The sequence below is a fragment of the Jingyaoa shaoxingensis genome (assembly GCF_014385005.1).
Classification (GTDB): domain Bacteria; phylum Bacillota; class Clostridia; order Lachnospirales; family Lachnospiraceae; genus Marvinbryantia; species Marvinbryantia shaoxingensis.
In genome coordinates this window covers 57672-115342 of sequence record NZ_JACRSZ010000010.1, presented here as the reverse complement: position 1 = coordinate 115342, position 57671 = coordinate 57672, and the positions used below count along the sequence as shown (strand labels likewise).

Genomic DNA, 57671 nt, shown 5'->3' with positions numbered 1-57671 from the left:
GTGCTGTTGCAGCGATGAACGGAGCTGCTTTTCTGTGTTATGTAACACCGGCAGAACATCTGGCGCTGCCAAATGTAGATGATGTAAAGCAGGGAATCATCGCATCGAAGATTGCAGCTCATGCAGCAGATATTGCAAAAGGTGTACCGGGGGCGAGAGATATAGATGACAGAATGGCAGAGGCAAGACAGAAACTGGACTGGGAAGCACAGTATGCCTGTGCCCTTGATTCGGAGACGGCAAGAGCAATCCGTAACAGCAGAAGTCCGGAAGAAGATCACAGTGATACCTGCAGTATGTGCGGAAAATTCTGTGCAGTGCGAAGTATGAACAAGGCACTGGCGGGAGAATATATCGATATTCTGTAACAGATCAGAACAAATTTACATTCATTTTACATAAAAAAGCATACGAATTTTACATAGAGTAACTATAATGTAAAAGATTGCAAATCAAGTATGTGAAAAAGTCAGTTGGTAAATCCAATGGAGTGAAAGGAATGTAAATGAAGAAAACAGAAGAGAAATATTTGATGAACCGGGAATTGTCGTGGTTGAAGTTTAATGACCGGGTATTGGATGAGGCAGGCAACTCAAGAGTGCCGCTGGCAGAAAGACTGACCTTTGCGTCGATTTATCGGTTCGGAACAAAAGAAAGAGAAAAAATCTATATCGGTTCAGCAGATTTTATGACCAGAAATACCATTCGCCGAGTGGAAGTGGCAGTTCCGATTCTGGATAAACAGATTCGGGAACGTCTGGATCACATGTTTGAAATGATGATGAATGACGATGAAAAGGGAAAGAAGCTGACAAATAAGGGAATCTATAAAAGCAGACAGTTAAGTGAAGTAAAGCTGAATTCTCAGGAATTGTTTTATGCCATGGCGTACAGTCAGGCGGAAAAGGGTGTGAGTGATAAATGAGCTGTCAGCCAAAAGAAAGTAAAACAGAAGAACCGAAAAGTATGGATTACAAAAAGATACTGGAAAACGAAGAAGTAAAAGCATTTTTAAAAAAGGGAAATGAAAATCTTGGTGTGTTGGGATATACGGATCACTCAGAAAAGCATTGCGCGATTGTAGCGAAACGGGCTGGTGAGATTTTGAAAGAATTTGGTTATTCAAAGCATGAGATTGAACTGGCACAGATTGCCGGTGCCATGCATGATATCGGCAATGCCATAAACCGGAAAAATCACGGCGAATATGGAGCTTTGTTGGCCAATGAACTGCTTCAGAAAATGGGAATGTCGATGGAAGACCGGGTGATCATTGTGTCTGCCATCGGACATCATGATGAGTCCACCGGTGGAGCAGTAGACCCGGTATCAGCAGCACTGATTCTGGCAGATAAGACCGATGTCCGAAGGAACCGTGTCCGTACAAAAGAGAAAGCCAGTTTTGATAAACATGACCGGGTAAATTATGCAGTCACCAATGCAACCGTAAAATTAAACCCAGAAAAGCATGTGATCACCCTGGACCTTGAAATTGATGAAAGTATCTGCACCATGTATGAATATTTCGAAATCTTTCTGGGACGGATGATGATGTGCCGACAGGCAGCAGAAATGTTGGGAGCCAAATTCAAACTGCTGGCTAATGGCAGTAAAGTATTGTAACAAAAGAGGCAAGAAAAGGCTTGTGGGCGTATTTCGTCCATGAGCTTTTTAAATTGCGAAATGGAAAGGATTCGATTATAATAGGTATAAAGAGAACGTTATAAAGCAGTTTGTTCAAAGCAAAACGGAGGCTGCAGATGGGTAATTATTTCAATCCTGGAAATGAAAAGTTTGATCGAATGATTCATTCAGAAATCTATGTCGATAAAACAGAATTGATTGCATATACCAATGGGGTAATCAATACATTACAAGAATATGTTTGCGTCAGCAGACCTCGCAGGTTTGGAAAGTCTATGACAGCAAATATGCTTGCTGCTTATTATAGCAGGGGATGTAGTTCGGAAAGTCTTTTTCAAAATTTCAAAATAGCAAAAAACAGCACTTTCAAACAACATTTGAATCAGTATAATACTATTTTTTTAAATATGCAGGAAGTACTGAGCAGAAGCAAAAGTATTGGTGACATGCTGGAGCGTATAAAAAAACTGGTTTTAAGAGAATTGCTGATTGAATATCCGGATGTAGATTATTTTGACCGGACAGATTTAATAGAATCGATGCAGGATATATACGGTAAATACAGATGTCCCTTTATTATTATTATAGATGAATGGGACTGTATTTTCAGAGAATACAGGAACGATCATGAAGCACAGGAACGATATCTGGATTTTCTGAGAGATTTGTTGAAGGATCGCTCCTGCATTTATCTTGCGTATATGACTGGTATTCTTCCAATAAAAAAATATGGAACACACTCTGCCCTGAATATGTTTGATGAATTTTCTATGATAGATCCAGGTCCACTGGCGTCCTATGTTGGATTTACGGAAGAAGAAGTAAAAATGTTATGTCAGCAATATGACATGGATATGGTGGAAATAAAGAACTGGTATGATGGATATTCTTTTCGGAATGCGGATTCTATATACAGTCCAAGATCGATAATAAACTGCATGCGGCTTGGTAAAATAGCAAATTACTGGAATCAGACGGAAACATTTGAGGCACTTCAGATGTATATCGATTTGAATTTTGATGGCTTAAAAGATGATGTGTTGAGTATGATTGCAGGAGAGCAGATACCAGTAAATATCGGAAGTTTTACGAATGATATGACAACATTCCGTACGGAAGATGATGTGTTGACACTGCTGATTCATTTGGGATATCTGGCATATGACGAAATGTATCAGACGGTACGGATACCAAACAGCGAGATAAGAGCAGAATATGTAAATACGGTAGCGGTATCTGATTGGGGAACTGTATCACAGGCGTTGAAAAATTCGGCAGACACATTACAGGCAATCTGGCAGGGGAGAGAACAGCAGGTTGCCGTGGCTATGCAGCAGGCACACTTTGAAACTTCGCATATTCAGTATAATGATGAGAATGCTCTTAGTTATACGATATCACTTGCGCTCTATGCGGCACGTAATTATTATACGGTGCACAGAGAAATGGCGGGAGGAAAAGGATACGCTGATTTAGTATATATTCCAAGGAAGAGTTTCCTAGATAAACCAGCACTGGTAATAGAACTGAAATGGGATAAAGATGTCAGGGGAGCGTTGCAGCAGATCAAAGAAAAAGAGTATTGCCAGAGTCTGGAAGAATATGAAGGAAATATCATATTAGTAGAAATCAATTATAATAAAAAAACAAAGATACATGAATGCATGATAGAAGCACAGAGAAAATAACTGAGATTATAAGACAGTTAATATGTCTGAAGAAAGGAAAAGGTACTATGAAAGGTAGAAGATGTGTAGCAGTTTTTTGTATGACAGCGATGTTGTTATCAGTAAATGAGATGGGAGCAGGATCGTGGAAACAGGGAGAACTAGTTGCAGCTGCGGAGGATTCCGTGTGGAAGGAAGTGCCGGAGAATTTTGTATTTTCCAGCGGCGTGGGTGCCTGGGCAACAGAACTGCAGGTGGAAGATGACGGATCATTTACAGGAGTCTATCATGATTCGGAGATGGGAGATACTGGTGACGGTTATCCCAACGGAACGGTGTATTTCTGCAATTTCTCCGGTAAATTCACAGAACCGCTGAGATTTGATGAATGTATGTATGAAATGGATCTGGAAGAACTGAATATAGAGGGAACGGAAGGTGATTCCTATATTGAAAATGGTGTGCGTTATGTGTGTTCAGAACCATATGGCATTTCCGGTGGAACACAGTTCACGTTGTATACACCGGGCCAGCCATACGAATTAATGTCAGAAGATTTTATCTGGTGGGTCAGAAGTATATATGGGAACGAAGATACTGATTACCTGACCTGTTATGCCATCTGCAATGAAGGGACTCAGGATGGATTTGTCGCTTATGATAATCCACAGGCAGATTCTAATGATGACGAATATATTTTCCCAAATTCAGATAAAGAATATCTGGATCAGCAGGATATTGCTTACATGACCAGTGAGGGAATTCAGCAGGCTGTAAATGAGATCTATGCAAGACATGGGCGTGTATTCCAGAAAGCTGATGTGGCTGCGTATTTTGCATCCAAAAGCTGGTATCATCCGGTTCAGGGAAAGACGGATGATCAGATCGTGGCAGAATTTAACAGTTATGAAAAAGCAAACGTGGATTTCCTTGCAAAATATCTGTAAAAGTTCAAGAATGCCTCGGCATTCTTGCTGCGAGATGCAAATGAAAAGAAGATTTCGAATGTCCGCATACCAAAGACTTTTGTGCATTTTTGAAAGAATTCGAGAATATTGCTCAAAAATATAGGCAGATTGTCCCTTGAATTTCAAAACAATCGGACTATAATAAAAGACAACAAATCAAAGAGAGTTACTTAAATTCGTTGAAGAGAACAAAGTTATTTCCGCAAGGATCTACAGAGAACCTGCATTTGGTGAGAGCAGGGATGCCGGAAGAAGTAAATATCATCTCTAAGAAGCGGTCTGAATCAAAATAATGCAGTAGGGCTCGCCGGTTTTCTACCGTTAACAGGAAAGCGTATGTTAGTACGTTCAGAGTGCTGTGATGACGATCACAGAATCAGGGTGGTAACGCGGAATAGAATTTCGTCCCTGTCAGTGTAAATGATACACTGACAGGGATTTTTTCATTTCACAAAAAGGCCTTATGAAACGAAAAATCCGGGTTCCTCAACGAAAAAGCACCTTCTTGGATTGAAAAATAAGTGCTGTCAGAAGAAAGCAGCGAAATTTTTAGGAGGAAGATTCTATGAAGTCTTTACAGAAAGCAAGTAAGTTTTTATCCGATTACACATCGGCTGTCGTGATATTTATTGCAGTAGTTACATTTTTCGTACCAGGTATGATGGGCTGGGTCAATTACCAGTTATTTACCGATCCGGTAGCCAACAAGTTCACCAGTCAGTCCATTATCATTGGTGTGATCATGTTCAGCATGGGACTGACTTTAACAACAAAAGATTTTCAGATTCTGGCGCAGAGACCTTTTGATATCTGTATCGGAGCGGTAGCGCAGTACTTTATCATGCCGTTCCTGGCATTTACCTTATCAAAAGTATTGCATCTGCCAGATGGTATTGCACTGGGACTGATCCTGGTTGGTTGTTGTCCGGGAGGTGTATCATCCAATATTATGTCCTACCTGTGTGGCGGCGACGTGGCATTTTCCGTAGGAATGACAACGGTATCCACGATCCTTTCACCGGTGATGACGCCACTGATGGTATCCCTCCTTGCAAGAGGAACGAAGATCACTATTCATGGATTGCCGATGCTGGTATCCATTCTGGAAACGGTTATTGTACCGGTTGCATTTGGATTTGTTCTGAATTTCCTGCTTGGAAAGAAAAAAGCATTTCAGGAAGCGCAGAAAGTCATGCCAGGTATTGCCGTACTTGGTCTTGCCTGTGTAGTTGGTGGTGTGATCTCATCCCAGGGATCCAGATTCTTCCAGTCCGGACTTGTGATCTTTGTAGCAGTACTGCTTCACAATGGTCTTGGTTATCTGCTGGGATATGGAGCCGGAAAACTGACTGGAATGAACAAGGCGAAGAAGAGAACCATTTCCATAGAAGTCGGTATGCAGAATGCGGGACTTGCCACCAATCTGGCAACTACCACAGCACAGTTCGCAAACACACCGGAATCCGCAGTCATCTGCGCAGTATCCTGTGTATGGCATTCCATCTCAGGAACGCTTCTGGCTGGCATGTTTGCCATGAGAGATAAAATGCAGGAGAACAAAGCAGCCAGAAAGAACCTGGTTGAGGAGTAAGCAACCAGAAAAATTTAATTTTGAAAGTAAAGGAAAAATAACCCTTTTACTATATAAAATGTTTTTTTAAACAGACATTAAAAACTATATCAACGGAGGAATGAAAAAATGTCAGAAACAGCAAGAATTTTTTATCAGGAAGATTGTAACTTATCCTTACTGGAAGGAAAGACCATTGCCATCATCGGCTACGGCAGCCAGGGACATGCACATGCTCTGAACCTGAGAGATTCCGGATGCAATGTTATCATCGGTCTGTATGAAGGAAGCAAATCCTGGGCAAAAGCAGAAGCACAGGGATTTAAGGTATATACCGCAGCAGAGGCTGCTAAAAAAGCAGATATCATCATGATCCTGATCAATGATGAAAAACAGGCAAAGCTTTACAAAGAATCCATCGAACCAAACCTGGAAGAAGGAAATATGCTGATGTTCGCCCATGGTTTCAATATCCACTTTGGATGCATCAAACCACCAAAATATGTGGATGTAACCATGATTGCACCAAAGGCTCCGGGTCATACCGTAAGAAGTGAATATCAGGCTGGTAAGGGAACTCCTTGTCTGGTAGCAGTAGAACAGGATGCTACAGGAAAAGCAAAAGAACTGGCACTGGCTTATGGACTTGCAATCGGCGGAGCAAGAGCAGGTCTTTTGGAAACAACCTTCCGTGTAGAAACAGAAACAGACCTTTTTGGAGAGCAGGCAGTTCTTTGTGGCGGCGTTTGTGCCCTGATGCAGGCAGGCTTCGAGACACTGGTAGAAGCCGGATATGACCCGAGAAATGCTTACTTCGAATGTATCCATGAGATGAAGCTGATTGTAGACCTGATCTATCAGTCAGGATTTGCAGGAATGAGATACTCCATTTCTAACACTGCAGAATACGGCGATTATGTAACCGGACCAAAGATTATTACGGAAGATACCAAGAAAGCTATGAAGAAGATTCTGTCTGATATCCAGGATGGTACCTTTGCAAAAGACTTCTTGTTAGATATGTCTGATGCGGGAGCACAGGTTCACTTCAAAGCAATGAGAAAACTGGCTTCTGAACATCCGTCAGAAAAAGTCGGTGCAGAAATCCGTAAACTGTACAGCTGGAACGGAGAGGACAAACTGATCAATAACTAATGTAATTGCAAGAAAAGGTGCGCAAGATTTTGCGCATCTTTTTTTGTGTCAAAATGGTTCTGCTGACTGATTTGCAGTGTGTGGAAAAAAAGAGCAGGACCGTAAAAATCCAGAAACTGCTCCTGAAAATTTTTGTCAGCAAGATGTTCTGGCCAGTGATCTTTCAGTGAATGTTCAAGGAAAAGAGAAGTATACTGGCACATGAGATGTTCAAAGGCGCGATAGTGTGTGGATTCACAGAATCGGTTCAGCAGATGTCGGCAGGAACGAGCCATATCCAGATAAAGCTGCAGCATTTTTGCAGGGTCAGAGCAGCGCTCCGCTTTTTTACCCAGATCGGTCAATACTTCCTGACAGGACCAGTCAATTACATCTCCGATATCTTTAAAATGATAATAGAATGCCTGGCGGGAAATACTGCAGTGAGTGGCAAGCATCTGTACATTAAGTTTATCCAATCCTTTTTCTTCTATTAAAGAGAATAATTCTTTAGCAATCATTCGTTTCATATTAACGGGCATAATACTTTCTCCTGAAAATGCTGCTTGTTTTTCAAAACTATATAGAAAGAACAGACATAAAATATAAGATAGTATAGCAAAGATTACGAAAATAGAAAAGAATGAATTTTGACAGATTTGGAAAAGTGTAAAGAACTTGAACATATCGTGAAACTTGTATATTTTACAAATTTCAAATCTATGGTACAACTGTATATCAGATGTGAAAGACCCAAAAAAGTAAGAATGGAGGAAAAAGAGATGAACGAAGTAAAGACACCAAAGAAACCGTTTTATGTGTACTATGCGATAGTTCTGCTGGTATTGTTTCTGATAAATGCTCTTCTGGTTCCCAAAATTGCCGGACGTATGGTAAAACAGGTGGACTACGACACATTTATGAAGATGACGCTGGATAAGCAAATCGATGAAGTGGAAGTTCAGGACAATCAGATTATTTTTACTTCAAAAGATGATAAGACCATATATAAGACCGGGGTGATGAATGATCCTGATCTGACACAGAGATTGTATGACAGTGGAGCAAAATTTTCCAGTGAGATTGTGGAACAGATGTCTCCGATGCTTAGCTTTTTCATTTCATGGATTCTGCCGATTCTGATTTTTTATGTGCTGGGTCAGTGGATGTCAAAGAAGATGATGAAAAAAATGGGTGGCAGCAATTCCATGATGTTTGGTATGGGTAAGAGCAATGCCAAGATCTATGTAAAGTCTTCGGAAGGCATCAAGTTTGCTGATGTGGCAGGTGAAGACGAGGCAAAAGAGAATCTGACAGAGATCGTGGAATATCTGCATAATCCGGAAAAATATAAGGAAATCGGAGCATCCATGCCAAAGGGAATCTTGCTGGTAGGCCCTCCGGGAACCGGTAAAACCATGCTGGCCAAAGCAGTTGCCGGCGAAGCCAATGTTCCGTTTTTCTCCATGTCCGGTTCAGAATTTGTTGAGATGTTTGTAGGTATGGGAGCATCGAAAGTACGTGATCTGTTCAGTCAGGCAAAGGAAAAGGCACCATGTATCGTTTTTATTGATGAGATTGATGCCATAGGAAAAAAGCGTGACGGACAGATGGGCGGCAATGATGAAAGAGAGCAGACACTGAATCAGCTGCTGACGGAAATGGATGGATTTGAAGGCAATAATGGCGTGATGATTCTGGCGGCAACCAACCGGCCGGAATCGCTGGATCCGGCACTTCTCAGACCTGGACGTTTTGACCGTCGTGTTCCGGTAGAACTGCCTGACTTGAAGGGACGTGAAGAGATCCTGAAGGTGCATGCGAAGAAGATTAAACTGGCAGATAATGTAGATTTCACGAAGATTGCCAGAATGGCATCCGGTGCATCCGGTGCAGAACTTGCCAATATTACAAACGAAGCGGCTCTCCGGGCAGTGAGGGATGGCAGAAAGTATGCCACGCAGGCAGATCTGGAGGAGAGTATTGAGGTAGTTATTGCTGGATATCAGAAGAAGAATGCGATTCTGACAGATCATGAAAAACGTGTGGTATCTTACCATGAGATCGGTCATGCGCTGGTAGCTGCAAAGCAGACGAATTCTGCTCCGGTACAGAAAATCACGATTGTGCCGAGAACATCAGGAGCATTAGGGTATACAATGCAGGTAGATGAGGGAAATCATTATCTCATGACCAAGGAAGAAATGGAGAATAAGATTGCTACTTATACAGCAGGACGTGCAGCAGAAGAAGTGGTATTTGGATCCGTGACAACCGGTGCATCCAATGATATTGAACAGGCAACGAAACTGGCCAGAGCCATGATTACCCGTTATGGTATGAGTCAGGAATTTGATATGGTAGCCATGGAAGCGGTAACCAATCAATATCTGGGCGGAGACACATCGTTAAGCTGTTCAGCGGAAACACAGACACTGATTGATAAAAAAGTTGTGGAACTGGTAAAGAGACAGCATGAAAAGGCCGGACAGATTCTGCTGGAAAACAGAGAAAAGCTGGATGAACTGGCTACGTATCTGTATGAGAAAGAGACAATTACAGGCGAAGAATTTATGAAGATTCTGAATTCATAGAAGTCTGGAAGAAATGTAAAAGAGGTGTAGGAAATTATGAAAAAAATAGGCAAGGCGATTGCAAAAGGACGTTATCTGATCTTTATTCTGGCACTGGCACTTTTGGTGCCGTCCGCGATCGGGTATTTAAATACAAGAGTAAATTATGATATTTTAAGTTATCTGCCGGAATCTCTGGAAACGGTATCCGGACAGGATATTATGGTAGATGAATTTGGCATGGGAGCGTTTTCCATGGTCATTGTAGAAGGCATGGATAATAAAGATGCGGCTGCACTGGAAACGGATCTGGAGACTGTCAATCATGTAAAAGAAGTGTTATGGTATGATGATATGCTGGATTTAAGTGTTCCGGTATCTATGATTCCGGACAGCATCCGAGATGCATTCTTCCAGGGGGATGCAACCATGATGATTGCATTGTTTGATAATACGACTTCCGCAGATGAGACCATGGAAGCCATCACTGACATGCGTAAGATGGTGGGAAAAGACTGCTTCATCAGTGGTATGAGTGGAGTTGTTACAGACATTAAGAACCTGGCACTTCAGGAAATGCCAGTTTATGTTGTGATTGCATCGTTACTGTCATTACTGGTGCTGTTGCTGACCACTGATTCCTTTGTACTTCCATTTATTTTCCTGTCAAGTATAGGATTTGCTGTCGTATACAATATGGGTACGAATATTTTCCTGGGGCAGATTTCCTATATTACACAGGCACTAGTTGCAGTATTGCAGCTGGGTGTTACCATGGACTATTCCATTTTCCTTCTTCACAGTTACGAGGAAGCCAAACCGAATTATGAGAACCGTAATGATGCTATGGCGGAAGCCATTGCCAATACATTTATTTCTGTAGCAGGCAGCTCAGTTACTACGGTAGCTGGTTTTGCAGCATTGATTTTCATGACTTTTGAACTGGGACGTGACCTGGGTATCGTTATGATTAAGGGGGTAGTGATCGGTGTGATTTGCTGTGTTACGGTATTACCTTCTATGATTTTAATTTTTGAAAAAGCGATTGATAAGACCAGACACAAACCATTACTGCCATCCATGGATAAGATCTCTGATTTTATCATCAAACATTCCTGGATCTGGCTGATTCTGTTCGTTGTCGCTTTTGTGCCGGCACTGAATGGAAATAATGGTGTAGAGCTGTACTACAACATTGACAGTGGACTTCCGGATACTCTGGACAGTGCAATTGCCAATAAGAAGCTGTCAGACGAGTTCCATATGAGTAATGTGCATCTGATCATGGTAGACAGTAGCCTGGATGCAAAATCAAAAAAAGAGATCCTGAATAAAGTGGAAGATGTGGATGGCGTGAAATGGGCACTTGGCTTAAACTCTGTAACCGGTGAGATGATTCCGGATAGTATGATGCCGAAGAAGCTGACTTCCAAACTGAAATCAGATAACTATGAGATCATGTTTGTGTGCTCTGATTATTCAGCAGCAACAGATGAAGTCAACGCACAGATTGCCTCTATCAATGACATTGTAAAATCCTATGACCCGACAGGAATGGTAATCGGAGAAGCACCTCTGATGAAAGACCTGGAGGATACGACCAGTGTCGACCTGGTAACGGTAAATACAGTATCCATACTGGCGATCTTTGTAATCGTTATGATTGTATTTAAATCGATTTCACTGCCGGCAATTCTGGTAACAGTAATTGAATTTGCAATCTTTGTAAATATGGCGTTCTCCTATTACAGAGGAATTTCCCAGCCATTCGTGGCACCGATTGTAGTAGGAACCATTCAGCTGGGTGCAACGGTAGACTATGCGATTCTGATGACGAACCGTTATAAGACGGAACGTATGGCAGGCAGAGAAAAACATGAGGCAATTTCCATTGCACATAAGACTTCCTTCAAGTCAATCCTGACCAGTGGATTGAGTCTGTTTGCAGCGACGATTGGTGTGGCACTGTATTCGAATATTGATATGATTCGTTCTATTGTAATTCTGCTGTGCCGTGGAGCAATTATCAGTATGATCATTGTACTGGTACTGTTGCCTGCAATGCTGACACTGTTTGATAAATTAATTTGTTATACCACAATTGGAATGCGCGGCTGTGCGAAGAAACAGAAATAAAAGAGTAATTTAAGAAAAAGGCGAAACATGGGGACTGTGTTTCGTCTTTTTTTCTGAAAAAAATATGAAAAAAGTAAAATTTTCCTCATGAAATATCCTTGACAACTAATCAACGTTAGCATATACTTACAAAGTAGTCATTGAAATGTTAAGAAAAGGAGAGGATGACATATGCCATTAACGATGGCCAGGACAGGCGAAGAATGCACAATTAAAAAAGTGGGAGGCAAGTCCGAAACAAGACGTTTTCTGGAAAGCCTTGGTTTTGTGGTTGGCGCAATAGTGACTGTAGTATCCGAGAACGCCGGCAATCTTATTGTGAATATCAAAGAATCAAGAGTTGCCATTGACAAGACAATGGCTAATAAGATCATGGTTTAACGGGAAGGAGAATTTATGAACACATTAAGAAATGTTTCTGTTGGAAAGACTGTGACAGTAAAAAGACTGCATGGGGAAGGTCCGATTAAGAGACGTATTATGGATATGGGTATCACAAAGGGCGTACAGGTATATGTGAGAAAAGTAGCACCTCTTGGAGATCCGATTGAAGTAACTGTAAGAGATTATGAATTATCTCTTCGTAAAGCAGATGCGGAAATGATCGAAGTGGAATAATTTTTTTTGACCATAGGTTTGCTCGCACTAATAAAAAATAGCACTTAGCAACAGAAGTGAGCAAATGATATAATAATATAGTCTTATAAAACAAGAAGGAGTAAAAATTTATGTCAGTCAAGATTGCACTTGCAGGTAACCCAAACTGCGGTAAAACGACACTGTTTAATGCACTGACAGGTTCCAATCAGTTTGTTGGTAACTGGCCGGGTGTTACAGTAGAAAAGAAAGAGGGTAAATTAAAAGGTCATAAAGATGTTACCATCATGGACCTTCCTGGTATTTATTCATTATCTCCATATACACTGGAGGAAGTAGTTGCCAGAAACTATCTGATCGCTGAAAGACCAGATGCCATTCTGAATATCATTGATGGTACCAATCTGGAAAGAAACCTGTATCTGTCCACACAGCTGATGGAACTGGGTATCCCGGTTATTATGGCTGTCAACATGATGGATATCGTGGAAAAGAATGGCGATAAAATACATATCGACAAGTTGAGCAAGGCTTTGGGATGTGAAGTTGTTAAGATTTCTGCTCTGAAAGGAACAGGAATCAAAGAAGCAGCAGAAAAGGCTGTAAAGGTTGCTCAGAATAAGAAGATCTCTACACCGGTTCACGAATTCCAGTCCGATGTAGAAGCTGTTATCACAGAAGTAGAAAACAGACTGGGCAACAGCGTTCCGGAAGAACAGAAGAGATTCTTCGCAATCAAGCTTCTGGAAAGAGATGATAAGATCAAAGCTCAGATGACATCTGCACCGGATGTATCTGCTGAGATTAACGAACTGGAAAATAAGATGGATGATGATACTGAAAGTATTATCACAAATGAAAGATATGTGTATATTTCTTCCATCATCAAGAGTTGTTATACCAAGAACAAGACTGGTGAAAAGCTTACTATCTCTGATAAGATTGACCGTGTAGTAACCAACCGTTTCCTGGCACTGCCGATCTTCGCAGTAGTGATGTACATTGTATATTATGTTTCTATTACAACCGTAGGTGCATTCCTGACAGATTGGACCAATGATGTGCTGTTTGGCGAGATCATTCCTCCTGCAATTGAGAGTTTCCTGACAGCCGTTCACTGTGCTGACTGGTTACAGGGACTGATTCTCGACGGTATTGTTGCCGGTGTAGGTGCCGTACTTGGTTTCGTACCTCAGATGCTGGTATTGTTTATCTTCCTGGCATTCCTGGAGTCCTGTGGCTACATGGCACGTGTTGCGTTCATCATGGACCGTATCTTCCGCAAGTTCGGTCTTTCCGGAAAATCATTCATTCCAATGCTGATCGGTACCGGATGTGGTGTTCCTGGTGTTATGGCTTCCAGAACCATCGAGAACGAACGCGACAGACGTATGACAATCATGACCACAACCTTTATCCCTTGCGGTGCGAAACTTCCAATCATTGCCCTCATCGCAGGTGCACTGTTTGACGGAGCTTCATGGGTAGCACCAAGTGCTTACTTCGTGGGAGTTGCAGCAATTATTATTTCTGGTATCATCTTAAAGAAAACGAAGATGTTTGCCGGCGATCCTGCACCATTCGTTATGGAACTTCCGGCATATCACTGGCCAACAGTTAGTAATGTACTGAGAAGTATGTGGGAACGTGGATGGTCCTTCATCAAAAAAGCAGGTACAATTATTCTCCTTTCTACCATCATTCTGTGGTTCTTGATGAGCTTTGGATGGGTAGACGGATCCTTCACTATGCTGGAGGCAGAACAGCTGGATGCAAGTATTCTTTCTAAGATTGGTAGTGCAATTGCATGGATCTTTGCTCCTCTTGGATGGGGCGACTGGAAGATGGCAGTTGCAGCAGTCAGCGGTCTGATCGCGAAAGAAAACGTAGTTGGTACATTCGGTATGCTCTTCGGTTTTGCAGAAGTAGCAGAAGATGGTACAGAGATCTGGGGACAGCTGGCAAGCAGCATGACTCAGCTGGCAGCTTACTCTTACCTGGTATTCAACCTTCTGTGTGCTCCTTGCTTTGCAGCTATGGGTGCAATTAAGAGAGAGATGAATAATACCAAATGGTTCTGGTTTGCAATCGGATATCAGTGCTTATTTGCTTATGTTGTTTCCCTGTGTGTATATCAGATTGGTATGCTGGTAACAGGCGGTGGATTCGGAATCTTCACAGTAGTAGCAATCCTTCTGATTGTTGGAATGATCTACTTGCTGTGCCGCCCTTACAAAGAAAGCACTACATTAACAGAAAATGTAAAAGTAACAGCAAAATAAAAAAACTGAAATCGGTGCACATTTTCTGGTGCACCGATTTGTTTTTCGGTGTATACTATAACATCATGAGTACAGTTTGAAAGAAAGGATGTGTGACATATGGGAACACTTTTCGTAGGAGCAATTGTAGTTTTAATCGTTGTAGCAATCATCCGTAATATGATCAAAGATAAAAAAGCAGGAAAATCCATTCAGTGCGGCGTTGGATGCGAGCATTGCGGAGGCCACTGTAATCACAACTGCCATTAAAATGCACTGTAGAAAAGACGTTTACAGTTGCAAAAGAGACTGGGTTCGAGGTATAATATACCACGGGCTCAGCCTCTTTTTTGATTATAGGAGAAAAATAATGAAAGACGAATCTTTAAATAAACTGGCGGTAAAATCTGGTATTTTTTTTGTAGTATGTCAGATGCTGATCAGAGGAATCAGTTTTGCCACGACACCGATTTATACCAGATTGCTGTCTACAGAGCAGTTCGGCCAGATCCGTGTCTATGAATCCTGGCTGCAGATCGCAGTGCCGATCATGTCATTATGTCTGTGGCGAAGTGTAGAACGGGCCAAATACGATATGAGAGAGAAGTTTGATTCGTATACTTCTGCAGTACAGAATCTTTCGTACATTTCTATTGCGCTGATGATCGGAATCTGTCTGTTGTTTAAGCCACAGATTCAGAAGTTCTGCGGCATGGACGATGTGATGCTGTACACGGCATTTGGTTATATTTTTTCTTATACCAGTGTGTTGTATATGAACCGTCGAGAGAAACAGAGCATGCGTTATAAGTTTGCAACGATCGCATCCATTCTTCTTGTGGTGCCGGCAACAGTCATTTCCATAGGCTGGCTGTACATAGGGAATGTCAGAGGAGAATTTGACCAGTTAGTACATTACCGTATCCTGGGCTTTTATATTCCGCAGATCATCGGCGGCCTGATCATTGCCCTGATTATGGCGGTGCAGGGAAAGAAGCTGTTTTCCAGAGAATACTGGAAATACGGACTGATGTACAGTATTCCGCTGATTCCGGAAGTATTGTCTATTCAGATTATGAATCAGGCAGACAAGATCATGATTCAGAACCTGGTGGGAGAATGGGAGACAGGTATTTTTGCTGTTGGAACGACGGTGTCGTTTATTATCTGGATTTTGGAGGACTCCGTATGGAGCGCCTGGCTTCCATGGTTCTTTGAAAAAATATCCAGAGGGGAATCTTCAGATGTGGAAAAACCATGGGAAACAGTAATGCAGACTTTTGGTATGATTTCCTGGCTGGTAGTTATGCTGACACCGGAGATTGTCTGGATCCTGGGTGGAAAGAAAAATATGGCGGCGATCTGGGTGATTGCACCGATGGTGACTGGTACGTTGTTTCGTTTTTACAGTTACAGCTATACGGCAATTCAGAATTATTATAAGAAAACGGCACAGGTGGCACTTGGAACCATGCTGGCCATGGCGGTAAATGTGGTGCTGAATTACATCTGTATTCTGCAGTTTGGTTATCAGGCAGCAGCCTATACCACAGCCATCAGCTATGCATTTTTGCTGGTACTGCAAGGCTGGCAGGAAATGAAGATTACGGGACAGCGGATCATTCCGCTTCGTATCACACTGAAGTATGCGGCAGTGTTTTTCGGACTGAATCTGATTTCCATGTCAGCGTATAAGATGACCTGGTATCTGCGTTATCTGCTGATCCTGGCAGGATGTGGTTTTGCAGCGAAAAATATACTGCCGCAGTTCCTTGGAATTCTGAAAAATATCAGAACGAAAAAAAGTAAATAAGCTGTGTTGAAAGAACACGGAAATTGTGTTATAACCTTATTAATATTGGTTATGTTACGCAGGAGGAAGTAGTAAATGAAGCTTTTGGAAGATCGTATTCGTAAAGATGGCAAAATAAAAGAAGGAAATGTACTGAAGGTAGACAGTTTTCTGAATCATCAGATGGATGTGAAGCTGTTTCATGAGATTGGACTGGAATTCAAACGCAGATTTGAAGGAAAAGAGATTAACAAGATCCTTACAATTGAGGCTTCAGGTATTGGAATTGCCTGTGTAGTAGCAGAAGTATTTGATGTGCCGGTGGTATTTGCAAAGAAGACACAGACTAAGAATATTGCAGGAGAAGTATATCGTACACAGGTTGAATCATTTACCCACGGAAGAGTATATGATATCATCGTTTCTAAGGAATTTCTTGGAAAGGATGACAAGGTTCTGCTAATTGATGATTTCCTTGCCAATGGTAAAGCACTGGAAGGATTGAGCACACTGGTGCAGGATTCCGGAGCAGAACTGGTAGGTGCCGGCGTGGTAATTGAAAAAGGATTCCAGGTTGGTGGACAGATCATCCGTGACAGAGGAATTCATCTGGAATCCCTGGCAATTGTAGAGAGTATGGATGATAAGAACGGAACGATTGTATTCCGTGAGCAGTAGAGAAGTTAAGATAGGAAGAGATATATGTCATTTGTAATAGAAAAGAAACTGAAAAACGTCATGACCTTTTATTATCTGATGAAGCTGGATAAGAAGATCCCGACAGACAGGAAGTTTATCCGGAAGCGTCAGGGAAAGAAGGTACATGAACTGATGAAGTGCGCCTACGAGGTGCCATTTTACCGGGAGCGCTTTGACCGGTGCCATCTGACACCGGACGATTTTCGCAGTGCAGAAGATCTGGCGAAGTTCCCTGTACTGACCCGTGCAGATCTGCGTGAATGGATGCAGAAAGAGTATGATGCACATCCGGAGATGCATGAGAGGTGGAATGTGCTCAGTACCAGCGGATCTTCCGGAACACCATTAAAGTTCCTGCAGACTCAGAGAGAATCTGCCTGTGTGGATGCGAACTGGATTCGTGTACTGATGTATGCGGGATATCATCCACTGCGTGGTAAGTTGTTCTCCTTTGAGACCAGCCATAAGCATGTGGATGCGAAAAAGGGAGATTCCATTATTCAGAAGTTTGGACTGATGAGACGTCGCGTGGTATCTGAGAAGAACTGTGTGGGAGAAGGTATTCGTGATATTCTGAATGAAGTAAATGAATATCAGCCGGATGTGCTGTGTTTCCGGCGTAACTGTCTGGTGCGTATGGCATTGTATGCACAGCGTAACAATATGAAGGTACACAAGCCGAAGATCTATGTTCCGGTCAGTGAGATGGTAGATGACATGACACGCAAAGTGCTCGCTGAGACATTCGGAGATGGACTGATGGATGCATATGGAAGTTCCGAGACAGGAAGCTGTATCATTCAGGTACCGGGAGCAGAGCTGTATTATATCAACAGTGATACCCATGTGGTGAATATCTATGATGAAGAGCAGCATCTTGCTGATGAAGGAAAGGTCATTATTACTACTCTGTTCAAGAAGGACTTCCCGATTATCAATTACGAGATCGGTGACAGAGCATCTTCTGTGACGGTGGATGGTGTGCGTTACATTAAGAACATCAAGGGAAGGGTCAACGACCTGGTAAGACATGAACACAGTGATGAGACATCTGCGCTGGAACTGATGAAGATACCGAATGGAATAGTAGGCATTGCCCAGTTTCGTTATATTCAGGAGTCTTATCACGACATGAGAATCCAACTGGTAAAGGATCCGGCAAATAATGCCCATACGAAGGAAGAGATCGAAGACTTTTTCCAGAAGAAGATGGCAGATCTGTTCGGAGAAGAATTCCAGCTTCATTTTGACTGGCTGGATGTAATTCCACCGGATGAAAACGGAAAGATGCGCTGCTTTGCCTGCAAGATGCAGTAAAAGACAGTGTATACAAAAGAGAATGAAAAAGCTGTTCAGAAGATCATTTTTGTGAAGAAACTGGACAGACAGTAATCAGGAGGTGATCAGGGTGTTATATTCGTTTGTGATTCCCTGTTATAAGTCTTCCAAGACCATCCGTAAGGTTGTGGAGATGACCATGAAGGAGATGGACAGGCTGGGACGCAGAGAATATGAATTCGTACTGGTAGATGACTGCTCACCGGATGATGGAGAGACTATGGCGGCTCTTATGGGACTGGTAAGAGACTACGCCTGTGTGAAGGCGGTAGAACTGGCAAAGAATGCAGGTCAGCATAATGCTGTTATGGCAGGTTTGAATGAAGGAAGCGGAGATGTATTTATTGCTATGGACGATGATATGCAGACACATCCGTCCCAGCTTGGGGCGCTTCTTTCCGAGTTTGATAAAGGCTTTGACATTGTATATGGATATTATGAGCATAAGGAACACAGTAAGTTCCGTAATTTCGGAAGCTATGTCAATTATATGACAGTGCGGATTCTTCTGAAAAAACCGAAGGATCTGAAGACTTCCAGTTTCTGGGTAATCCGCAGGTTTGTGCGGGACTATGCAGTAGAATATAAGAGTGCCTATACACATTTGCAGGGACTGTTTTTACGTACGACACGGAATATCAGTTCTGTGCCAATTCAGCATTTTAAGCGAGAAGTAGGTACCTCTAATTATACATTTAAGAAACTGATTAAGCTCTGGTCCAATATACTGGGATTTTCCATTGTACCACTGCAGATGGCTACCTATACTGGATTTTTCTTTTCTGTGGTTGGAATACTGGCAGCACTTGGAGTAATTATTTTAAAATTTGTACGCCCGGCAACGTACATAGGCTGGCCGTCCATGATGGCTACCATATGTTTCTTTTCGGGACTGAATCTGATGTTCATGGGAATTATCGGAGAGTATGTGGGAAGAATTTTCCTTGGAATGAGCAAGAATCCACAGTATGTGGTGCGTAAGGTACATTGTAAGGAAGAAGAGTGCCCGGAAAATGAAAGGGAGAAAGCATGAAAAAGCTGATGATTATGGGTGCCGGTATCTATCAGGTGCCATTGATAAAAAAAGCAAAAGAGATGGGGATCTATACGATCGTAGTCAGCATTCCGGGAAATTATCCGGGATTTGCCCTTGCAGATAAAGTAATCTATGAGAATACGGTAGATTATGAACGAATTCTGGAGGTTGCAAAAGAAGAGAAGATTGACGGAATCGTGACGGCGGGAACAGACGTGGCAGTCATTACCATTGGTAAGGTCTGTGATGAACTGGGACTTGCAGGAATCAGTTTTGAGGCTGCAAAGATAGCTTCTAATAAGATCCTCATGAAGCGGAAATATGAAGAATATGGTGTGCGCACCGCCCGTTTCCGTGAGATTGGATTTGATGAAGACCTGAAAGAAAAGATACAGGGGCTGAACTTCCCTATGATTGTGAAGGCAGTAGACAGTTCAGGCAGCCGTGGTATTACAAGAGTGAATGCAGAGACAGAGTTTGATGCTGCAGTAGCAGCGGTAAAGTCTGTGACAAGAACAGATCATTTCATTGTGGAAGAATTCATTGAAGGAAAAGAATTCGGAGCGCAGGCATTTGTACAGAATGGAAAGCTGAAGTTTGCGCTGCCTCATGGAGATTATGTATTCCAGGGAGACACTGGTGTACCGATCGGTCATTTCGCACCATATGAATTAAGCGAAGAAGTGATCAATGACGCAGAGGAGCAGCTCGAAAAGGCAATTCAGGCTATGGGTTTAAATAACTGTGCGATTAATGCGGATTTCATCTTAAAAGATGATAAGACTTATGTGCTGGAACTGGGAGGCCGTTCAGGAGCTACCTGTCTGGCAGAACTGGTATCCATCTATTATGGATATGATTATTATGAGAAGCTGATCCGTGCAGCTCTTGGTGAAGATCTGGAGTTCCCACAGAATCATGCAGTACCAAATGCCAGCATGCTTCTTAGAAGTGACAGGGATGGAGTGATCCGCTCTATTGTCAATCACAATGTGGAAGAACCGAATATCTGTGAGATCCAGTTTGACTATAAAGTGGGAGATGCAGTGAAGAAGTTCCATGTAGGACCGCATCGGATCGGTCATGTGATCACAAAGGGCGAGACGCTGGAGAAGGCTGTGGAGAAGCTTCATGAAGCCATGGACAAGATTGAGATTGTTGTGGAATAGAAGGACAGTTTCAAAAACAAGATAAAAAAGAGACCGCGCAGGTCTCTTTTTTAGTTCATACATTATTTATGCAGTACATATTTTTTAATTGCCTGAAAACTTTCAGGACTGATCACATGTTCCATTTTGCAGGCATCTTCTGTGGCAACTGTCGGATCTACGCCAAGACTGATCAGCCAGGATGAAATCAGCTGGTGACGCTCATAGATCATCTCAGCGATAGCGCGGCCGGATTCTGTCAGATAAATAAAACCGGCATCAGTGACTGTAATATGCTCCTTCTCTCTCAGATTCTTCATGGCGATGCTGACACTGGATTTTTTGAAACCAAGCTCATTCGCAATGTCTACGGAACGAACGACCGGAAGCCGTTTGCTTAAGACCAGTATTGTTTCCAAATAGTTTTCTGCAGACTCATTTACTACCATTGCAATTTCCCCTAACTTTACTAAAAAACGATTCATTACATTGTTAAGTATAACACAATTCAGTTAGTTAAGCAAACAGATATTTATTGCAATTCACAAAAGGCTGTACTACAATAATTACTGTTCATTTTGCGCTTAGTAACATATTTTGCGGAAGAGTGATACAAGAATGCTTGCTTTATGATACCGTGCATGAAAGGAAAAGAGGAAAAATGAAAACAAGACAGATGAAAAATGCTGGAATACTGTTGCTGACTGCGATTATATGGGGATTCGCGTTTGTGGCACAGAGTGTGGGAATGGATTATGTAGGACCGTTTACCTTCAACTGTGTGAGACTTTTTATAGGAGCATTGGTTCTGCTCCCATACATTGCGCTGTCAGATAAGTTAAATGGAACAGATACCGGAAAACAGGGAGAAAAAAAGCATAAGACAGGTCGTGAAGAATGGATTGGAGGGATCTGCTGTGGTTTTGCACTGGCGACAGCAAGCTGTCTTCAGCAGATAGGTATTATGCATACGACGGTAGGAAAGGCAGGATTTATTACCGCCTGCTATATTTTACTGGTTCCGATATTTGGACTGTTTTTCCACAAAAAATGTGGAATTCTGGTGTGGATTGGTGTCATTCTGGCAGTGATTGGACTGTATTTTCTGTGTATTAATGAGAATCTTACCATTGGCAGAGGGGATATCATGGTATTTTTATGTGCCATTGTGTTTGCCATACATATTCTGGTGATTGATCATTTCTCTCCGAAGACTGACGGGGTGCGAATGTCCTGCATCCAGTTCTTTGTCAGTGGCGTGCTCTGTCTGGGGCCTGCACTGATTCTGGAGCATCCGCATCTGGGACAGCTCCTGGCAGCATGGCAGCCGATTCTGTATGCAGGCGTCTTATCCTGTGGGGTAGCGTATACGCTTCAGATCATTGGTCAGAAAGGAATGAATCCTACAGTGGCATCCCTGATCCTGAGTCTGGAATCTGTCATATCAGTACTGGCAGGTATCCTGGTTCTGAGAGAGATGCCAACTGCAAGAGAAGTTCTGGGATGTGTCTTAATGTTTACTGCGATTTTGCTGGCGCAGCTTCCGGATCCTGGGAAGAAGGAGCCGTCCAGTCCGCAAGCAGACGAATAAATTCCAGAGCGTTATCCTGATGTTTACTGCCGGCAGTTATCATCAGGATCGCTTCACTGGCTGTCCCGCCATAATAGGTGTAGAGCGCAGTGTTTGAGATATCAATGCCATAAGGAAGTTCTTCGCCCGTGTTGACAACCTGGTCATCATTATCCCGCTCTACGATCTGACCGGTAACCAGATGGTCTGAGAAGGTGGCCAAGAGATCATCGGTAAGCACAGAAGAAAGATCCAGACAGAAGCCGGCTTCGCTTTTAGAATCAAAGGTTTCGCGGTCACAGATGATCACATCCAGGTCACTGGTAACCAGCTTCGTGGTAAAAGCCATCTGCTGATTGGCGTCGTCCAGATTGTAGTTGGTTACTGTCAGAATCTGATCCTTGCCGGTTGCCTGAAAGGAACTTTTAAGAAAAGCAGCCAGATCATCGGCATTTGCCAGGGCTGCTTCATTGACAGCGGTTATATTCAGGATTGTTTCCTGATGGCGGAAAAAGATGGTATAGACCAGATTAGCGCCTATGGCGATCAGAACTACAGCCAGAATACAGAATTTTAAATAATAATCTTTGAAATATTGCAGCTTTTGACGACCGGAGAGAGAGGAAATGTCTTTTTTCCCAATCGTGTCATCCCGTTTCTGATACAGGATGGAATCGTCGTCAAGAGCTGTTTTTTTCTGTTTTACGTCCATGATAAAATCCCCTTTTCTTTCTTTCTATAAAGTCTAACATGGAATGAAAAAAAAGTGTATAAAATCTTTGTGAAGTATGTTATACTGTGAGAAAGTGGGAACTGTATATGCAGTGTCTCAAAAGATAGTGATAAAGGGGTAAGAAATGAAACGAGTATTACTGAAATTAAGCGGAGAAGCTCTGGCAGGCGATAAGAAGATGGGCTTTGATGAACCGACCGTAATTAAGGTGGCTCAGCAGGTAAAGCAGCTGTCTGATGCGGGTATTGAGATCGGTATTGTAATCGGAGGCGGTAACTTCTGGCGAGGACGTTCCAGTGAGAATATTGACCGTACCAAGGCAGACCAGATCGGAATGCTGGCTACTGTTATGAACTGTATTTATGTATCAGAGATTTTCAGATCGGTCGGTATGATGACACAGGTTCTCACGCCATTTGAGTGTGGATCCTTTACCAAGCTGTTTTCCAAGGACAGAGCGAACAAGTATTTTTCCAGAGGAATCGTGACATTCTTTGCAGGCGGAACCGGACATCCATATTTTTCAACAGATACTGCTACGGTACTTCGTGCCATTGAGATCGAGGCAGATGTGATCCTTCTGGCAAAATCCATTGACGGTGTTTACGACAGTGATCCGAAGTCGAATCCGAATGCTAAGAAGTATGAAGAAATCAGCATTCAGGAAGTGATCGACAAGAGACTGGGTGTAGTAGATCTGGCAGCTTCTATTTTATGTATGGAAAATAAGATGCCATTGCTGGTGTTCGGGCTGAATGAAGAAAACAGCATTGTGAATACCGTGAACGGAGTATTTAACGGAACAAAAGTAACTGTTTAGAAGACAGAGTAATCAGGAGGACAGAGATGGACGAGAGAATTAAAATATATGATGAGAAGATGACAAAGACTTACAACAACCTGCTTTCCGAGTTTGGTTCTATCAGAGCAGGCCGTGCGAATCCACATGTACTGGACCGTATTATGGTAGATTATTACGGATCCCCGACACCGATTCAGCAGGTGGGTAATGTGAACGTACCGGAACCACGCATGATTCAGATTCAGCCATGGGAGAGCAGCATGCTTAAGGCAATCGAGAAAGCAATCATGTCTTCCGATCTTGGAATCAATCCTACCAACGACGGTAAGGTAATACGCCTGGTATTCCCGGAACTGACAGAGGAGCGCAGAAAGGATCTGGCAAAAGAAGTTAAGAAAAAAGGGGAAGCTGCCAAAGTAGCAGTGAGAAATATCCGTCGTGATGCCAATGATGCATTTAAGAAACTGAAAGGTTCAGATGTATCAGAAGATACCATTAAGGAACTGGAAGAGCAGGTTCAGAAGCTGACTGACAAGTACATCAAGGAAGTAGATAAAGCAATTGATGAAAAGTCCAAGGAAATCATGACTGTATAAGAAAAACTGGCTCATGTCTGAGAGCAGAGTACAGATACAAGAGAGAAAGAGTCTTGAAACAGAGCACAAAAGATACACGGCTGCGGCAGATGGATGTCTGCGGCAGCCTTTGTTCTTTGTTGTTACAGGAGGTTATATGGAAGAAGGAAGAGAAGCTTTGCGGATTCCACAGCATGTGGCTATCATATTGGATGGCAACGGAAGATGGGCGAAGAGTAAGGGAATGCCGAGAAACTACGGACATTCCAGAGGAGCCAAGAATCTGGAAGTCATCTGTGAAGATGCGTATAATATAGGGATTAAATATCTGACCGTTTATCTGTTTTCCACAGAGAACTGGAAGAGGTCAAAGGAAGAAGTGGATGGACTGATGCGCCTGTTCCGCAGTTATACGAAGACTTGCATCAAGACTGCACAGAAGAATAACATGAAGGTGCGTGTACTTGGCGATCCGACAGCACTGGATCCGGACCTGCAGGAGAGCCTGAAGAAGCTGGTGGATAGTTCTAAGGATAATACCGGACTGAATTTTCAGATTGCTATTAATTACGGAAGCAGAGATGAGATTGTCCGTGCTATCCGTCATCTGGCTACAGACTGTCTGGATGGCAGGGTAAAACCGGAAGAGATTACAGAAGAGATGTTTTCCGGCTATCTGGATACCAGAGAAGTGCCGGATCCGGATCTGCTGATCCGTACAAGTGGAGAACTGCGTCTATCCAATTATCTGATGTGGCAGCTGGCTTATACAGAATTCTATTTTACAGACATTCCATGGCCGGCTTTTACCAAAGAGAATTTATGGCAGGCAATTGAAAAATACAATAAGAGAGAGCGCCGGTATGGCGGCGTCATAGAGGAAAAATAATATGTTTGGTGTAAGACTTCGAAGTGGAATTATTCTGGTGGCACTGGCGCTCCTGACGATCATATCCGGTGGATATGTATTGTTTGGCACACTGCTTGCCATTTCACTGATCGGACTGGGAGAACTGTATCGTGCAGCCAGGATCCAGAAGAAAGACGCAATGGGACTGGCGGTGACCGGCTATCTGGCGACGGTTGTTTACTATGGAATGCTTCTTTTGAAGTTGGAGAATTACAGTACGATTCTGCTGATCTTTATTTTGGTGGCATTTCTATTCGTATATGTATTTACCTTTCCGAAGTATCAAAGTGAGCAGGTGATGGGAGCTTTTTTTGGGGTAGTATATGTCAGTGTGATGCTGTCTTATATTTACCAGACAAGAAATCTTACAGACGGTGCTTATCTGGTATGGCTGATTTTCCTGTGCTCCTGGGGCTGTGACACCTGTGCCTACTGTGTTGGTATGCTGATCGGAAAGCATAAGATGTCTCCGATCCTCAGCCCGAAAAAGTCTGTAGAAGGAGCTGTAGGTGGCGTAGTGGGTGCTGCCATTCTGGGAGCAATCTATGCAGCGGTGGTCGGGAAATATCTTCAGGCAGAGAATCAGGTAGTGATGTATGCAGTGATCTGTGCCGTGGGAGCTTTGATTTCCATGGTAGGAGACCTGGCGGCATCTGCAATTAAGAGAAATCATGAGATCAAGGATTATGGTACATTGATCCCTGGACATGGCGGAATTCTGGACCGTTTTGACAGTGTGATTTTTACCGCACCGATTATTTATTTTCTGGCAAGTACATTCATTCATTAAAAAAAACACAAGTTTATGAGATGATATAGAGGTAAGAATTATGAAGACAATCGCAGTGCTCGGTTCGACCGGGTCCATAGGAACACAGACTCTGGAAGTAGTCAGAGCCAATGGAGATCTGAAGATTGCTGCACTGGCAGCAGGACGCAATGTAGAGCTTCTGGAAAAGCAGATTCGGGAGTTCTCTCCGCGTGTAGTGGCAGTATGGGAAGAAGAAGCAGCAAGGAAATTAAAGACGGCAGTCAGTGATATGGATGTGAAGATCGTGACAGGCATGGATGGTTTGATTGAGATCTCCACACTGCCGGAAGTGGAAGTTCTGGTAACGGCTATTGTGGGAATGATCGGTATCCGTCCTACTGTAGAAGCAATCAAGGCAGGCAAGGATATTGCTCTGGCAAATAAAGAGACACTGGTGACTGCCGGACATATTATTATGCCGCTGGCGAAAGAACATAATGTCAGGATCCTGCCGGTGGACAGTGAACACAGCGCCATCTTCCAGTCGCTGAACGGAGAACATCATGAGCAGATTGATAAACTGTTGATTACTGCGTCCGGTGGTCCGTTCCGTGGAAAGAAGAGAGCAGATCTGGAAAAGGTAAAAGTGGAAGATGCCCTGAAGCATCCCAACTGGGCAATGGGACAGAAGATTACCATTGATTCTGCTACACTGGTAAATAAGGGCCTTGAGGTTATGGAGGCAAAATGGCTGTTTCATGTAGATCTGGATCAGATCGAGGTAGTGGTACAGCCGCAGAGTGTGATCCATTCCATGGTACAGTTTGTGGATGGGGCAGTGATCGCACAGCTGGGTACGCCGGATATGAAGCTGCCAATTCAGTATGCACTGTACTATCCAGACCGTCGTTATCTGACTGGAGAACGTCTGGATTTCGCGAAGCTGGGACAGATTACGTTTGAAAAGCCGGACATGGAGACTTTTCTTGGATTACCGCTGGCATTACAGGCGTCCAGAATAGGTGGATCTATGCCGACGGTTTTCAATGCGGCAAATGAGCGGGCAGTCAGCAAGTTCCTGCACAGAGAGATTGGATTCACAGATATTTATCAGATTATTATCGAAAGTATGGAGCATCATAAGGTACAGCAGCAGCCTACAATAGAGGACATTCTCGATACAGAGAAAGCAACTTATGAATTTATTGAAAGCAGGTGGTAGATTGAGCATTCTGATAGCACTGATTATCTTCAGTCTGATCATTATTTTCCATGAACTTGGACATTTTTTACTGGCAAAAGCGAATGGAGTCACTGTTGTGGAATTTTCTCTCGGTATGGGACCAAGACTTTTAAGCAAGGTGTGGCACGGAACCAGATATTCCTGGAAGCTATTGCCGTTTGGCGGTTCCTGCATGATGCTGGGAGAAGATGAGGCAGCAGGAGAAGAAGGATCCTTTGGAAGCAAGTCTGCGCTGGCAAGGATTTCTGTGATTGCAGCAGGACCGATTTTTAACTTCATTATGGCATTTGTGGCAGCCGTAATTATTACGGCATGTGTTGGTTATGATCCGGCAGTCGTAAGGGATGCTACAGATGGTTTCCCAGCACAGGAAGCCGGTATTCAGACCGGAGATGTGATTACTCAGATGAATGGAAAGCACATTCAGCTGGCAAGAGAGGTAAGCAATTATGTGTCTTTCCATCAGGGAGAGACAGTTACTGTTACTTATGAACGGGATGGAGAGACCTATGTCACCACATTGGAGCCGAAGGCGACAGAGGATGGCAGACAGCTTCTGGGACTGTCCATGAACAGTGGATATATCAAAGGCGGTATAGGTAAGACGCTGTTTTACGGTGTCTATGAAGTAAAATACTGGATCGACATTACCCTGCAGAGTTTGAAGATGTTGGTAAAAGGACAGGTGGGTGTGAAAGACATGTCCGGTCCTGTTGGCGTGGTGGATATGATCGGTGAGACTTACACAGAGAGTGTCCAGATCAGCTGGTATGCAGTCTTTATCAATATGCTGAATATTGCCATTCTTCTGTCGGCCAACCTGGGAGTTATGAACCTTCTTCCACTGCCGGCACTGGATGGTGGACGTCTTGTATTCCTGATTCTGGAACTGATTCGTGGAAAACGTATCAATCCGGAAAAAGAAGGTATGGTACATTTTATCGGACTGATGGCGTTGATGGTGCTTATGGTGGTGGTACTATTCAGCGATGTGATGAAGTTAATATAAGATACTAAGCGCATAAGCATGAATTAATCCGCATGGTGTCTAAAACAAAGCGTCTGTGTGAAAATACACAGGCGTTTTTGAACATTGAGATGAAAGCGAGCAGATATGAGTATTGAAGTAGAGATTAAATTAAAGATCCGTGACAGAGATAAGCTGATGGAAGACTTGCGTGCTATTGATTTTAAACAGGGAGATCTGGTATCAGAATCAGATATTTATTACACATCCAAGCATCATGATTTTGAAAAGATGGATGAAGCACTTCGGATTCGCAGCATTCGCAATTTATCCACAGGAGAAACATCTTCTGTGATTACGTTTAAGGGTGCTAAGACAGACAACTGCTCCATGACCAGAAAAGAACTGGAGACAGAAGTGGGAGATTCGGAGATTGCCAGAGAGATTTTGGAAAGTATCGGATTCACTCCGGTTCCGGCAGTGGAGAAAGAACGTCAGAATTTTTATAAACAAAAGATCACGGCCTGTGTGGACAGGGTAAAGAATCTGGGGGAGTACCTGGAATTGGAAAAGATTGTGGATGCGGAAGAAGAAAAAACAGAAGCATTGAAGGAACTGGAGGAAGTATTGCAAAGATTAGGCTATTCTATGGAAGATACGACAAGGATTTCTTATTTGAGCATGTTGATGAAAAAAGATTTATAATAATGATGCAAATAAAATGTTCAAAGGAGGATATAGCGATGAGTAAAAGACTGGTAGCATATTTCAGTGCAAGCGGAACAAAAAAGAAGACAGCGAAACTGGTTGCAGAGACAAAAAATACAGAGAGTGTGAGCTATGAGAAAAACAGATAGAAATAAAGATGAATTTTACCAGCAGATGATCCGACTGACGATTCCGATTATTATTCAGAATCTTTTAAGTGCAGCAGTGAATTCAGCAGATGTCATTATGTTGAATTATGTAGGACAGTCATCTATATCGGCGGTGTCTCTGGCAGCCAATTATTCCAATGTTTTATTTATGGTATATTATGGTCTGGGAACAGGGGCATCTCTTTTATGTGCCCAGTATTTTGGAAGGAATAACATAGATGCGATTCATGCCATAGAAGGAATTACTTTGCGGTTTTCATTGGCTATTTCGGGAATCGTTGCGTTATTTGCCTTTCTGATGCCGCAATATATGATGCAGCTTTTTACATCAGATCCAGAGCTGATTAGCATAGGTTCCTCTTATCTCAGAATCATGGGAATTACTTATCTGTGCTGGGGCGTGACAGAGGTGTATCTGTCGATTTTGCGCAGTGTGGGAAGAGTAACCGTCAGTATGGTACTGAATGTTCTGGCTTTTGGGATGAACATTATCCTGAATGCGGTATTTATTTTTGGATTGTTTGGTGCACCAAAGCTGGGAGTTGTGGGAGTGGCTATTGCAACGGCATCATCCAGAGCAGTGGAGCTCACTGGATGTTTTATCGTTTCCCTTTTCAGCAAAGATGTGAAGTTAAAGCTGTCCTATATGTTTATCCACAGCAAGGTATTGCTGAAAGACTTTATCCGTCTGTCTCTGCCGGCGCTGGGAAGTGATGTATCTTGGAGTGTGGGATTTGCCATGTATTCTGTGATACTGGGCCATCTTTCCACCGATGTGGTAGCTGCCAATTCTCTGGTTACCGTAGTGAGAAATATCGGTTCGGTATTCTGCTTTGCCATTGCCAGCTCGGGAACGATTCTGCTTGGCAATATCATGGGCAAAGGAGATCTGGAAAAGTCAAAAGAGTATGCATCCAGGATGCTGAAGATGACAGTCATCGCCGGAGCGGTCGGAGGACTGATAGTACTGACAGTGACACCGTTTGTTTTACATTTTGCGTCACTAAATGAAACAGCAATGCAATATCTTAAAATTATGCTGCTGATCAATACCTATTATATTATGGGATCTGCGGTGAATACGGCACTGATTGCCGGAGTATTCCGTGCAGGAGGAGATACCAGATTCGGGCTGATCTGTGATACCATCGATATGTGGTGCTATGCAGTGCCCCTGGGATTTCTTGTAGCATTTGTATGGAAGCTCCCGGTGCTTTGGGTATATTTTCTGCTGTGTACCGATGAATTTGTAAAATGGCCATGGGTATTTCACCATTACAGGCAGGGCAAGTGGGCACAGAATATTACGCGAGACGAGGTATTTGATGAAGCATAGCAGAAAGAGGCATTTTTCTTTTATGAAAGTGGAAAAATTTGGATTTTGTGATAGAATGAAATACAGTCTGGCGTTCAGAAATAAGAATTCCAGAAGAAAAAAGTAATTGAGGGATATGTATATGAACACAAATGAACACAAAAGAAGCACCTGGCATTTGATAAAGAGATTCTGGCCTTATGAAAGAAAGTATTTAAAAACAGTCCTGTTGGATCTTTTCTGTGCAGCACTGACCTGTCTCTGCGATCTGGTATTGCCGCTGATTTTGCGCACCATCACTAATCTGGCAATGACGGATCTGGCAGCGCTTACCGTATCGTTGGTACTGAAACTGACATTTCTGTATTTTGTACTCAGGCTGATTGATGCAGGAGCACAGTATTTCATGGCAGATATGGGACATGTGATGGGGGTCTATATTGAAACAGATATGAGAGAAGACGCCTTTGACCATCTGCTGAAGCTGGGCTATACCTATTATTCCAATACGAAGATTGGACAGATTATGGGGCGGATTACCAACGATTTGTTTGATGTAACGGAATTTGCCCATCATTGTCCGGAAGAGTTTTTTATTGCCGGATTGAAATTTGTGGTAAGCTTTATTATTTTATGTACGTATAATGTGGCGCTTACGGTGATTATTTTCGCATGCGTTCCGCTTATGACGGTAGTTTCCATCAAGCTGAATCATTGGCAGAGAGAGACATTCCGAAGACAGAGAGTGCAGATTGGGGAGTTAAATGCACAGATCGAAGATTCTCTTCTGGGAGAACGGGTGGTAAAGGCTTTTGCTGTAGAAGAACGGGAAAAAGCGAAATTTACCCGGGGCAATCAGGAATTTCAACATATCAAAAAGCTGACCTATAAGGCAATGGCGGCATTTCAGGCGTCCACAAGACTCTTTGATGGACTGATGTATTTGCTGGTTGTGCTGGGAGGAGGACTGTTCGTAATCCGTGGTGCAATCTCACCGGGAGATCTGGTAGCGTATGTGATGTACGTATCCACTCTGATTGCAACGATTCGAAGAATTGTGGAATTCGCAGAGCAGTTCCAGAGAGGTATGACAGGTATTGAGCGTTTTTTCGAGATTATGGATGCACCGATTGAGATTCAGGATGCACCGGATGCAGTGCCGCTCCAGTTGAAAGAAGGAGCCATTGATTTCAAAAATGTTTCCTTTGAGTATCCGGATGACCATAATCAGGTATTAAAGAATCTGTCTCTTTATATTGCACCGGGAGAACGCGTGGCATTGGTTGGATCATCCGGTGGCGGAAAAACAACCTTGTGCAATCTGATTCCAAGATTCTATGAGGTGACCAGTGGTGAGATCGATATTGATGGACAGAATATCAGCTCCGTGACACTGAAGAGCCTTCGGGCGGCTATCGGTGTGGTGCAGCAGGATGTCTATCTGTTCAGCGGAAGTGTGGCAGAGAATATTGCTTATGGGAAAACGGATGCCACTATGGAAGAAATCAGAGAAGCGGCCAGACTGGCAGGGGCAGATGAATTCATAATGGACTTAAAAGACGGCTATGATACCTATGTGGGAGAACGGGGGGTGAAGCTGTCCGGTGGGCAGAAACAGCGGATCTCCATAGCAAGAGTATTTTTAAAGAATCCGCGGATACTGATTCTGGATGAAGCAACCAGTGCACTGGATAATGAAAGTGAGCTGTTGGTGGGGCAGAGTCTGAATAAGCTGGCAAAAGGCAGAACGACGATTACCATAGCCCATAGATTGACAACCATTAAAGACTACGACCGGATTCTGGTACTTTCCGAGGACGGAGTAGAAGAAGAAGGAACACACGAAGAGCTGCTGGAGAAAAAGGGCAGCTATTACCGTTTCTGGAATCAATTGAATGAAGTAGTACTAAAATAGCAGATACAGAAAAAGGGACCGCACAGGTCCCTTTCGTTTAAAGCAGTCGGAATACCTGCTCGACAGTTGCAGTCAAATTTGCTCTTGCATTGGCAGGATCCACAGCTTCCTCTAATGTACAGACGCTTCGCAGGATCGGGAAGAACGCATCAATTCCCTCTTTATTACAGGCGGAAGCTTCTTTTGTAACACTTCCGGCAAATGCGATCACCTTTGCATGGTATTTCTTGGCTAGTCTGGCAACGCCTACAGGAGCCTTCCCCATGGCAGTCTGAAAATCCAGACAACCTTCTCCGGTAACTACAATGTCGGTATTTGGGAGTTCCTGTTCCAGTCTAACCGCATCCAGAATCAGTTTAATGCCGGGGGTCAGCGTTGCACCGATATAGGAGAGGAATGCGAATCCGAGACCTCCGGCGGCACCGGCGCCTGGAGTATCATGATAATCATTCCCAAGAGTCTCTGATGTGACCATGGCGAAATGCGTCATATCTTCATCTAACTGTTTTTTCATATTTTCAGTTACCCCCTTTTGCGGACCATACACATAAGTGGAGCCATTTTCACCACAAAGTGGATTATTTACATCACAGGCAACCTGAATATGGCATTCTTTTAAAAGTGGATTCAAACCGGAAACATCGATCTGTGCCACTCTTGCCAGAGCCTGTCCGCCTTCGCCGGTATCCTCCCCGTTTTCATCAAAAAAACGTACGCCAAGTGCTTTTAACATTCCGATGCCGCCGTCATTAGTGGCGCTTCCACCGATGCCAATGATGAAATTGCGGCAGCCCTTCTGGAGAGCGTCGTTCATCATTTCGCCGACGCCGTAGCTGGTAGCAAGAAGAGGATTTTTCTCTGCAGCCGGGACGAGCGTGATCCCAGCGGCGGATGCCATTTCCATAACGGCTGTATGACAGTCTGCAAGATATCCATAATAAGCATTAACCGGAGTGCCCATCGGACCGGTAACAGTCAGATCTATTCGTTTCCCGTTCATTCCTTCAATCAGGGCATCTGTCGTGCCTTCCCCGCCGTCAGCCAGTGGTTTTACAATCACTTCCGCATCTGGTTTTGCGGCAAGAACTCCATCTCTGATCGCCATACCGGCTTTTATAGAACTTAAACTTCCTTTTAATGAATCAATTGCTACGACAACTTTCATATGAAAAACCTCCTCAGTATTTCCTTTATTATAACGAAATAGTGTTTAGAATAAAATAAGAAATTATATTTGCACAGGTACTTTTTCTGTGTTACATTCAGTGTAATTAGATTATGTTATACGAATTATGCATGGGATGGGGTGAACAAAATAACAGATAAGAAGATATACTATCATCTTCCAGGATTATTTGAATTTTATGAACTTTATCGAGTCTTTCTGCCAGTATTCCGAGAGCACAGGGAATACTTTTATGATTGGTGCGAGATTGGGTCGATATACGGAGCACCATCTGACTGTATCTGGGGTGGAGGACGTACCTCGTTTGGAGATGCAGATCCACAAAAAGTGCTGGCATTAATGCAGGAATATAAGATATCTGCCAGACTGACATTCAGCAATTCACTTTTGAGGAAGGAACATCTGCAGGATCGGAAATGTAATGCATTATGTGAGTTGTTTGAAAAACAAACGGAAGTAAAAAATGGAGTGATTCTTCATTCAGAGTTGCTATTGGACTATTTGCAGAATATGTATCAAGATCTTTATTTTGTTTCTTCGACAACAAAAGTCTTGACTGATTTTCAACGGTTTCTGGAGGAAGTGAATCGGGAAGAATTCCGCTATGTCGTACCGGATTTTCGCCTGAACAAAATGTTTGACAAATTGAATCGGATGAGTGACAGCCAGAAAGAAAAAGTAGAATTCCTGTGCAATGAATGCTGCTGGTTTGGCTGCAAAGACAGAAAAGTCTGTTACGAATCCGTCAGCCGGAAAAATCTGGGAGAAAGCTGCCCGGAACATGATTGCCATGCACCTGGGGCAGAAGGCGGATATCTGTTTTCCAAAGCAATGACGAATCCAGGATTTATCAGTGTGGCAGACATCAAAGATGTGTATCGGCCGATGGGATTTTCTGATTTTAAGATCGAAGGCCGGGGGCTTGGAAGCGCACTGATTCTGGAATTCCTGTTATATTATATGACCAGACCGGAATATCAGATCCATGTCAGGGAAAAAATCTACCTGGATAATATGCTGGATCTTTTTTAACACCAATGAGAGGAAAAACTGGATAAGATTTTGGAAGCAGGACGTGTTGCTCCCACAGCAAAAAATCTTCAGGAACAGCATATTTATGTGGTACAGTCTGAGAACGGATTAGCTGCCATTGATAAAGTGACACCTTGCCGATATGGTGCACCGGTGGTTTTAGTGGTAGCTTATAATAAAAACAATGTATTTACTTATCCGGGTGAAAAAAGAGATTCGGGAATCGAGGATGCCAGCATTGTAGCAACACATATGCTGCTGGCAGCTTATAATGAAGGCGTTGACAGCTGCTGGATCAATTTTTTTAATCCAGATGAACTGGCACAGGCACTTAATCTTCCAGAAGACGAAGAAGTCCTGATGCTGCTGGATCTTGGAATTGCAGTAGAAGGAACAAAAGCACTTCCAAATCATAACAGCAGAAAAGAGCTGACAGAAACAGTAACCTATATGTAATAAAAAGTTCACCTTCAGGCAATGATCTACCAAAAGAACAGCCTGAAGGTGATTTTATATTCGAAAGTGGCTGTAAAGGCTATTTCGAGCCTAGGTGGTTCTTGTCAGCAATAATGCTGATATTTTATCAGTAGTGCACAGACTAAAGATTTATCAAGAATTGCTGAAATTTTTGTATTCAATAACAGAATCAATTATCTGCCAATATTCAAAGATGAATCCTATTCCTTCGGAGAATTGCAGGTAGTATCGTTCATAGAGCAGTATCTGAAAAGGAAAGAAGTATACCAGAACCTTTATGTATATGATGACGGACTAATCAGAGGATTCCTGCAAATGAAGGAAACAGAAATCTATAAGTTGTATATAGAACCATGTTTTCAGAGGGAAGGAATAGGTCATGAACTGATAGAATTGAAGAGAGAAACATCTTAAGATAATGGAAAACTGGGAATTGTGTACTGGGCTGGCCGTATGGAGAAGATTACTTCTCCATACGTTTCAGTTCCGGAAGTACAATGCACAGCATTGTGATAAAGCAGAGGCTTCCACCGATGATATTAGACACCGGTTCGGCCAGGAATACACCTCTGGTTCCCATGTGCAGTGCATATGGCATCAGATAGGTGAGCGGTACCACAATAAAGACTTTACGAAGCAGGGAGAAGAAGATCGCCTGCTTCTTTTTGTTCAGAGATTTGAATACAGTCTGGCCGATATACTGCAGATCCATGAAAATAAAGGCTGCAAAATACTGATTCAATGCCGGAATAGTGTCCTGAACCAGAGAAGTATCTGAAGTAAAGACGCGAATCAGAGTACCCGGAACCAGGATGATCAGACTCCACATCACAGCTGTATAAGCGAGAATCATCATGCCCAAAACCAGGATGGCCTTCCGCACCCGTGCTGGACGGACAGCACCGTAATTGTAGCTTAAGATAGGTGAAGTTCCTTCATTCATAGCATAGATTGGTGTCTCGACCAGCTGGCGTACACTGGATACAATTGTCATGACAGAAATGTAGATATCACCACCGGTAACGGAAAGCACGTTATTACAGCAGATCGTTACCAGGCTGTTGGTAATCTGCATGATAAATCCGGCAGTTCCCAGGCTGGTGATATTTTTTGCATAGCCCAGACATTTCGGAACTTCACTTTTATGAAGCAGTCTTACCTTTAGTTCTGATTTTCGGGTAAGGAAATAGAGGACAAAAACCGCGGACAGAACCTGCGAGATCACAGTTGCAATGGCAGCACCGCGAATGCCAAATCCCAGAACGAAAATAAACAGCGGATCCAGAAGCATATTAGCTACTGCACCGATGGCTACGGAGATCATACCGATGACAGAATAGCCCTGTGCATTAATAAAAGGATTCATACCTACGGATAACATGGATGGAAGTGTGCCGATCAGGTAAACCATCAGATACGGCAGAGCATAAGTCAGGGCTTCTGAAGATGCACCGAACAGGATTAAAAGCGGGCGGGCAAAACACAGACCAATCACCAGCAGGATCAGAGCACTGGCAGACAACATGGTGAAGGAAGTATTCATAATGCAGACTGCTTCCGGTTCTTTCTTTTTTCCTCTGTAAATAGAAAACAACGGAGCACCGCCGCTGCCGAACAGGTTGGCAAAGGCGGTGATAATGACAATCAGTGGAAAACACAGACCGACAGCGCCAAGGGCAGCCGTTCCCTCTCCGGGAATACGTGCAATGTAGATACGATCCACCACGTTATACAAGAGATTTAAAAGCTGGGCCACCAGCATGGGAAGACCAGCCCCCAAAATATTTCCAGTTATGGTTCCATTTTCAAAATCAATTCGTTTCATATAAATCATTCCTTTTTCTTTTCTTGCGCTGTTAGTATAGCAAGTGTTATGCTAGATGTAAATTGCGGATTTAAGAAAAAGATAAGCAGGGAGGGATGAAAAGTTGAATAAAGTATTGATCGTAGAAGATGATCCGGTGATTGCAAAGTCAGTGGCAGACCATCTCATGACCTGGCAGATGCAGGTCAGGTGTGCCAAAGACTTTGAAAAGATTGATGAGGAAGCAACCGATTTTCAGCCGGATATTATCATTATGGATATCAAGCTGCCTTATTATAATGGCTTTTATTGGTGTTCCCAGATCCGAAAAAATTCCAGGGTGCCGATTGTGTTCCTGTCCTCGGTGGATGATAATATGAATATTGTGATGGCAATGAACATGGGCGGGGATGATTTCATTTCAAAGCCCTTTGATCTGCAGGTACTTACGGCAAAGCTGCAGGCGGTGCTGCGCAGAAGTTATGGAGCAGACCTGACATCCCATACTCTGGAATGTGGGGAAGTATGTCTGAATCTGGATGACACCAGCGGATCTGTCAGTGGAAAAAGAGTGGAACTGACGAAGAATGAATTTCTGATACTAAAGACGCTGATGGAGAAACAGGGAAAAGTAGTCAGCAGGGAAACCATCATGGAGCGTCTGTGGGGAAATGATGAATTCGTGGATGATAATACATTGACGGTAAATGTGACCAGAATCCGCAAGAAGCTGGAAATGGCCGGTGTGAGAGATTTTATAGGAACAAAAAGAGGAATCGGATATATGGTGGGAAAAGAAGAATGAAAGTGAAAAATGGCAGAAAGCGGTTTGTGACAGAATATGCAGGTTTATTTTGTATGGAACCGGTCATAGTACTTACTACGTTCGGAGTGTCTGCCCTGTATAACATACCGACAGAGTATATGATATATCTGATTGCATTGAATATAGCAGTATGGCTGATGGTTCTCTGTATACAATACCGTTTTTTCAAAAAGAAAAACGAGGAATATCAGGAAGAGATAAGAAATCTACAGAGAAATCATCGGGAGGAAAATCAAAAATGGGAAAATTTACGGGAAAAACAGGACTTCTTTGCACTGTGGGCGCATCAGATCAAGACGCCTATTGCAGCGATGCATCTGTTATTGCAGTCAGAAGAAACAGATACCGCTGACTGTCGTCAGGAGTTATTTAAGATCGAAAATTATGTGGAAATGGCACTGAACTATCTGCGTTTTGAAGAGATGAGTAACGATTTGGTACTGGAACGGAATTCGTTGGAAGCACTGGTACGCCAGACGGTAAAAAAATATGCGTTTGTGTTTATTCATAATCATATTGCCATAAAGCTGGGGGATCTGGACTATCGTGTGCTTACGGATGAAAAATGGTTCTGTTTTGTACTGGAACAGATATTATCCAATGCACTAAAATATACCAGACAGGGAAGCGTCACAATTTTTGCAGAAAAGGGCGATGAAGGAATACGCCTTACCATTCGTGATACCGGAATCGGAATCAGGAGTGAAGACCTGCCGAGAATCTTTGAAAAGGGTTTTACCGGATACAACGGACGGATGGATAAAAAGGCCAGTGGTCTGGGGCTGTATCTTTGCAAAGGAATCTGTGAGAAACTGGGACATAGGATCGAAGTATTTTCCACAGAAGGAAAAGGAACCGATATGTGTATCACAATGCCACAGGAGAATGTAAAATGGAAAGACCTTACAGAAATGTAAGATTACCATGAGGAAATGTAAGCCAGAAAAAGGGCAGCACATTTCCTTTTTTGTTATGATGATAAAAAAGAGAGATAAAGGAGATGCGAGATGGCAGTCTTAGAAGTAAATCATATCAAAAAAGTGTATAAAACACGTATGGGTGGTGAGGAGATCACTGCATTACGCGATGTTCATTTCAGTGTGGAAAAGGGAGAGTTTGTGGCGATCATGGGAGAATCTGGAAGTGGAAAGACAACATTGCTGAATATCCTGGCCAGTCTGGATACCCCAACGGTTGGAAAGGTTCTGGTGGGTGGCAAGGATTATAGCACGTTAAAGGATGATGAACGGGCGATTTTTCGGAGAACGAATCTAGGATTTATCTTTCAGGATTTTAATCTTCTGGATAATTTTACCATCGAGGATAATATCAGACTTCCTCTGGTACTGGCAGGAGAGAATCATAAAACGATGGATCAAAAAGTTGTACCGATGGCCAGGAGCCTTGGTATTGATCAGTTACTGAAGAAATATCCTTATGAAGTATCTGGCGGACAGAAGCAGAGAACGGCGGTAGCCAGAGCATTGATCACCAGACCGAGTATTTTGCTGGCTGACGAGCCGACCGGGGCACTGGATTCCCGTTCAACAACGAATCTGTTACAGCAACTTTGTGAGATCAACCGATCTGGGCAGACGATCCTTATGGTGACACATAGTAATGTGGCTGCCAGTTATGCCAGTCGTGTGATGTTCATCAAAGACGGGGAAGTGTTCCATCAGATCTATCGTGGTGATATGACCAGAAATGAAATGCTGGATAAGATCTTTGATGCGGTAACGGTATTGATGAGAGGGGGAGAGGACAGTGAATCATAAGCTTTTAAATAAACTCGTATTTCGTGGTATGCAAAAAAATAGAAAAACCCTGATTCCCTTTCTGATGGCAGGAACATTTACCGTTATGATTTTTTACATTTTACAGTCTCTGGCCTATTGCCCTTATATTTACTACAAAGGGGTAGAAGCCTTTTATGGGGCGCAGACAATTGCCATTATTTTGGATATAAGCAGTCAGATCACTGCAGTATTTTCCGTGCTGTTTTTATTTTATGCGAACCAGTTTCTGATTAAAGGACGGAAAAAAGAAATGGGACTTTACGGTGTCCTTGGGATGTCCAAAAAGAATATTACTTATATTATGACAGCAGAAACGATCCTATATGCGCTGATCTCTATGGCAGTGGGAATGATGACAGGCACCTTTTTGAACAAACTGATGCTGTTAATGCTGTATAAAATTATAGGGCAGAGACCGGTAGAAGGACTGTTTTTTTCCACAAAAGCATTTGGAAATACCATGATGTTGTTTGGTATCATTTTTGCATGTTGTCTGCTGCACAATGTAAGATCCATTCGTGTGGGAAATCCGATCACCTTATTGCAGAGCAATCATACAGGAGAAAAAGAACCGAAGGTAAAGATAGGGATTTTTTTACTTGGCGTGGTGACACTGGCAGCAGGATATTATCTGGCACTTACGGCCAAAACGGCCAGTGAGGCTATAAGCTCACTGTTTATCAGTATCTTACTGGTGGTACTTGCTACCTATTGTCTGTTTACCGCAGGGAGTATTTTTATACTGAAACGACTGAAAAAGAATCCGAAGTTTTATTATAAAACGAAAAATTTTATCAGTGTGTCTAATCTGATGTTCCGAATGAAGCATAATGCAGCAGGACTGGCATCCATCTGTATCTTATCTACTGGCGTGATTTTGCTGCTGACTTGTGGATGCTCTTTGATGATGTTGGGAGAAAAAAATATCAACAGACTGTATCCAACTGATGTGAAAATAGAATCGAAAGTGACAGGAGTAGAACAGGGACAGCGGGAGATTACACAGATCAGAAGTGCACTGAAGGAATCTGGAATTCAGACATCAGAAGAAGTATACCGACAGTACAAGACAATCATGCTGCGAAAGGATGGACAAAAGCAGACATATGCGGATCCGGATATGATGTATACCGATATGGGATCCTGCATTGATACCTATCTGCTTTCTATGGATGATTACAATAAATATGTGGGAACCAATGAGAAACTGTCAGAAGATCAGGTGTTGATTTATAATTCAGATAAAGAATGGAAAAGCGGAGAAGTGCTGGATTTCCTTGGAAAAAAGTATGCGGTGGCAGGCAATGTGGACTACCGGGTCACATCCTATGTGCTAGACTCCACCATGTCGCTGTTTGAATCAGAAATTTTGGTATTTGCCAGTGAAGCACAGATCAACGGTTTCCTGGAACAGGTCGGACAGCAGGAGGATGAAGATTATAATGTATATATTGGATACCAGACAAATGGAGCTTTAAGTAAGGAGCAGCAGGAGTTATTCACACAAAATGTCAATGCAGTACTTACAGATGTGGAAATCCATTTTAAGGCAGAAGAAAGACACTTTTTCTATAATATTTATGGAGGAGCTTTCTTTGTGGGAATTTTCCTGGCCATGCTGTTCCTGATGGCCACGGTGCTGATCATTTATTACAAGCAAATGTCGGAAGGATATGAGGATCAGAGGCGTTTCCAGATCTTATCCAATGTGGGACTGACAGAAAAGGAAGCCAGAAAGTCCATTCAGACCCAGGTAAAACTGCTGTTTTTTCTGCCGGTTGGAGCAGCAATGCTTCATATGATGGTAGCCAGTAATGTGATTCGTCTGTTTTTACGGATGGTGCTTGTGGTAGATGCAAAGACTTTTGGAATGGCGATTGCAGCGGTGAGCATAATATTTTTACTGGTATATATCCTGGTGTATCACATTACTTCAAGGACATATTATAAAATCATTCACACAAAATCATGCTGATGCATGATTTTTGTGCGTTATAGTTGACTTTTCTTACAATCAGGTGTAAAGTAGCTGTTAGGTCTGGTGTCTTGTCAACTAAAATGACAGATACCAAATAAATAAAGACCGTGTGAAAGTGCAAATTGCACAAACGGAAAGGGAAAGTAAAATGGGAAAGATTTTTAAAACAAAACTGACGACAGCTACTATCGTCTTAATTCCGGCATGTATCGGAATTAACTATCTGGGAAAACTATTTGCATCCCTCTTAAAGCTTCCACTCTGGCTGGACAGTATCGGAACCTGTATCGGAGCATGCCTTGGAGGACCGGTGATCGGAGCTATTTGTGGAGCGGCCAATAACCTGATCTATGGACTGACCACAGGTGATAACATTACATTGATTTATGCGATTACCAGCTTAGGCATTGGTCTGGTGGTAGGTATTCTTGCAAGAATGGGATTTATGAAGACATTTCCGAAGTCCTTTATATGTGCACTGGGCGGCGGTCTGGCAGCTGTATGTATCTCCACACCACTGAACATTCTGTTCTGGGGTGGCACAACCGGTAATGTATGGGGTGATGCTTTATTTGCAGCCACACAGGCATCTGGAATGTCAGTAGGACTTGGATCTTTCTTAGATGAGATCGTGGTAGATGTGCCGGATAAGATCATTACCATTATTATTGTATACCTTATTGTAAAGGGACTGCCGAAGAAACTAACAGCGTTATATGATGTAAATGCAGAGACAGAGAGATTAGATTAATGAAGAGTATCAGTTTATATGTAGAGAAAGGGTCATGGCTGAACAAGCTGCACCCGTATACCAAGTTATTATATATTCTGACAGCAATTATGATTCCATTGACAGGGGGAAAGCTTTGGCTTTTCCCTGTTATGATTGTAAGCAGCTTGATCTTACTGCTCAGTGGAAAAATTATAAAGAGAGCACTGCCGTTGGTAGGGTTCTCTTTTACCTTAATTGTTGTCATATTTTTGATTCAGGGACTTTTTAATCATGACAATGAAACGGTCTTATTTTCCATCGGGTGGATCACTTTTTACAAAGAAGGAACGCTTTTTGCAACCAGAATCGGCTGCAATATTCTGAATATGCTTTTGGCTTTCGGCGTGTTTGTCCTGACCACTTCTCCACAGGATCTGGTGGACGAACTGGAAAAAAGTGGATTTTCTCCCAAATTTGGTTATGTGATCAATTCTGTTTTCCAGATTCTACCACAGATGATGGCAACAAAAGATACGATCACGGATGCCCAGAGAAGCCGTGGGATGGAGACGGACGGCAATCTTCTGGTAAGAATGAAGGCATTTCTGCCACTGATTTCTCCGGTAGTGATGAGTTCTCTGATCAATACCAGAGAACGTGCCATTGCATTGGATGTGCGGGGATTTGGAAGAAAACAGAAGAAGACCTGGCTGTATGACCGACCAAAATACAAATGGGATCCGGTGGCTCGGATCATTCTTGTAGCACTTATGATAATCACCATTGTCTGGAGGGTACTGTAATGTCGATGATAATGATTGAGAATCTGAAATATAAATATCCAGGCACGGACCATCTGGCACTTGATGGGATCAGTCTTTCCATTGAAAAAGGAGAATTTATCGGAATTATCGGACAGAATGGTGCAGGAAAAAGTACGCTGTGTCAGGCAATGGTAGGGCTGGTTCCACAGTTTTACCATGGAGCTTACGGCGGCGCTGTAAGGGTAAAGGAACGTCTGGCAGAGCAGGTACCAGTGCAGGAATTGTGTGAGGATGTAGGTCTGATCTTTCAGAATCCATTTAACCAGCTCTCTGGTGCAAGAGATACGGTTTATGGCGAAGTGGCATTTGGACTTCAGAATCTGGGAATCGAACGGGAAGAGATGAAGAGTCGTATCGAAAAAGTGTTAAAACAGTTGGATATCTGGCAGTATCGTGACCGCAATCCTTTTGATTTATCCGGAGGACAGATGCAGAGAGTGGCAATTGCCAGTATTCTTGTGATGCAGCCTGAAGTCATGATCTTAGATGAACCAACTTCCCAGTTGGATCCAGAAGGGACAGAAGAGGTATTTCGTGTGGTAGATCAGCTTTCCAAGACGGGAAAGACGATCATTATGGTGGAACAAAAGCTGGAAAAGATGGCAAAATACTGTGACAGATTGATTTTGATGCAGGCTGGTAAAGTAGTGGATTTTGATACACCGGAAAAGATCTTTGCAAGGGACGACTTAAACGAGATAGGGATTCAGCTGCCGGCCTTCGTACGTATCAGCAAACAATGTGGCTTGTCCAATCCGGATGGTACCCATCCGGTTACGCTTGAGTCAATGATCGCATTATATGAGCAGCAAAGCGATAAGGAGAATCTGCCACAGAAATTAAAACCTGAAATGAAACAGACAGTCCGAACACAAAGCTCAAAAGAATTGTTTCGGATGGAAGATATTTCTTTTTCCTATCAGAAGCATGTTCCGGTGTTGGATCATTTGAATCTGTCTTTCGATCAGAGAACGACAGCCATCATAGGACAAAACGGTGCGGGAAAAACCACATTGGTTCGTCTGTTAAAAGGCTTACTGAAGCCGGTTTCCGGAACCGTGTATTTCGGCGGAGAGGATATTTCCAAAAAGACAGTAGCCATGCTGGCGGGAAAAGTGGGATATGTATTCCAGAATCCGGATGATCAGATCTTCAAATACAATGTGCTGGATGAAGTCATGTTTGGCCCTCTGAATATTGGAATGTCGCAGGAAGAGGCGAAAGAGAAGGCCGAGAAAGCTCTGGAGATGATGGGACTGTCCGGAAAAGAAAAAGAGAATCCTTATGATCTGGAGATGTATGAGCGAAAAATGGTAGCTATTGCATCGGTAGTGGCCATGGATACCGATGTGGTGATTCTGGATGAGCCGACGATCGCACAGGACTATCCGGGGAAAAAGAGAATCGGAGATATGATTGCCAGCCTGGCTGAAAATGGAAAACTGGTGATTGCGATTCTTCATGATATGGATTTTGTAGCGGAGAGATTTGAACGGGTGATTGTCATGGCACATGGAACGATCCTGGCAGACGGAACTTCGGAAGAAGTATTCGCTCAGGATGCAATACTGAAAGAAGCCAGATTACAGAAACCATATATGACACAGTTAATGGAGAGGTTTGCTAGAAAATGAATGGACGAGAAAGAAGAAATAAAATCATTCAGATGCTGTCGGAGAGCAGTGAGGCGCTTTCTGGAAAAGAACTGGCAGGAATATTAGATGTAAGCAGACAGGTAATTGTACAGGATATTGCACTTTTGCGGGCACAGGATCATGAAATTCTTTCGACCAATCAGGGATATTTGCTTACAGGTGAGAAAAAGATCAGCCGGGTATTCAAAGTCGTTCACAGTGACAAAGAAGTGGAAGAGGAACTGAAGCTGATCGTGGATTATGGTGGACATGTGGAAGATGTGTTTGTATATCATAAGATCTATGGAATTGTCCGCGCTGACCTTCATATTGCCAGCAGGAACGATATCAAAGAATTTCTGGGAGACCTGAAAAACGGACATTCTGCGTTGCTGAAAAACATTACATCTAATTATCATTATCATACGGTAAGTGCACCATCTGAAAAACTCCTGGATCTGATTCAAGGCAAGCTGCAGGAAAGCGGATTCCTTGCGGAATTGAAAGATTACGAACCAATTAATTTCTGGGAGAAGGAGACAAAGGAAAAGGATAAAGAATGAAGAAAGTAAGAATTTTAGGAATCGGTGTGGCCACGCTGGACATTTATGTCAATCAGGGGCGGATGTATCCGGGCGGAAATGAATATAATGTAGCGTGTAATGCTGCAAGCCTGGGTGCTGAAGCCGGATTCCTTGGTGTTTTTGCAAAGAATCCTGCAGGTGAACTTCTGGAACAGACTCTGAAAGAAAGGGATATCTGTCTTACCATGTGTCGCCATGAAGAAGGATCCAGTGGTTATAGTCTGGTGGAACTGAAAGAAGATGGAGATCGTGTTTTCCTGGAATGGAATCAGGATGGGGTGACAGAACGTTATCCGATTGAATTTACCAAAGAGGAATTAGACTATATTCAAAGCTATCAGGCAGTCAGCGTGGGAAGATGTGCTTCGGTTGCAGTGGAAAAGATTCGAAAAATGAAAGAGTATGGAATTAATGTGTGCTATGATTTTCATGAAATCTATACCGAAGAAGATATCAGAGAGATTGCACCGTTGCTTCGCTATGCGTTCTTTTCCTGCAGTCATCTGACAGAAGAAGAGATCCGACATAATCTGAAGGTTGCGGTAGAACAGGGAGCAGGAATTGCCATAGGAACCAGAGGACCACTGTCCGTCTTCGCCTATGACGGAAAACGGTACTATGAACAGGAAGCCTGTAAGGTGGAAGAAGTAAAAGATGCCCTGGGAGCAGGAGATTCTTTTATCGGAGCCTTTCTGGTGAACTATCTGCAGTACGATGAATGGACAGAAGAAGAACGCATCTCCTATGCATTAAAACAGGCCGTGGAGCATGCAGCATCCGTGATCCAGGTGGAAGGAAGCATCGGCGTTGGATACGATGTGGAAGCAGACCAGGTAAAAGAAATGGTCGGAATGGGAATTTAGTGAAGGAATAGTGAAAAAATAGTGGAGTTTTAATGAAAAAACATTCCCTTTTGGATATAATAAAAGATGCCAGAAGGGAGTGTTTTTATTTATGATAAAGCCTGTATTATCAAATGAAATGCTAAAATATATTACAGAAATAGAGAAAAATAGGTAGACAATAAACTACACGCAGAAAGGATAAGGTGAATGAGAGCGACAATGAAGTATCGTACATTAGGAAAAACAGGACTGATGGTAAGTGAAATTGGTTTCGGTGGTGAATGGCTGGAACGTCATCCGGAAGAGGAAGGCGTAGAACTGATCCGCTATGCATCCTCAAAAGGAATCAACATTCTTGACTGTTGGATGCCGGATCCAAAATCCAGAGACATTATCGGAAAAGGAATCAAGGAAAATCGTAGTCAATGGTTTATTCAAGGACATATTGGTTCTACATGGAAGGATGGACAGTATTACCGGACAAGAGAGATGGAGTATGTACGTCCGGCATTCGAAGATCTGTTAAAAAGAATGCAGACAGATTACATAGATCTTGGCATGATTCATTATGTGGATTCTGAGGAAGAGTGGGAACAGATTCAGCATTCTGAGTATCTGGACTATGTGATGGAGTTAAAAGAAAAAGGAATCATTCATCACATCGGCATGAGCTCTCATAATCCAAAGGTGGCAAAAAAGGCAGCAGAATCAGGTTACGTAGAGATGATTCTTTTCAGTATCAATCCGGCGTTCGATATGCTGCCGGCCAGTGACAATATTGATACCATGTTTGCAGATGAGTTTGACAGCGGACTGAAGGGAATCGATGCGGATCGTGCGTTACTATACCGCACCTGTGAAGAAAATCAGGTGGGAATTACCGTGATGAAGGGATTTGCCGGAGGAAGATTATTTGATGAAAAGAGATCCCCATTTGGAGTTAGCCTGACTCCGGTACAATGTATTCATTATGCATTGACTACCCCTGCAGTCTGTTCCATTATGTGCGGATATGACACGAAAGAGCAGGTAGATGCGGCAGTGGCCTATGAGAGAGCATCAGAAGCTGAGAAAGATTATGCATCTGTACTGACAAGTGCGCCGCTTCATTCCTGCAGAGGTGAGTGTACCTACTGTGGACACTGCAAGCCATGTGTGGTAAATCTGGATATAGCCATGATTAATAAATTCTATGATCTGGCAACCATGCAGCCGGAAGTGCCGGCAACGATTCAGGCACATTATGAGGCACTGGAACACAAAGCATCTGAATGTATCGGATGCCAGTCCTGTGAAACACGCTGTCCATTTGGTGTGCCGATTGCAGAACGGATGGAGAAGACTGCAAAATTATTTGGATGCTGATAGGGGAGATAATATGAATTCAATTATGGAAAGTTTATATCACAGAAAATCTGTGAGAGTCTATGAGGATAGACCTGTGTCTGATGAACTCAAAAATGAGATTTTAGATGCAGCCATGCAGGCTCCGTCAGCAGGATGTCAGCAATTGTATACAATTTTAGATATTACGGATCAGAATTTGAAAGATGCACTTGCGGAAACTTGTGATCATCAGCCGTTTATCGCAAAGGCACCGGTGGTATTGGTATTTTGTGCGGATTGCAGGAAATGGTATGATACTTATCTGGAAGCAGACTGCGAGCCAAGATTGCCTGGAGCAGGAGATCTGATGCTGGCAGTGACAGATGCGGTGATTGCGGCGCAGAATGCAGTAGTAGCGGCAGAAAGTCTGGGACTTGGCTCCTGCTATATTGGAGATATCATGGAGAACTGCGAAGAACAACGCAGGCTATTGAAGCTGCCAGAATATGTTTTTCCGGCAGCCATGCTGGTATTTGGATGGCCAACACAGCAGCAGAAGGAACGACAGAAGCCACAGCGCTGTAAACGAAAATACATTGTACATGAAAACACTTACCACAGTATGAACGGCGAGGAACTGCGGGAAATGTTTGCGCATCAGTGTAAAAATCGGTCATTTGAAGAATGGTGTCAGGCATTTTGTCAGAGAAAGTATAATTCTGATTTTTCCAGAGAGATGACCAGATCAGTGGAAGAATACCTGAAGCAATTTCAAAAAACAGAATAGAATATATCAGATGTGAAATGACTCCCACCTCTGTAGTGGCGAGCAACAAATCAGTATCAGTGGTGGGAGTCAAAATGATGTGCAGCCGGTTCTTTTATATATAGAGATCAATTTTAAACAGATCACATGGAATATAATGTTTATTGGTCATGAGCAGCTGATGGTCCTGGTCATAGATATTCTCAAAAATCAGCAGGAAAGAATCATGGCTGGAGAGTTTATAGTTTTTCGCTGTAAAATTCCCGGAAGTGGAATAGGTGCAGCTGCGGTAAAAATGATGGCTTTCATCATAGCTGGTATACTCCAGGAATTCAAGAAGCTGCTGCTGATCATTTAAATCGATCTGAAGCCGGGCAATGACCTCAATCGGAATAAAACTTAAGGAATAGGCGATGGTTTTCTGCGCATGCTGATACCAGCGGTCTGCAACAACGACAGCTGCAGTATATTGTCCAAGGGTATCCAGCATGGACTCGGATGGCACTTCAATCCGAGAGTCCAGTTCCACATGATCCAGAGATTCGGTACAGTAGGCGTACATGGGATGAAGAGGCACCGTTTTTGCGGAGACAGTTCCTACGGATGCAGGAAGTGAGGTACGGGCAGACCGTACAAAGTTCCCTACACCTGGCACATTTTTTATCAGTCCGTCTTCAATCAGAAGCAGCAGTGCCTTACGCAGGGTCATGCGGCTGACATTCATGGAAGCGGCCAGAGTCGTCTCAGGAGGAAGCTGTGCTTCCGGTGGATAGGTACCGTTTTTGATCTGTTCATAGAGCTGGTCATATACTTTTACATGTTTTAATTTTTTAAGTTTAGACTTGTCTGTTTTTTCTGACATATAAAATCCTCTTGTATATCATTCTTATCTTATCATAAAAGGTAAAACAACAAATGTCAATCCTGGAAACACTTGTATAATTTGCACAAAATAAGCATATATTTTTTGTATGGTATTAGGAATTGAAGATATACAGGTATAGATATAATATAGACAATATAAGGAATAAAATTATACAGGTATAAAAATATGCAGAGATAAAGAAAGCGAGGAAGAAGTTATGCAGAACTATTCAGGAGAAGTTGGTTTACAGTATCATTTACAGATCAGACCTGGTGATGTGGGACGTTATGTGATTCTTCCGGGAGATCCAAAGAGATGTGAGAAGATTGCAAAGCATTTTGAGGATGCAAAGCTGGTTGCTGACAGCAGAGAATTTGTGACCTATACCGGTTATCTGGATGGAGAAAAGGTAAGTGTGACTTCTACCGGTATCGGTGGACCTTCTGCATCCATTGCCATGGAAGAACTGGTACTTTGCGGTGCAGATACGTTTATTCGCGTAGGTACCTGTGGGGGCATTGAACTGGATGTAAAGGGAGGCGATATTGTCGTAGCAACCGGTGCAGTGAGAATGGAAGGCACCAGCAGAGAATATGCACCGATTGAATATCCGGCAGTGGCAGATCTGGAGGTAGCCAATGCGCTGGCAGCAGCCTGTAAAGATCTAGGTTATACCTATCACACGGGTGTAGTACAGTGCAAGGATGCTTTTTATGGACAGCATGAGCCGGAGAGAATGCCGGTCAGCTATGAACTGCTCAATAAATGGGAAGCATGGAAACGTATGGGATGCAAGGCCTCTGAGATGGAATCCGCAGCGCTGTTTATTGTAGCTCAGCATTTAAGAGTACGTTGTGGTTCCAACTTCCTGGTAGTGGGAAATCAGGAAAGAAATGCACTTGGCATGGAAAATCCAATCGTACATGATACAGAAGCAGCTATCACAGTTGGCGTAGAAGCAATCCGTAAACTGATCAAAGCAGACCGCGAGAAAAAATAGGAAAGTTCTGGGATTTGTGGTAAAATGGATAGGGAAAGCAGTTGGAAAACGGATTAGAAGGATGGTGAAAAGATGAAGAAGTATAACCGGATTTTTACAATTGTCATTGATTCGCTGGGTGTTGGGGCAATGCCGGATGCTGCGCAGTACGGAGATGCCGGATGTGATACACTGGGACATATTGCAGAACGTACAGAGAACTTTCAGATTCCGAATCTGCAGAAGCTGGGAATGGCGAATCTTCATACCCTTCAGGGTGTGGAACCGGCAGAAAAGCCGCTTGCCTGCCATGGCAAGCTGAGAGAAGCCAGTAAAGGAAAGGATACCATGACCGGTCATTGGGAAATGATGGGACTTCAGATTACCACGCCGTTTCAGACATTTACTGAGCATGGATTTCCACCGGAGTTGATTTCGGAGCTGGAGAAACGTACCGGACACAAAGTAATCGGTAATAAAAGCGCCAGCGGAACTGCTATTCTGGATGAACTGGCAGAAGAGGAGATCGCTACAGGACATATGATTGTGTATACATCTGCAGATTCGGTATTACAGATATGCGGAAATGAAGAAACCTTCGGTCTGGATGAATTGTATCGCTGCTGTGAGATTGCCAGAGAACTGACTATGAAAGATGAATGGAAAGTAGGCCGTGTCATTGCAAGACCATACGTGGGCAGAAAAAAGGGTGAGTTCAAACGCACCAGTAACCGCCATGATTATGCTTTGAAACCATTTGGCAGAACAGCACTGAATGTATTAAAGGATGCAGGGCTGGATGTGATCTCGGTTGGAAAAATCTATGATATTTTTGATGGAGAAGGACTGACGGAGTCGAATAAGTCTAAGAGTTCTGTTCATGGGATGGAGCAGACTATCGAGATTGCAAAGCGAGACTTTCATGGTCTGTGTTTCGTGAATCTGGTAGATTTTGATGCACTCTGGGGACACCGCAGAAATGTAAAGGGATACGCAGAAGAACTGGAACGGTTTGATGCGAAACTTGGTGAATTCCTGAAAGAGTTAAAAGAAGATGATTTACTGATCATTACTGCAGACCATGGAAATGATCCAACCCATACCGGAACAGATCATACCAGAGAAAAGGTACCATTTCTGGCATACTCTCCATCCATGAGGGAAGGCGTGCATCTGAAAGAGACGGATACTTTTGCAGTGATCGGTGCAACAATCACGGATAACTTCGGCCTGAAAATGCCAGAAGGAACCATTGGAACCTCTATATTAGATAAAATTGCAAAATAGAAAGGGAAAAACATGAACACAAGTGATGTATTAAAAATTGTAGACCACACGCTGCTGGCTCAGACAGCAACCTGGGCACAGATCAAAGAGATCCTGGATGATGCCATGAAATATCATACTGCATCTGCATGTATTCCGGCAGCATACGTAAAGCAGGCCACAGAATATGTACAGGACAGATTGCCGATCTGTACGGTTATCGGATTCCCGAATGGTTACAGTACTACAGAGACGAAGGTATTTGAAGCCAAAAATGCCATTGAAAATGGCGCAAGTGAAATCGACATGGTGATCAATATCGGGTTTTTGAAAGACGGAAGATATGATGAAGTGGAAGAAGAGATTCGCAAAATTCACGAGGCTTGTGACGGAAAGATCCTGAAGGTTATTATCGAGACCTGTCTTCTGACAGATGAAGAGAAGATTAAGATGTGTGAACTGGTGACCAAAGCAGGGGCAGAATTCATTAAGACTTCTACTGGATTTTCTACAGCGGGAGCTACGTTTGCGGATGTGAAGCTGATGAAAGAACATGTGGGAGAAGGCGTAAAGGTAAAAGCGGCAGGAGGCATTTCTTCTTTTGATGATGCAGAAGAATTTATGCGCCTGGGCGCAGACCGACTGGGAACCAGCCGTCTGGTTAAGATTATGAAACAGACAGATAATGGTGCAGGATATTAATAAATAAGAGAGATAAACATAAAGGGACGCTATAGATTCAGATATAGTGTCTCTTTTTTAATATTTTGAAAGGAACTTTTTCCGTCAGGCTCGCATAGCATACCAGGAGAAGGTATATGAGGTCGCTATGAAAAAGTCAGATATGCAGATATTACAGAATGACCGGTCGGATCGGGGAGAACTGAAGATTAATGTGGAATCGGCACTTCGTACCGTTCCTGTTGAAAATGCAACAGTGGATATTTCTTATACCGGGGAGCCGGATCAGATTCTGGAAGAGGTGCGCACGGATCAAAATGGCAATACGGGTACGCTGGAATTGAAGGCTCCGCCGTTGGAATACAGTATGCAACCGGGAGAAACTCAGCCTTATTCAGAATATACGATAAAAGTATCGGCAGAAGGATATGAATCGGTGACGATCAGCGGCTCCGAGGTAATGTCAGGGGAACTGTCATTGCAGAATATCCGGCTGCGTCCGCTGGAGCAGAGACGACCGCCGGAAGTCACTGCCATACCGCCGCATACGCTGTATGGAAATTATCCGCCGAAAATAGCAGAAGCTGAGATTAAACCGGTGAATCAGTCAGGAGAAATTGTATTGCGTCGTGTGGTTATTCCGGAATACGTAGTAGTGCATGATGGAAGTCCAAGAGATACCACGGCAGGAGATTATTATGTTCGGTATAAGGATTACATTAAAAATGTGGCATCCAGTGAGATCTATCCAACCTGGCCGAAAGAGACGATCATAGCCAATGTACTGGCGATTATGTCTTTTACACTGAATCGCGTTTACACAGAATGGTACCGGAATCATCAGTCATTTAGGGGTGAACTTTGCGATGCAGAATACGGAGTATGAGCAGATAGAAGTTAGCATCACATCAGGAATAAAGTTGTGTTTTGAATTCCCAAAGAGAACAGAGGATGGTGAGAAAATACGGAAAGAGGTAAGAGATATTTTATCTGGAGAATTGCGTGATACGATAAGGAAAATACAGACTAAAAGATGATAAAAAGGAGTAGACACGGGAAAGAGGGAGATCTCTTTCCCGTTAAGTTTTTATTGATATAAAAACAAAATAAATAGAAAGAGGAGTATCATGCCATTAAAAAAGGTCAGAATGCTTTTGCGTGTAAGTTCCAATCAGCAGTTAGAGGCAGATGGAGATTTGAGTGTACAAAGGCGAATCGTAAAAGAATACATCCAGAAGCAGGAAGACTGGATACTGGATGAAAAAGAATATTTTGAGGGAAGTAACAGTGGATACAGCAATGCTGTTTCAGACAGAGATGTATTGCAGGAAGCTTTGAGAGATGCAGAATCCGGACAATACGATATTCTGGTGGCTTATAAGGATGATCGAATCGGAAGAAGAATGTGGGAGATCGGGTCTTATGTAATGGCTTTAAAAGGCTATGGAGTAGATATTTATACAGCAGTGGACGGAGGCATTTCACCGGAATCGGATGATATTATGGGACAGATGATGCTGGCTCTACGTTATGGAAATGCACAGAAAAGCAGTTCCGATACCGGAAAAAGAGTAAAAGATACGGCACAGAAACTTGTTCAGAGCGGCAAATATATGGGAGGAAAAGCACCATATGGATATATCTTGGAAATATCAGGAGAAATCAGTAAGCATGGGAGAGCTTTACACCATCTGGTTATTGTAGAAGAAGAAGCAGAAATTGTCCGGTATATTTACGAACTGGCAGCGAACAAAGAATTTGGATCCCAAAAAATTGCGCAGATTTTAAATGCAGATATAAAGTACCAAAACAAAATGAAAGGAGAAAAATGGAAAACAGGAACGATCACATCAATCCTGACGAATCCGGTATATGCAGGATATACGGCATACAAACGGAGAGAAAAACTGAATGGACGATACAGAAGGTTGGACAGAGCAGAATGGATTCTGGCCGAAAAACCAAATCAGGAAATTATAATAGTAGATCAGGAATTATGGACGCGTGTGCAGGAACAACGCGAAAAAAGAAGGGTAAAGTATCAAAAGTGTGAAGAAAATAAAGATGCCAAGGTAATAACCAGAAATGACGGAATGCTTGCTCTGATAGATGTCCTGTATTGTGGATATTGTGGAGAAAAGATGACAAATGGAACTAAATATAATTACTGGACAATTAAAGAAACCAGAGAGCGGAGAGCCAGCAGAGTACCGGCATATAAGTGTCAGGGAATCTGGCAGGGAATTCCACATGAGAAACAGAGCAAATTACAGGCAAATAAAATAGAGCCAATTGTATTTGAAGCTATTGCTGGGTATATAGGAAAACTACAGGAGCAGGAAGATGCTTTTGTACAGATTAGAGATAGTCAGAATCAGGAGAGGAAAAGGAAGAGGGAAGAACTGAACAGAGAGAAAAAGGCAATGGAAGAACTGGAACGGAAGATTGCGATAATGGAAGAAAAGATTCCGAATGCTATAACTGATGAATATCCTTTGAGTCTTGGTGAACTGATGAATCTGATAAAAAAGGAAAAGGAGAAGGGAGAGCAGCAGAGAAGTGAGATTCAGAAGAAAGAAAAAGAGTTGGAGGATATGATAGTATCTATGCAGGGATTGGAAGAATTGAAACAGAAGATTCCAACATGGCAGGAGATATTCTTACATGCAAAAACACCTGTAAAACGAGTACTGGTGAATAAGTTGATTGAACGCATAGACGTTAAAGATACAGAAATACATATTCGGTTTAAAATCAACAATGAAAAACAGGTTTTATAAAATACGAAAGATTATTTCATGACTATGTGGTTAAAAATTCATTCTGCTGAATAAATATAAATATAAAAAAGGACTTGTCAACAAAACCGATAGCTCGTACAATAAGAATATGGCAACTTTACAATACTAAAGCGAAATGACATAAGAGGAGAAGGAAATGATGAAGAAGAGATGGATGGCAGCAACACTGGTAACAGCAATGATCATGAGCTGCACCGGTGGAGTGATGACAGCATATGCAGATGACAGTAGTAGTGATGGTGAAACAGTACTGACCCTTTGGTACTGGAAGAACAGCATTCAGGAGGACTTACTGGAACAGGTTTCTGAAGAATTTCCTGGAGTTAAGATTGATGCACAGCTGTATTCCGCAGATGATATCGAAGAGAAGATCAATACTACGATTGCCAGTGGCGGTGAACTGCCGGATCTTCTGGCCATGGATGACTGGATTGCGAATCTGCTCCAGTATCCGGATGAATTTGTAAATCTTTATGATGCTCCTTGTAATGCAGCAGATATTGAAGATCAGTATGTAGAATGGAAATGGAAAAAGGCAGAGACACCAGATGGCAAGCTGATTGCGCTTCCAATGGATATCGGACCAACCTGTATGTTCTATAATGCAGCTTTATTTGAAGCAGCAGGACTTCCGACTGACCCGGATGAAGTGGCAGCCATGATGGGAACCTGGGAAGATGCTTATGCAGCAGCAGAAAAGCTTCAGGCAGCTACGCCGGAGGTAAAGATGTTTGACTTCCTTGGACATATTTTTGTAGCAACACTTGGTCAGCAGACCACCCATCTGATTGATAAAGACGGTAACTTTGTTGCAGATCAGGATAATATCAAAGATGCGTTCATGACAGCAGCAGATGCAAAACCATATGTATATGGTGGCGATAGCGAATGGTCACCGGAATGGGCGGCAGCTATGAATAATGGTGATATTGCAGCGTTCGTTGGTGCCGTATGGATGAAGCCAGAGATCGAAAATGCTGCGCCGGATACAGCAGGAGACTGGAGAGTTACTTCCGCACCAGGCGGACCGGGAAATGTAGGTGGTTCCGCAATCGGTATCACAAAGAACTGTGAAGATGTAGAGACTGCATATAAAGTCATCACATGGTTAACCAATAAGCAGAATCAGCTGAGTTCACTGGAAAATTTGGGACTGTTTCCATCACTGATTTCAGCACTGGATGATGACAGTCTCATGTACGAAGAATCTTTCTTCGGTGATGAAGTTGTAGACAAATACTTTGTAGAAGCTGCAAAGAACATCAATGACCTTTACTATCCGCCAAACTACAGCTCATATCAGGATGTATTTGAACAGCAGCTGCTTCTGGTACAGGATCAGGATAAAGATCCGGAACAGGCTTATCAGGATGCAGTAGATGAAGCAAGAGATATGTACGATATGGAGAATCTTTTCTAGAAAAGTATGAATTCTGAATAAAAGAGAGCTGCTGTACATTATCTTCGAAAGTAGGTTTCGAATGATAATTTTTACGGCAGCTTTCTCTTTGGAAAATGTATTTTCAGATGGACAGTGGAGATAAGAATGAAAACGAAGACGAACAAAGTGAAACGGCACCTTGGAAGGGAAATTTATAAAAACAGAATGATTTATCTGCTGATCAGTCCTTTCTTTATTATTTATGGATTTTTTGGATTATTCCCGATTCTCTATTCTTTTTTCCTTTCCTTCCATAAATGGAATGGTACCGGAGAAATGAAGTATGTGGGAATAGCATATTACCAGTATTTGCTTAAGGATAGCACATTTTTATTATCAATTAAAAACACGCTGATTATCTGGTGTCTTTCTACTATACCGATGGTAATCCTTGCAATTATCATTGCATTTATATTGAACAGCAATTTTCTTAAAGGAAAAACGCTGTTCCAGACGATTTATTATCTGCCGAATATTACATCCACAGTAGCGATTGCCATTGTATTTGCAAATATTTTCGGTAACAAATACGGTATTTTGAATTTTGTGATTAGTAGGCTTGGATTTGATCCGATTCAGTGGATGTCGGTCAATCTTGGTGTGCAGTTTGCTATTGCCATGATCGTAATCTGGCGTTGGACCGGATATAATGCAATAATTCTCATTGCCGGACTTCAGAAAATTCCGACCACACTCTATGAAGCAGCAAGTCTGGATGGGGCAAGCACATTCCAGATTTTCAAACATATTACGCTTCCATTGTTAAATCCAGTCATTCAGTTTGTCATTATCACGTCCACCATTGGTGGTTGGCAGTTGTTTGCAGAAGCACAGATGATGGCAGGAGATGCAGGTGGTATCGGAAAAAGCGGCTTGACAGTAGTATTATATCTGTATAATCAGGCATTTAAGAACAGACAGTTTGGTTATGGCTCTGCAATATCCTGGGCACTGGTTATCATTATCGGAGCTTTCTCCATCCTGAACTGGGTGTTGACCAGAAGGGAGGTAGACTAATCATGCAGTCATCCGGATTAAAGATAAAAATAAAACCGTCTCTGGTGATTATGTATATGTTACTTATTTTTGGAGCATTTTTATCACTGTTCCCATTTTACTGGCTGGTCGTAATGGCAACAAATTCATCCAGTGCATTTATGAAATATCCGCCGGTGCTTGTGTTTGGCGGACAGTTTATGAATAATGTACACAATCTGTTTTCCAGCATTAAGTTTGGATTGGCAATGAAAAATACGATCATTGTGTCATTAGTGAAAACGGTTGGTGGCGTATTTTTCTGTTCCATGGCGTCATTTTATTTTGCCAAATTTGAATTTCCGGGGAGAAAATTTCTATTTGGTCTGTGTATGTTCACTATGATGATCCCACCACAGCTGAATATGATTCCACAGCTGGTAATTATGAACAAAATCGGCTGGCTGTCTACGCTTAAGGCCCTGATCATTCCTGGACTGATTCCGGCATTTGGTATTTACTGGATGAATCAGTATTGTTGTGGAGCAATTCATGACGATCTGCTTAATTCTGCGCGGATTGACGGATGCAGTACATTTGGTCTGTACCGTCATGTAGGATTTCCGATTATCATGCCGGGAAGCGCAT

Annotated in this window: 56 protein-coding genes and 1 other annotated feature (2 of these 57 cut by a window edge); of the genes, 50 read left to right on the top strand and 6 right to left on the bottom strand. The window is 42.8% G+C overall.

Annotated features, from left to right (window positions below; all coding sequences use genetic code 11):
* The 7 genes from thiC to ilvC form a co-directional block, all read left to right on the top strand.
* On the top strand, nt 1-368 hold the final stretch of the coding sequence (gene thiC / locus H8716_RS10860) for a phosphomethylpyrimidine synthase ThiC (RefSeq protein WP_249308851.1). 943 nt of this gene lie to the left of the window's left edge; the window shows 368 of its 1311 coding nt (coding positions 944-1311); its start codon lies beyond the left edge, outside the window; its stop codon occupies nt 366-368.
* Between the two features lie 137 nt (nt 369-505).
* A complete protein-coding gene (locus tag H8716_RS10855; RefSeq protein WP_249308850.1) occupies nt 506-925 on the top strand; it encodes a hypothetical protein in 420 nt (139 codons plus the stop codon).
* On the top strand, nt 922-1623 hold the full coding sequence (locus tag H8716_RS10850) for an HD domain-containing protein (RefSeq protein WP_330606580.1): 702 nt from the start codon (nt 922-924) through the stop codon (nt 1621-1623). Before H8716_RS10855 ends, H8716_RS10850 begins: the two co-directional genes overlap by 4 nt.
* 137 nt (nt 1624-1760) lie before the next feature.
* Entirely contained in the window at nt 1761-3332 is a 1572-nt protein-coding gene (locus H8716_RS10845; protein WP_249308849.1) for an AAA family ATPase, read from the top strand.
* A 47-nt stretch (nt 3333-3379) separates the two neighbouring features.
* Nucleotides 3380-4258, top strand: coding sequence for a YARHG domain-containing protein (locus H8716_RS10840; RefSeq protein ID WP_249308848.1), 879 nt, complete (start codon nt 3380-3382; stop codon nt 4256-4258).
* 191 nt (nt 4259-4449) lie between these two features.
* Nucleotides 4450-4692, top strand: a binding site (T-box leader).
* Between the two features lie 152 nt (nt 4693-4844).
* Entirely contained in the window at nt 4845-5870 is a 1026-nt protein-coding gene (locus H8716_RS10835) for a bile acid:sodium symporter family protein (protein WP_249308847.1), read from the top strand.
* Nucleotides 5871-5978: 108 nt separating this feature from the next.
* Nucleotides 5979-7004, top strand: a complete 1026-nt coding sequence (gene ilvC, locus H8716_RS10830) for a ketol-acid reductoisomerase (protein ID WP_249308846.1) — start codon at nt 5979-5981, stop codon at nt 7002-7004.
* Here ilvC and H8716_RS10825 read toward each other — a convergent pair.
* Entirely contained in the window at nt 7001-7525 is a 525-nt protein-coding gene (locus H8716_RS10825) for a TetR/AcrR family transcriptional regulator (protein WP_249308845.1), read from the bottom strand. The two genes, ilvC and H8716_RS10825, sit on opposite strands and share 4 nt — an antisense overlap.
* A gap of 240 nt (nt 7526-7765) precedes the next feature.
* On the opposite strand from H8716_RS10825, the gene ftsH reads away from it, so the two are divergent.
* From ftsH to H8716_RS10770, 11 genes are all read left to right on the top strand, one after another.
* Nucleotides 7766-9577, top strand: a complete 1812-nt coding sequence (gene ftsH, locus H8716_RS10820; RefSeq protein ID WP_249308844.1) for an ATP-dependent zinc metalloprotease FtsH — start codon at nt 7766-7768, stop codon at nt 9575-9577.
* 36 nt (nt 9578-9613) lie between these two features.
* Nucleotides 9614-11692, top strand: coding sequence for an efflux RND transporter permease subunit (locus H8716_RS10815; RefSeq protein WP_249308843.1), 2079 nt, complete (start codon nt 9614-9616; stop codon nt 11690-11692).
* A 171-nt stretch (nt 11693-11863) separates the two neighbouring features.
* Nucleotides 11864-12073, top strand: a complete 210-nt coding sequence (locus H8716_RS10810) for a FeoA family protein (RefSeq protein ID WP_117448133.1) — start codon at nt 11864-11866, stop codon at nt 12071-12073.
* A gap of 15 nt (nt 12074-12088) precedes the next feature.
* A complete protein-coding gene (locus H8716_RS10805; RefSeq protein WP_117448134.1) occupies nt 12089-12310 on the top strand; it encodes a FeoA family protein in 222 nt (73 codons plus the stop codon).
* A 110-nt stretch (nt 12311-12420) separates the two neighbouring features.
* The gene (feoB, locus tag H8716_RS10800; protein ID WP_249308842.1) at nt 12421-14571 is read left to right on the top strand and encodes a ferrous iron transport protein B; all 2151 of its coding nucleotides are present in this window, start codon (nt 12421-12423) and stop codon (nt 14569-14571) included.
* Nucleotides 14572-14670: 99 nt separating this feature from the next.
* A complete protein-coding gene (locus tag H8716_RS10795; protein WP_249308841.1) occupies nt 14671-14820 on the top strand; it encodes a FeoB-associated Cys-rich membrane protein in 150 nt (49 codons plus the stop codon).
* 100 nt (nt 14821-14920) lie between these two features.
* Nucleotides 14921-16363, top strand: coding sequence for a lipopolysaccharide biosynthesis protein (locus H8716_RS10790; RefSeq protein ID WP_249308840.1), 1443 nt, complete (start codon nt 14921-14923; stop codon nt 16361-16363).
* Between the two features lie 75 nt (nt 16364-16438).
* Complete coding sequence (locus tag H8716_RS10785; protein ID WP_249308839.1) at nt 16439-17020, top strand: xanthine phosphoribosyltransferase; 582 nt, start codon at nt 16439-16441, stop codon at nt 17018-17020.
* A 24-nt stretch (nt 17021-17044) separates the two neighbouring features.
* Nucleotides 17045-18358 carry a phenylacetate--CoA ligase family protein gene (locus H8716_RS10780; RefSeq protein WP_249308838.1) on the top strand — a complete coding sequence of 438 codons (1314 nt, stop codon included), beginning with the start codon at nt 17045-17047 and terminating at the stop codon, nt 18356-18358.
* A gap of 91 nt (nt 18359-18449) precedes the next feature.
* Nucleotides 18450-19412 (top strand): glycosyltransferase, encoded by a 963-nt coding sequence (locus H8716_RS10775; RefSeq protein WP_249308837.1) that lies wholly within the window; start codon nt 18450-18452, stop codon nt 19410-19412.
* Nucleotides 19409-20584 (top strand): ATP-grasp domain-containing protein, encoded by a 1176-nt coding sequence (locus tag H8716_RS10770; RefSeq protein ID WP_249308836.1) that lies wholly within the window; start codon nt 19409-19411, stop codon nt 20582-20584. Before H8716_RS10775 ends, H8716_RS10770 begins: the two co-directional genes overlap by 4 nt.
* A gap of 62 nt (nt 20585-20646) precedes the next feature.
* Here H8716_RS10770 and H8716_RS10765 read toward each other — a convergent pair whose 3' ends face one another.
* A complete protein-coding gene (locus H8716_RS10765; RefSeq protein WP_249308835.1) occupies nt 20647-21012 on the bottom strand; it encodes a metal-dependent transcriptional regulator in 366 nt (121 codons plus the stop codon).
* Between the two features lie 212 nt (nt 21013-21224).
* Here H8716_RS10765 and H8716_RS10760 point away from each other — a divergent pair, with 212 nt between their 5' ends.
* Entirely contained in the window at nt 21225-22154 is a 930-nt protein-coding gene (locus H8716_RS10760) for a DMT family transporter (protein WP_249308834.1), read from the top strand.
* Here the strand turns inward: H8716_RS10760 and H8716_RS10755 are convergent.
* Nucleotides 22081-22845 (bottom strand): hypothetical protein, encoded by a 765-nt coding sequence (locus H8716_RS10755; RefSeq protein ID WP_249308833.1) that lies wholly within the window; start codon nt 22843-22845, stop codon nt 22081-22083. The two genes, H8716_RS10760 and H8716_RS10755, sit on opposite strands and share 74 nt — an antisense overlap.
* Before the next feature lie 145 nt (nt 22846-22990).
* Between H8716_RS10755 and pyrH the strand changes: the two genes are divergently transcribed.
* From pyrH to H8716_RS10710, 9 genes are all read left to right on the top strand, one after another.
* Nucleotides 22991-23686, top strand: coding sequence for a UMP kinase (pyrH, locus tag H8716_RS10750; protein ID WP_249308832.1), 696 nt, complete (start codon nt 22991-22993; stop codon nt 23684-23686).
* 26 nt (nt 23687-23712) lie between these two features.
* Nucleotides 23713-24264, top strand: a complete 552-nt coding sequence (gene frr / locus H8716_RS10745) for a ribosome recycling factor (protein ID WP_249308831.1) — start codon at nt 23713-23715, stop codon at nt 24262-24264.
* Between the two features lie 157 nt (nt 24265-24421).
* Complete coding sequence (locus H8716_RS10740) at nt 24422-25132, top strand: isoprenyl transferase (protein WP_249308873.1); 711 nt, start codon at nt 24422-24424, stop codon at nt 25130-25132.
* Between the two features lies 1 nt (nt 25133).
* On the top strand, nt 25134-25943 hold the full coding sequence (locus H8716_RS10735) for a phosphatidate cytidylyltransferase (protein ID WP_249308830.1): 810 nt from the start codon (nt 25134-25136) through the stop codon (nt 25941-25943).
* Between the two features lie 40 nt (nt 25944-25983).
* The gene (locus H8716_RS10730) at nt 25984-27126 is read left to right on the top strand and encodes a 1-deoxy-D-xylulose-5-phosphate reductoisomerase (RefSeq protein WP_249308829.1); all 1143 of its coding nucleotides are present in this window, start codon (nt 25984-25986) and stop codon (nt 27124-27126) included.
* A gap of 1 nt (nt 27127) precedes the next feature.
* A complete protein-coding gene (gene rseP, locus H8716_RS10725) occupies nt 27128-28156 on the top strand; it encodes an RIP metalloprotease RseP (protein WP_249308872.1) in 1029 nt (342 codons plus the stop codon).
* A gap of 105 nt (nt 28157-28261) precedes the next feature.
* A complete protein-coding gene (gene cyaB, locus H8716_RS10720) occupies nt 28262-28819 on the top strand; it encodes a class IV adenylate cyclase (protein ID WP_249308828.1) in 558 nt (185 codons plus the stop codon).
* Between the two features lie 135 nt (nt 28820-28954).
* A complete protein-coding gene (locus tag H8716_RS10715) occupies nt 28955-30328 on the top strand; it encodes an MATE family efflux transporter (protein ID WP_249308827.1) in 1374 nt (457 codons plus the stop codon).
* 121 nt (nt 30329-30449) lie between these two features.
* Complete coding sequence (locus H8716_RS10710) at nt 30450-32222, top strand: ABC transporter ATP-binding protein (RefSeq protein ID WP_249308826.1); 1773 nt, start codon at nt 30450-30452, stop codon at nt 32220-32222.
* A gap of 37 nt (nt 32223-32259) precedes the next feature.
* On the opposite strand, the gene H8716_RS10705 is transcribed toward H8716_RS10710, so the two are convergent.
* The gene (locus H8716_RS10705; protein ID WP_249308825.1) at nt 32260-33387 is read right to left on the bottom strand and encodes a glycerate kinase family protein; all 1128 of its coding nucleotides are present in this window, start codon (nt 33385-33387) and stop codon (nt 32260-32262) included.
* 150 nt (nt 33388-33537) lie between these two features.
* Between H8716_RS10705 and H8716_RS10700 the strand changes: the two genes are divergently transcribed.
* The 3 genes from H8716_RS10700 (at nt 33538) to H8716_RS17885 (ending at nt 35331) form a co-directional block, all read left to right on the top strand.
* Nucleotides 33538-34440, top strand: a complete 903-nt coding sequence (locus H8716_RS10700) for a hypothetical protein (RefSeq protein ID WP_249308871.1) — start codon at nt 33538-33540, stop codon at nt 34438-34440.
* A gap of 18 nt (nt 34441-34458) precedes the next feature.
* Nucleotides 34459-34896 carry a nitroreductase family protein gene (locus H8716_RS10695; RefSeq protein ID WP_330606585.1) on the top strand — a complete coding sequence of 146 codons (438 nt, stop codon included), beginning with the start codon at nt 34459-34461 and terminating at the stop codon, nt 34894-34896.
* Between the two features lie 237 nt (nt 34897-35133).
* Nucleotides 35134-35331, top strand: coding sequence for a GNAT family N-acetyltransferase (locus tag H8716_RS17885; RefSeq protein WP_334299712.1), 198 nt, complete (start codon nt 35134-35136; stop codon nt 35329-35331).
* Between the two features lie 49 nt (nt 35332-35380).
* Here the strand turns inward: H8716_RS17885 and H8716_RS10690 are convergent, their stop codons facing one another.
* The gene (locus H8716_RS10690; protein WP_249308824.1) at nt 35381-36742 is read right to left on the bottom strand and encodes an MATE family efflux transporter; all 1362 of its coding nucleotides are present in this window, start codon (nt 36740-36742) and stop codon (nt 35381-35383) included.
* Between the two features lie 103 nt (nt 36743-36845).
* On the opposite strand from H8716_RS10690, the gene H8716_RS10685 reads away from it, so the two are divergent.
* The 11 genes from H8716_RS10685 (at nt 36846) to H8716_RS10635 (ending at nt 48036) form a co-directional block, all read left to right on the top strand.
* A complete protein-coding gene (locus H8716_RS10685; protein WP_249308823.1) occupies nt 36846-37526 on the top strand; it encodes a response regulator transcription factor in 681 nt (226 codons plus the stop codon).
* A complete protein-coding gene (locus H8716_RS10680) occupies nt 37523-38464 on the top strand; it encodes a sensor histidine kinase (protein ID WP_249308822.1) in 942 nt (313 codons plus the stop codon). The genes H8716_RS10685 and H8716_RS10680 overlap by 4 nt, the downstream gene beginning before the upstream one ends.
* A 90-nt stretch (nt 38465-38554) precedes the next feature.
* Entirely contained in the window at nt 38555-39325 is a 771-nt protein-coding gene (locus H8716_RS10675; RefSeq protein WP_249308821.1) for an ABC transporter ATP-binding protein, read from the top strand.
* Nucleotides 39315-41321 carry an ABC transporter permease gene (locus H8716_RS10670; protein WP_249308820.1) on the top strand — a complete coding sequence of 669 codons (2007 nt, stop codon included), beginning with the start codon at nt 39315-39317 and terminating at the stop codon, nt 41319-41321. The genes H8716_RS10675 and H8716_RS10670 overlap by 11 nt, the downstream gene beginning before the upstream one ends.
* A gap of 151 nt (nt 41322-41472) precedes the next feature.
* The gene (locus H8716_RS10665; protein ID WP_249308819.1) at nt 41473-42075 is read left to right on the top strand and encodes an ECF transporter S component; all 603 of its coding nucleotides are present in this window, start codon (nt 41473-41475) and stop codon (nt 42073-42075) included.
* Nucleotides 42075-42839: an energy-coupling factor transporter transmembrane component T family protein gene (locus H8716_RS10660; protein WP_249308818.1), complete on the top strand. Its 765-nt coding sequence runs from the start codon at nt 42075-42077 to the stop codon at nt 42837-42839. The genes H8716_RS10665 and H8716_RS10660 overlap by 1 nt, the downstream gene beginning before the upstream one ends.
* Complete coding sequence (locus H8716_RS10655; protein WP_249308817.1) at nt 42839-44494, top strand: ABC transporter ATP-binding protein; 1656 nt, start codon at nt 42839-42841, stop codon at nt 44492-44494. The genes H8716_RS10660 and H8716_RS10655 overlap by 1 nt, the downstream gene beginning before the upstream one ends.
* Complete coding sequence (locus H8716_RS10650) at nt 44491-45057, top strand: transcription repressor NadR (protein ID WP_249308816.1); 567 nt, start codon at nt 44491-44493, stop codon at nt 45055-45057. Before H8716_RS10655 ends, H8716_RS10650 begins: the two co-directional genes overlap by 4 nt.
* Nucleotides 45054-45941: a PfkB family carbohydrate kinase gene (locus H8716_RS10645; RefSeq protein ID WP_249308815.1), complete on the top strand. Its 888-nt coding sequence runs from the start codon at nt 45054-45056 to the stop codon at nt 45939-45941. The genes H8716_RS10650 and H8716_RS10645 overlap by 4 nt, the downstream gene beginning before the upstream one ends.
* A 201-nt stretch (nt 45942-46142) precedes the next feature.
* Nucleotides 46143-47288, top strand: a complete 1146-nt coding sequence (locus tag H8716_RS10640) for an aldo/keto reductase (RefSeq protein WP_249308870.1) — start codon at nt 46143-46145, stop codon at nt 47286-47288.
* A 13-nt stretch (nt 47289-47301) separates the two neighbouring features.
* Nucleotides 47302-48036, top strand: a complete 735-nt coding sequence (locus H8716_RS10635; protein WP_249308813.1) for a nitroreductase family protein — start codon at nt 47302-47304, stop codon at nt 48034-48036.
* 94 nt (nt 48037-48130) lie between these two features.
* Here the strand turns inward: H8716_RS10635 and H8716_RS10630 are convergent, their stop codons facing one another.
* Nucleotides 48131-48877 (bottom strand): GntR family transcriptional regulator, encoded by a 747-nt coding sequence (locus H8716_RS10630; RefSeq protein WP_249308812.1) that lies wholly within the window; start codon nt 48875-48877, stop codon nt 48131-48133.
* 220 nt (nt 48878-49097) lie between these two features.
* On the opposite strand from H8716_RS10630, the gene udp reads away from it, so the two are divergent.
* The 8 genes from udp to H8716_RS10590 all read left to right on the top strand — a co-directional run.
* Nucleotides 49098-49880, top strand: coding sequence for a uridine phosphorylase (gene udp, locus H8716_RS10625; RefSeq protein ID WP_249308810.1), 783 nt, complete (start codon nt 49098-49100; stop codon nt 49878-49880).
* Nucleotides 49881-49952: 72 nt separating this feature from the next.
* A complete protein-coding gene (locus H8716_RS10620; protein ID WP_249308808.1) occupies nt 49953-51146 on the top strand; it encodes a phosphopentomutase in 1194 nt (397 codons plus the stop codon).
* Nucleotides 51147-51158: 12 nt separating this feature from the next.
* Nucleotides 51159-51827 carry a deoxyribose-phosphate aldolase gene (gene deoC / locus H8716_RS10615; protein WP_249308806.1) on the top strand — a complete coding sequence of 223 codons (669 nt, stop codon included), beginning with the start codon at nt 51159-51161 and terminating at the stop codon, nt 51825-51827.
* A 127-nt stretch (nt 51828-51954) separates the two neighbouring features.
* A complete protein-coding gene (locus H8716_RS10610; RefSeq protein WP_330606573.1) occupies nt 51955-52692 on the top strand; it encodes a carboxypeptidase-like regulatory domain-containing protein in 738 nt (245 codons plus the stop codon).
* Nucleotides 52693-52933: 241 nt separating this feature from the next.
* A complete protein-coding gene (locus H8716_RS10605; RefSeq protein ID WP_249308804.1) occupies nt 52934-54586 on the top strand; it encodes a recombinase family protein in 1653 nt (550 codons plus the stop codon).
* A 157-nt stretch (nt 54587-54743) separates the two neighbouring features.
* Nucleotides 54744-56027 carry an ABC transporter substrate-binding protein gene (locus H8716_RS10600; protein ID WP_249308803.1) on the top strand — a complete coding sequence of 428 codons (1284 nt, stop codon included), beginning with the start codon at nt 54744-54746 and terminating at the stop codon, nt 56025-56027.
* Nucleotides 56028-56153: 126 nt separating this feature from the next.
* Complete coding sequence (locus H8716_RS10595) at nt 56154-57065, top strand: carbohydrate ABC transporter permease (RefSeq protein WP_249308801.1); 912 nt, start codon at nt 56154-56156, stop codon at nt 57063-57065.
* 2 nt (nt 57066-57067) lie between these two features.
* Nucleotides 57068-57671: the 5' portion of a carbohydrate ABC transporter permease gene (locus tag H8716_RS10590; RefSeq protein ID WP_249308800.1), read on the top strand. The gene runs 245 nt beyond the window's last position; the window shows 604 of its 849 coding nt (coding positions 1-604); the start codon lies at nt 57068-57070; its stop codon lies beyond the right edge, outside the window.

Coding starts and splice junctions, on each gene's coding strand:
- H8716_RS10845 (WP_249308849.1), top strand. CDS start 1,761: ATGGGTAATTATTTCAATCCTGGAAATGAAAAGTTTGATCGAATGATT.
- H8716_RS10645 (WP_249308815.1), top strand. CDS start 45,054: ATGAAGAAAGTAAGAATTTTAGGAATCGGTGTGGCCACGCTGGACATT.
- H8716_RS10850 (WP_330606580.1), top strand. CDS start 922: ATGAGCTGTCAGCCAAAAGAAAGTAAAACAGAAGAACCGAAAAGTATG.
- H8716_RS10815 (WP_249308843.1), top strand. CDS start 9,614: ATGAAAAAAATAGGCAAGGCGATTGCAAAAGGACGTTATCTGATCTTT.
- H8716_RS10835 (WP_249308847.1), top strand. CDS start 4,845: ATGAAGTCTTTACAGAAAGCAAGTAAGTTTTTATCCGATTACACATCG.
- H8716_RS10635 (WP_249308813.1), top strand. CDS start 47,302: ATGAATTCAATTATGGAAAGTTTATATCACAGAAAATCTGTGAGAGTC.
- ftsH (WP_249308844.1), top strand. CDS start 7,766: ATGAACGAAGTAAAGACACCAAAGAAACCGTTTTATGTGTACTATGCG.
- H8716_RS10650 (WP_249308816.1), top strand. CDS start 44,491: ATGAATGGACGAGAAAGAAGAAATAAAATCATTCAGATGCTGTCGGAG.
- pyrH (WP_249308832.1), top strand. CDS start 22,991: ATGAAACGAGTATTACTGAAATTAAGCGGAGAAGCTCTGGCAGGCGAT.
- H8716_RS10810 (WP_117448133.1), top strand. CDS start 11,864: ATGCCATTAACGATGGCCAGGACAGGCGAAGAATGCACAATTAAAAAA.
- H8716_RS10735 (WP_249308830.1), top strand. CDS start 25,134: ATGTTTGGTGTAAGACTTCGAAGTGGAATTATTCTGGTGGCACTGGCG.
- H8716_RS10730 (WP_249308829.1), top strand. CDS start 25,984: ATGAAGACAATCGCAGTGCTCGGTTCGACCGGGTCCATAGGAACACAG.
- H8716_RS10765 (WP_249308835.1), bottom strand. CDS start 21,012: ATGGTAGTAAATGAGTCTGCAGAAAACTATTTGGAAACAATACTGGTC.
- H8716_RS10595 (WP_249308801.1), top strand. CDS start 56,154: ATGAAAACGAAGACGAACAAAGTGAAACGGCACCTTGGAAGGGAAATT.
- H8716_RS10840 (WP_249308848.1), top strand. CDS start 3,380: ATGAAAGGTAGAAGATGTGTAGCAGTTTTTTGTATGACAGCGATGTTG.
- H8716_RS10690 (WP_249308824.1), bottom strand. CDS start 36,742: ATGAAACGAATTGATTTTGAAAATGGAACCATAACTGGAAATATTTTG.
- H8716_RS10640 (WP_249308870.1), top strand. CDS start 46,143: ATGAAGTATCGTACATTAGGAAAAACAGGACTGATGGTAAGTGAAATT.
- H8716_RS10795 (WP_249308841.1), top strand. CDS start 14,671: ATGGGAACACTTTTCGTAGGAGCAATTGTAGTTTTAATCGTTGTAGCA.
- H8716_RS10805 (WP_117448134.1), top strand. CDS start 12,089: ATGAACACATTAAGAAATGTTTCTGTTGGAAAGACTGTGACAGTAAAA.
- H8716_RS10755 (WP_249308833.1), bottom strand. CDS start 22,845: ATGGACGTAAAACAGAAAAAAACAGCTCTTGACGACGATTCCATCCTG.
- frr (WP_249308831.1), top strand. CDS start 23,713: ATGGACGAGAGAATTAAAATATATGATGAGAAGATGACAAAGACTTAC.
- ilvC (WP_249308846.1), top strand. CDS start 5,979: ATGTCAGAAACAGCAAGAATTTTTTATCAGGAAGATTGTAACTTATCC.
- H8716_RS10825 (WP_249308845.1), bottom strand. CDS start 7,525: ATGCCCGTTAATATGAAACGAATGATTGCTAAAGAATTATTCTCTTTA.
- H8716_RS10770 (WP_249308836.1), top strand. CDS start 19,409: ATGAAAAAGCTGATGATTATGGGTGCCGGTATCTATCAGGTGCCATTG.
- H8716_RS10855 (WP_249308850.1), top strand. CDS start 506: ATGAAGAAAACAGAAGAGAAATATTTGATGAACCGGGAATTGTCGTGG.
- deoC (WP_249308806.1), top strand. CDS start 51,159: ATGAACACAAGTGATGTATTAAAAATTGTAGACCACACGCTGCTGGCT.
- H8716_RS10710 (WP_249308826.1), top strand. CDS start 30,450: ATGAACACAAATGAACACAAAAGAAGCACCTGGCATTTGATAAAGAGA.
- feoB (WP_249308842.1), top strand. CDS start 12,421: ATGTCAGTCAAGATTGCACTTGCAGGTAACCCAAACTGCGGTAAAACG.
- H8716_RS10600 (WP_249308803.1), top strand. CDS start 54,744: ATGATGAAGAAGAGATGGATGGCAGCAACACTGGTAACAGCAATGATC.
- H8716_RS10680 (WP_249308822.1), top strand. CDS start 37,523: ATGAAAGTGAAAAATGGCAGAAAGCGGTTTGTGACAGAATATGCAGGT.
- udp (WP_249308810.1), top strand. CDS start 49,098: ATGCAGAACTATTCAGGAGAAGTTGGTTTACAGTATCATTTACAGATC.
- H8716_RS10705 (WP_249308825.1), bottom strand. CDS start 33,387: ATGAAAGTTGTCGTAGCAATTGATTCATTAAAAGGAAGTTTAAGTTCT.
- H8716_RS10715 (WP_249308827.1), top strand. CDS start 28,955: ATGAGAAAAACAGATAGAAATAAAGATGAATTTTACCAGCAGATGATC.
- H8716_RS10675 (WP_249308821.1), top strand. CDS start 38,555: ATGGCAGTCTTAGAAGTAAATCATATCAAAAAAGTGTATAAAACACGT.
- H8716_RS10785 (WP_249308839.1), top strand. CDS start 16,439: ATGAAGCTTTTGGAAGATCGTATTCGTAAAGATGGCAAAATAAAAGAA.
- H8716_RS10665 (WP_249308819.1), top strand. CDS start 41,473: ATGGGAAAGATTTTTAAAACAAAACTGACGACAGCTACTATCGTCTTA.
- H8716_RS10780 (WP_249308838.1), top strand. CDS start 17,045: ATGTCATTTGTAATAGAAAAGAAACTGAAAAACGTCATGACCTTTTAT.
- H8716_RS10620 (WP_249308808.1), top strand. CDS start 49,953: ATGAAGAAGTATAACCGGATTTTTACAATTGTCATTGATTCGCTGGGT.
- cyaB (WP_249308828.1), top strand. CDS start 28,262: ATGAGTATTGAAGTAGAGATTAAATTAAAGATCCGTGACAGAGATAAG.
- H8716_RS10655 (WP_249308817.1), top strand. CDS start 42,839: ATGTCGATGATAATGATTGAGAATCTGAAATATAAATATCCAGGCACG.
- H8716_RS10660 (WP_249308818.1), top strand. CDS start 42,075: ATGAAGAGTATCAGTTTATATGTAGAGAAAGGGTCATGGCTGAACAAG.
- H8716_RS10605 (WP_249308804.1), top strand. CDS start 52,934: ATGCCATTAAAAAAGGTCAGAATGCTTTTGCGTGTAAGTTCCAATCAG.
- H8716_RS10790 (WP_249308840.1), top strand. CDS start 14,921: ATGAAAGACGAATCTTTAAATAAACTGGCGGTAAAATCTGGTATTTTT.
- H8716_RS10610 (WP_330606573.1), top strand. CDS start 51,955: ATGAAAAAGTCAGATATGCAGATATTACAGAATGACCGGTCGGATCGG.
- H8716_RS10630 (WP_249308812.1), bottom strand. CDS start 48,877: ATGTCAGAAAAAACAGACAAGTCTAAACTTAAAAAATTAAAACATGTA.
- H8716_RS10760 (WP_249308834.1), top strand. CDS start 21,225: ATGAAAACAAGACAGATGAAAAATGCTGGAATACTGTTGCTGACTGCG.